The following is a 54,799-nucleotide window of genomic DNA, read 5'->3' on the forward strand; positions in this document are numbered from 1 at the left end:
CGGCGAGCCAGGTCAAAGCGCCTCCGGCGGGGGCCTCAGGCTCCGGGATGGCTGGGGACCGTCAGCGGCTCACGGTCCGCGGTGGTTGCGGTGGCTGCCATCCCGTCACCGCCGTCCCAGGCAAAGCCGAGCAGACCTGCCCCGGGGTGCCAAGGTCGTTCGTCCGGCAGGGCGCTCCACCTTGTCGCCCCGGGGCAGGCCCGCTCCACGAGGTGTGGGACGACGGTGACGGGATGGCAGCCCGGGGGTAAGTGCGGCGCGCCGCCGAGCCAGAAACCGACCACAACCTCAACGCAGATAGACGCAAAGCGATGAAGGCCCGTCCAAGATCAGGCCGTCGCCGGGCCGTCAGGCCGTCGCCAGGCCGTCAAATGTCGGCCAAAGTTGACCAAGAACGACCATCGACACCCGGACATAGAACCAGCTCAGAGCCTTGATTACGGCTCTGAGCTGGTGGGCGACGGACGAGTCGACCTGTACGCCGGATTCTGTGACCGACGCGCCGCGAGGGCGCATCGGCGGCGGCCATCCATCTCGGCCTGCCGTTGCCGGCAGGCTCCAGCGGCCTACCCGCAGACATCGGGCGGGCCGCCCTCAAGCGTCTGCGCGGGTCGTCATCTTGCGGTGACGGCCCTTTCTTGGCCTTGCTCCGGGTGGGGTTTACCGAGCCATCCCGGTCACCCGGGATGCTGGTGGGCTCTTACCCCACCGTTTCACCCTTACCGTTCCGTTACGGGCCGGCGGTCTGTTTTCTGTGGCACTGTCCCGCGGGTCACCCCGGGTTGCCGTTAGCAACCACCCTGCCCTGTGGAGTCCGGACGTTCCTCGGCGACGGGCCGCAGCCCGTCGACGCGACCGCCCGGTCGACTCGTCCGTCGCGCACCCATCCTAACGACGGCGGCGCCACGCCCATTTCCGCCCCGTCCCCAGCACGTCGTAGGCGCTCACCTGGCTGAGGATCCGGTCCGGGATCGGCGTCTGCGGTGAGGTCGCCCCGGTTGGGCGCCGGCGTACGGGATGGTCAGACGTCCGTTTCCGGGGTGGCTGACAGTGCCTGGACGAGCACGAGGGCGGAGACGAGGTCGGTGTCGAGGATCGATCTGATCTCCGCGAGACCCAGCCGGTCGAACGGCGCCTTCTCCCAGATGCTCGCGTTGAAGATGATCGTGCCGACATTGGCGTCCGTGAGCTGGGCGATGGCGGTGCCGGCGACATCAGGTCGAGGTCCCCGCGAGCGGGGCCCGATCCGCGATCTGCTCGAAGAGCAGCAGGTCGCGGCCGGCGAAGACCTCGCCCTGATCTTCCTTGAGGGACGCGGTGTCTGCCAGGACCGCCGAGAGCTGGCTACCGAGCGTCGGCTCGCCGTACCGCTCGCGCCCCACCGGGACCCGCTCGCGGTACGCCTCGTGGTGGGTGCGGGTCGAGCTGGCATGGATGTGGAGGGGACCGCGTACTCCGTCCTGCGTCTGCGCCAGCATGGCGTCGACGTCGTCCTTGTCGGGCGTGGTGGCCGTGAGGTGGAAACGACGGACCGGGTGCCGACAAGTTGAGTTACCGGCGGGCCGTACTAGCCTCTTGAGATCATGGACCTCTCCGACGCCGCACTGCTGGTCGCCGCCGGTCTCGCCGCAGGCACGGTGAACGCGGTGGCCGGGGGCGGCTCGCTGATCACCTTCCCGGCGCTGATCGCGACCGGCCTGCTCCCGGTCCCGGCCAACGTCAGCAACTCGGTGTCGGTCTTTCCCGGGTACGTGGCCAGCGTGGCGGGCAGCCGGGCGGACCTGCCGCCGGGCCGGGCGCTGTGGCGTCTGCTGCCCACCGCGGTGCTCGGCACGGCCCTCGGCTGCGTGCTGCTGCTGGCCACGCCCGCGCGGGCCTTCGAGCTGGTGGTGCCCTTCCTGGTGCTGGGCGCGACGGCCGTGCTGGCCTTCCAGGATCCGCTGCGCCGGCTGGTCGGTCACCCGGCCGACCTGAGCCCGCGCCGCCGGACCGTCACGGTGCAGGCCATGGTCGCGCTGGGCACGGTGTACGGCGGTTACTTCGGCGCGGCGCTCGGGGTGATGCTGGTGGCCGGGCTGGCGCTGGTGCTGGACACCACCCTGGCCCGGGTGAGCGCGATCAAGAACCTGCTCTCGGCCGTGGTGGGGTTGACCACCCTGGTGGTCTTCGCGCTCTTCGGCCCGGTGAACTGGGCGGCCGTCGCGGTGGTCGCGCCGGCCACCCTGGTCGGCGGGTACGTGGGCGCCCGGGTGGTCCGCCGGCTGCCGCCGGTGCTGCTGAAGAGCATGATCGTGGTGTTCGGCACGGTGATCGGGCTCTACCTGCTCTACCGCGCGCTGCACTGACCCCGGACAGCGAACCGCCCCGGCACGCGTCGCACCGGGGCGGTTCGGCCGGCAGGCCCGAGGCCGGCCGGCCCCAGGCCGGCGGGCCCCAGGCCGGCGGGCCCCAGGCCGGCAGGCCCGAGGCCGCCAGGCCCGAGGCCGGCAGGCCCGAGTCAGCCCGGGTCAGTACGCCTCGCCGACCGGCTCCTCGGGGGCGTGCTCGTTGCGCCGGGCGGCGGAGTTCCACCGCGACCAGAGCACCCGCTCGCCGTAGCCGGCGGCCATCACGTGGGCGAAGGCGAGGTAGACCAGCACGCCGACGGCGAGCACCCCGAAGCCGACCCAGAACGGCAGCGCCAGGCTGTGCTCGGCGAGCTTGCCGGCGATGATCGGGGCGGGCGCGGCGGCGCCCCAGCGGACCAGGTTGAACGCGCCGGTGGCGACCCGGCGGTCGGCGGAGCCGAGGCCGAGCGCCAGGTCGGTGAGGTTGGCGTTGGCCAGGCCCATGAACAGGCCGGCGAGCACCAGCACGACCAGCGACATGGCGGTGCCGGTGGAGGTGGCGAAGAGGACCATGCAGACCAGCAGGCCGGCGATCGCGACGCCGACCGTCTGCACGGCGCCGATCCGGTGCGCCAGCCGGTGGCCGATCAGCAGGATGCCGGCGGCCAGGCCGAGTCCCCAGCCGGTGAAGGCCAGTCCCAGCGGGATGACGTCGAGGTGCAGGTAGAGCGGGGTGTAGCCGAGCACCACGAAGAAGACGAAGTTGTAGGCGGCGGTGACCACGCAGAGGGTGATGAACGCCGGCTTGCGGTAGGTGGCGAAGATCTGGCCGACGCGTACCGGGGCCTGCCTGCGGGCCGGCTCGCGGAGCTTGCGGGCGGCGACGCCCAGCGCGAGCACCATGAACACGCCGCAGACGAAGAAGGGCAGCCGCCAGCTGATCTCGCCGAGCAGGCCGCCGATCAGCGGGCCGACGGCGAAGCCGAGACCGAGCGCGGTCTCGAAGAGGCCGACCACCCATTCGCGGTCGTTGGCGAGGTTGACCAGCACCACCATGGCGGTGGCGAAGAACATCGCGTTGCCCAGCCCCCAGACGCCGCGCAGCACGGAGAGCTGCACGATGTCGTTGCTAAACGAGGCGAGGATGGCAGCCAGGCCGACCACCGAGACACCGGTGATGAGCACCGGCTTGAAGCCGAACTTCCCGCTGGCCAGGGTCGCCGGAATCATGCCGACGGCCATCACCGCGATGTACGCGGTGAAGAGCAGTTCGACCTGCCAGGCGGTGACCCCGATGGCCGCGCCGATGGCGGGCAGGATCGGGTCGACCACGGCGATGCCGGCGATGGCCAGGAAGGCCACCAGGGTGGTGGCGTAGATGGCACTGCGGTTGGGCTCGGAACGCCGATCCACTCCGCGACCTCCAAGATAGCTGTATTATGCAGGTAATCAAGTTGTATCCTACAGCTATGAGCGAGGACGCCAACGCGGGAGATGCCACACTCGGCCGGATCGAGACCGAGGTCGCGCTGCTCATGCGGTTCGGCGAGGCCACCCGCCGGGCCACCGGCAGCGCCGAGCACCGGGTGCTGGACCGGGCCGCGTACGTGATCCTGCGGCACCTGGACAGCGCCGGCCCGCAGAACGTGTCGGCGCTGGCCGCCCGGCTCAACCTGGACGGCTCCACGGTCACCCGGCAGGTCTCCGCCCTGCAACGGGACGGCCTGATCGCGCGTACCCCCGACCCGGCCGACGGGCGCGGCACGGTGATCTCCCCCACCCCGGCCGGCCTGCAACGGATGGCCGCGGTGCGGGCGGCCCGCACCCGGCTCTACGGCGACATGCTCGCCACCTGGTCCGAGACGGACCGGGACAACCTGGCGGAACTGCTCCACCGCCTGAACCAGGCGCTCGACTCCCGCAACCGCCGCCGCTGAGGGGGTGGAGCGGGGCCTGCCCACGCAGCAGGCGTAGCGCGGGGCCCCCGCCCACGCAGCAGGCGTGGTGCGGGGGCCCCTACCTTCCGTCAGGCGACGGGCTCCCGGGCGGAGTCCGCGTCGCGCTCGGTACCGGGGATGACCCGCGGGTCGCCCTCGTCGGCGAAGTAGTCGTCCGGGGTGGTGCCGTCCACCCCGTCGGCCACCTTCGTCGCCCGCAGCACCAGGGTGAGCAGCGCGGCCACCGCGAGGTTGACCAGCACCGCCACGATGCCCACGTAGATCGTCTTCTTGGTGTCGAAGCCGAACTCGGAGAGCGGGAAGGCCGAACCGGCGAAGTGCTTCTTGCCGGTGGCCGGGTTGCCGATCTGGTAGAGCATCCACATGCCCAGGCCCATGCCGGCCACCCAGCCGGCGATCAGCGCGCCCCGGTGGAACCAGCGGGTGTAGAGGCCCAGGGCCACCGCCGGCAGCGTCTGGAGGATGATCACACCGCCGATGAGCTGCAGGTCGATGGAGAACTGCGGGTCGAGGAAGACGATGCAGGCCACCGCGCCGACCTTCACCACCAGCGAGGCGATCTTGGAGACGTTCGCCTCCTGCGCCGGGCTGGCGTCCCGCTTCAGGTACTCCTTGTAGATGTTGCGGGTGAACAGGTTCGCCGCCGCGATCGACATGATCGCCGCCGGCACCAGCGCGCCGATGCCGATGGCCGCGTACGCCACGCCCGCGAACCAGTCGGGGAACTGGCTGTCGAAGAGCAGCGGCACCACGGTGTTGCCGTCGACGCTGCCGGCCTTGGCGCCGGGCAGCGGCTTCACGTTCGCCGCGATGGCCATGTAGCCGAGCAGCGCGATCAGACCGAGCAGCAGGCTGTACGCCGGCAGCGCGGACATGTTCCGCTTGATCACGTCGCGGTTCCGGCTGGCCAGCACGCCGGTGATGCTGTGCGGGTAGAGGAACAGCGCCAGCGCCGAGCCGAACGCCAGGGTGACGTACTGGAGCTGGTTGTTGGCGTTGAGCAGGATGCCGTCGCCGGGCGCCGGACTCGCCTTGAACTTCGCGTCGGCCGCGTCGAAGATGCTCCCCCAGCCGCCCAGCTTGTACGGCAGGTAGACGACCGCCACCAGGATCACGATGTAGATCAGGGAGTCCTTGACGAACGCGATCAGCGCCGGCGCGCGCAGCCCGGACTGGTACGTGTACGCCGCCAGGATGGCGAACGCGATGATGATCGGCAGGTGCCGGGCCAACGCGCTGTCCCCGGTGACGCCCATCGTCTTGAGCACCGCCTCGATGCCGACCAGCTGCAACGCGATGTACGGCATCGTCGCCACGATGCCGGTGATCGCCACCAGCAGCGCCAGGATCGGCGAGTCGAAGCGGTTGCGGACGAAGTCGGCCGGGGTCACGAAGCCGTGCCGGTGCGACACCGACCAGAGCCGGCACAGCACCAGGAACACCAGCGGGTAGATGACGATCGTGTACGGCACGGCGAAGAAGCCCGCCGCACCGGCCCCGAAGATCAGCGCCGGCACCGCCACGAAGGTGTACGCGGTGTAGAGGTCACCGCCGACCAGGAACCAGGTGATCCAGCCGCCGAAGCTGCGCCCACCCAGGCCCCACTCGTCCAGGTGCGCCATGTCGCGCGGCGCCCGCCACCGGGCCGCCACGAAACCCATCGCGCTGACCAGCAGGAAGAGCAGCGTGAAGACGATGATCTCGGTCAGGTGATCCCGCCACATCACTGGACCCCCTTCGTTCGCGACTGCGGGGCTCGCAGGCCCGACTCACTCCTCGCGCTCACCGGTCACCCCGCTTCTTGGTCATCTGGTAGACGAGCGTGGTGGTGCCGACGCCGAGCAGGATCCAGGCCAGTTGCAGCCAGTAGAAGCGCGGGAATCCGAACAGCCGGGGTGAGTCGGCGTTGAAGAAGGCCGGGATCAGCGGCACCACGATCGGGATGAAGAGCAACCAGTTCCACGGGCTGTGATCCTTCGCCCTGGATCGCGCCGGTGTCGGCGCCTCCGGTCCGGGTGCAGCCATGTGACACACCTCCGGGAAGTAGTGACTTGCCATGTGACGGCCGGAGGCTACGACCCTGTGAGCGCGGTCACGTTCGGCGGAACGACCGTGATGCGCCGAGCGGCGGCCCGCGTGCGCCGAACGGCGACGGCCCGGCGGCCGGGCGGCGACGTCAGGTCACGGCGGCGCGGCGGCCGGCCCGCGACGTCAGGTCACGGCGGCGCGGCGGCCGGCCCCGCCGTGCCGGAGCGGGCGGCGGGCGGCGGGCGGCGGGCGGCGGGTGGCGGGCGGCGGGCGGCGGGCGGCGGGCGGCGGGCGGCGGGTGGCGGGTGGCGGGTGGTCAGATGTCGTTCAGGTGCGCGGTGTCGTTGACCGAGCGGACCGCGACGCCGCCGTCCGGGTACAGGTCGAGCACCGAGATGCCGGCGGTGTCCAGGTAGAGCCGGTGCAGGAAGGCGTCGCCGGCCGCCAGCGCGTCGCGCAGCACCAGCTTGATCGGCGAGACGTGGGAGACCACCACCACGGTCTCCCCCGGGTACGCCCGGCGCAGCCGGTCCACCGCCCGCCCGGTGCGTTCGGCGACGGCGGCGAACGACTCGCCCTCGGGCGGCGCCACCCGGGTGGAGGCGAGCCAGGCGTCCAACTCGCCCGCCCAGTCCGCGCGTACCTCGGCGAAGGTGCGCCCCTCCCAGACGCCGAAGTCGCACTCGATCAGGTCGTCGTCGGCCCGGACCGGCGGGTCGCCGACCAGCGCGGCGATCGCCTCGGCGGTCGCCGTACACCGGGACAGCGGCGAGCTGACCACGGCCGCGACCGACGGCGCCAGCGCGGCGACCCGCGCCGCGGTGGCCCGGGCCTGGGCCCGGCCGCGGTCGGTCAGCGCCACGTCGCCCCGCCCCGAGTAGCGCTTCTGCACGGTGCGCTCGGTCTCGCCGTGCCGGACCAGGATCAGCCGGGTGGCCTCCTCGGTCGGCCGCGGCTCCCAGGAGGCGGGGGTGGTGGCCGGGTCGGTGCCGGTGGCCCGGCCCACGGCGGCGCGGGCGGCCACCTCGCGGGCGGCGGCGCGGGCCGGCGAGTCGGCAGCGGCGACCTGGCGGGGCGGCTCGGCGGTCCGGGGCGACCCCGCCGGCGCCGTGCCGCCGGCGGCGGCGTCCATCGCGGCGTTGGCCAGCGCGTCGGCGTGCGTGTTGCGCTCCCGGGGCACCCAGCTGAACCGGACCCGCTCGAACCGGCCGACCAGGCCGGCGGCCTGCGCGGCGAGCGGCCGCAACCCCGGGTGCTTGATCTGCCAGCGGCCGCACATCTGCTCCACCACCAGCTTCGAGTCCAGCCGCGCCTCGACCTCCGCCGCGCCCAGCTCGGCGGCGGCCTCCAGCCCGGCGATCAGGCCCCGGTACTCGGCGACGTTGTTGGTGCTGGTGCCGATCGCCTCGGACCGCTCGGCCAGCACCTCGCCGGTCTCCGGGTCCCGCACCACCGCACCGTAGCCGGCCGGCCCGGGGTTGCCCCGGGACCCGCCGTCGGCCTCCACCACGACCGCGCGCACCGCCACGGGCTACAGCCCCGACTCGTTGGTCCGGACCATGATCCGCCGGCACTCCTCGCAGCGGACCACGTCGTCCGGGTCGGCCTTGCGGATCCGGGCCAGGTCGGCGCCGGAGAGTTCCAGCCGGCAGCCGCCGCAGCGGGCGCCGGTGAGCAGCGCCGCGCCGAGGCCGGTGTCCGTCCGGATGCGCTCGTAGAGGGCCACCAGGTCGGCCGGGAGGTCACCGGCGAGGGGCTGGCGGGCGCCGCGCTTGAACTCCTCGTCCTTGGCGATCTCGGCCAGGCTCTCGTCGCGCCGCTGCTCGGCGGCGACCCGCCGGTCCCGGGCCTCGGCGATCCGCCGCTCCACCCCGTCGAGTACGCCCTGCGCGGTCTCCCGCTGCTCCATCAGCTCCAGCTCGGCGTCCTCCAGGTCGCCCTGGCGGCGGTTCAGCGAGACCAGCTCGTGCTGGAGCGCCTCCAGCTCACGGGCCGGGCCGCTGCCCCCGGCGAGCCGGGCCTCGTCCTTGCTCTTGCGGGCCCGGACCTGGTCGATGTCCTTCTCCAGCCGGGCGATGTCCCGGTCCAGGTCGTCGACGGCCACCTGGGCCCGGACCCGCTCGTCCTCCAGCGCGGACAGTTCCCGGGCGAGGGCGTCCAGCTCGGCCAGCTCGGGCAGCGACCGGCGGCGGTGGGCGAGCTGGGCGAGGGCGGTGTCGAGCGCCTGCAGGTCGAGCAGGCGGCGCTGCACCTTCGGGTCAGCCTTCACGGTCGGGGCTCCTTGTCGTCCGGTCGGGGCGCGGCGGCGTGCACGGTCCACGGGTCGGTGTCCAGGTCGGACACCACGGTCTCGACGCCCAGCTCGGCCCGGAGCCGGGCGGCCAGGTCGTCCAGCCAGGGTCGTTCGGTCGCCCAGTGGGCGGCGTCCAGCAGGGCCGGGCCACCGGCGGCGAGGTGCTCGCCGGCCGGGTGGTGGCGCAGGTCGGCGGTGAGGAACGCGTCCACCCCGGCGGCGGTCGCCTCGGCGAGGAAGCTGTCCCCCGAGCCACCGCTGACCGCGAGGCTACGAACCATACGCCCGGGATCCCCGGCGGCGCGAACTCCCCAGGCGGTGACGGGGAGCACGGCGGCGGCGTGCCGGGTCAGCTCGGCCAGCGTCATCGGGGTGGGCAGCGTGCCGATCCGGCCGATGCCCCGCCCCGGGCCGTCGGCCGGCGAGCCGGGACGCGGGCGGTGCAGCGGGCGCAGCCCGGTCAGCCCGAACCGGGCGGCCAGGGCGTCGGATACGCCGGGGTCGGCCACGTCGGCGTTGGTGTGCGCCACGTACAGGGCCACGTCGGCCTTGATCAGCCGGTGGACGATCCGCCCCTTGTACGTGGTGGCGGCCACCGAGGAGACCCCGCGCAGCAGCAGCGGGTGGTGCGCGACGATCATGTCGGCCCCGGCGGCCAGCGCCTCGTCCACCGTCTCCGGCACCACGTCGACGACGCAGGCGACCCGGCGCACCGGGTTGGCGGGCTCGCCGAGCACCAGGCCGACCCGGTCCCATTCCTCGGCCCAGGCGGGCGGATAGCGGGCGTCGAGCGCGGCCACCACGTCAGCGACCGTCAACGCGGATCCGGTTGTGCTCACGGCCGGCCAGCTTACCGGCGTCCGGGCCCGGTCCGGGTCGCCTGTCCGCGACGCGTCGTGGTGGCGGGCCGGCGGGACGGCGCCCGCCGGCCCGTGCGGGGGCCGCTCAGCCGACCGGGGCCACCGGCGCCCGCGCGCCGCGCAGCGCCGCGAGGCCGACCGCCCAGGGGAAGGCGTCCAGGTGCCGCTCGCCGGTGCCCGGCGCGTGCAGCGGCACCACGTGCTCGCCGAGAACCACCTGGACGCCCCACTCGCGCAGCCGGGCCACGCCGGCCCGGAAGGCCGGGTGGGCGGCCATCGCCGAGTTGGTGTACGGCACGGCGGCGATCGGCACCCCGAGGCCCTGCGCCTCGACGAGCAGCCCGAGGGCGAGCGTGTCGGTGATGCCGGCCGCCCACTTGTTGACCGTGTTCACCGTGGCCGGGCAGACGATCATCGCGTCCGCCCCGGGCAGCACGTCCGGGTCGCCCGGGTTCTTGTAGTGGGTGCGGACCGGATGGCCGGTCTGCCGGGCCAGCGCGGTCCGGTCGACGAACTTCGCGCCGTCCGGCGTGGTGACCACGCAGACGTCCCAGCCGTCCCGCTGGGCGAGGTCGACCAGCCGGTCGACGTGACGGGCCAGCGGCGAGCCGCAGGCGATGACGTAGAGCACCCGCCGGTGCCCGTTGCTGGTGTGCGGACCGCTCATCCGCTCATACTCCGACTCCCATGTGCTCAGCCAACTCCGCGATCGGCGAAGGCGGCGCACCCCGTGTGCGACGGAGCACGTCCGACATCACCTCGTGGGCGATCGGCCGGCAGCGGATCTCGGAGGGCGCCAGGCGGTCCCCGCGCAGCAGCATCTCCCCGGCGTTCGCGACGTCGCCGATCTGGGCGAACCCCCGGGCGATGTCGAGCAGGTGGTGCGCCCGGCGCTCGGGCAGCAGGGCGTTGAACGCCGGCTCGGCGAGCCGGTGGTGGGTCTCCACCGCCCGGCCGCCGTCGCCGAGTTCCACCGCCGCGGCGGCCCGGTGCAGCTCCAGGTTCGTCGGCCCGAACGAGGTCCAGTAGTGGTTGTGGTCCCCGCCCAGCAGGACGGCCGCCTCCTTGGCGCCGGAGAGCAGGTCGTCGACCGTGGCGGAGTCGCCGATCCGGGCGGCGGCCATGGCGCCCTGGAGCAGCAGCATGCCGTAGACGGAGAGGCGTTCCGGGGTGACGTCGTTACCGCCCCCCGGGGCGAGCCGGTTGGCGATCCGCACGTTGAGTTCGAGCGCCGGCCGGGGGCGGCCCATCGCCACCAGGGCGTTGCAGACCCGGGTGGTGGCCACCCCGGCCAGCAGCGGGTCGTCGGCCCGCTGGGCCACCGCCATCGAACGGTCGGCGGCCAGCCAGGCGAGGTCGCACTCGCCGAGCTTGCGCAGCACCGAGGAGGCGATCTGGTAGACCTGCCCGAGCAGGTGGGCGGCCTCCCGGCCCTGCTCGTCCCCGCCGTAGCCGGCGTCGGCGGCCTGGGCGTCGCGCAGCAGCTTCGGCAGGGCGCGGGTGAGCATGCCGTACCGGCCGTACTGGTAGGTGAGCCAGGCGTGGTTGACCGCCTTGCGCATGTCGGTCAGCGGCGGCGGGTACGGCGCCGCGTCGAAGTAGGCGCTCATCGAGTCGTACCGCTCCAGGGCGGCCCGGATCTCCTCGACCTCGACCTGGTCGATGCAGTTGAGCGCGTCGGTACGCCGCTCCGGGTCCTTGCCGAGCAGGAGTTGCACGTCGACCTGGAGGATGTCGGCGATCTCGTAGACGACGGAGAACTTGTCCAGCCGCCGGACCCCCCGCTCGACCTTGTCCACCCAGCTCTTGGACTTGCCGAGCCGGTCGGCGAAGACCTGCTGGGACATCTTGCGCCGGCCACGCCAGTAGGCCACTCGACGACCTATGGGTAGTTCGTCCATCCCTGCTCCTCCCCCTCGCGGTTGCGGACGGTCCCCCCACGTCCACCAGGTTTGCCCTGGTCGCACAGTCTGTGCGTCAGCCGTACGGCCAGTCCTCGTAGTTTCCGTGCAAGTTGCACGAGCCGTTCCGTCAGCTCAACGAGCACGGGTTACGGCAGTGACGGCGCTCGACGTGTGACGCGGGCGTGTCCGGGCTCAAGAGAAGAGGGGATGGCACACATGTGGGGGAATGTCGGGCCACGCGTCGCTCACCTGTCGCCTCTGGAGCGGGTCCGGCTGCGCCGGGTCGCGGTCCGGTACGCCGCCCACGGCTGGCCGGTCACCCCCGGCGCGTGCCTGGCCAACCGCCGGTTCGTCTGCGGCCGGGCTGGCTGCCCGACGATCGGCTGCCATCCCGCCCTGGAGAACTGGGAGCACGCGGCGAGCGCCGACCCGGCCCGGGTGGCCACCTGGTGGCGGGACCGGCCGCACGGGGTGCTGCTGCCCACCGGGCGCTCGTTCGACGTGCTGGAGGTCGCCGCCCAACTCGGCCGCCGCGTGCTGGACGCCGTGGCGACCCACCCGGCCGGCTTCGGCGTACGGGGGCCGGTCCTGGTCACCCCGACCGGACGGTGGATGTTCCTGGTCCGCCCGGGCGACCCGCTGCGCCCGGAGCTGGAGCACTGCTTCCACGTGGTCCGGCACGGCCCCGGCTCGTGGATCGCCGCGCCACCCACCCGGCTGCCCGAGGGGACGGTGCGCTGGGCGGTCGCCCCGGAGCAGGCGCGCTGGCAGCTGCCCGACTCGTACCTGGTGCAGAACGCGCTGATCGCGGCGCTCCGGGCGGCCGGGATCACGCTCGCCCCCGAACTGCTGCCCGGTCAGCTCCCGCTCCCCCGACGCGGCCGCTGACCCGACAGCCCCGCAGGCGACCGCCGACCCGACAGGCCCGCAGGCGGTCGCCGACCCGACGGAGCAGGCGGTCGCTGACCCGACAGGCCCGCGGACAGCGACCTTCCCGATGCCGTGCTCGTTGAACCGGTGACGGCGCGCTTGCGCCCAGAGCGGGGGTTGACCATGTCCAGGGACGACGCGGCCCGCCACACCGGCGGCACCGGAGAACCCGCACCGCATCACCGCCGCCCACGCCGCTGGGCCGGCACCCGCCCCTGGTTCACCCGCCCCGGCCGCCCCCGCCCCACCGGTTCCCGCCCCGCCACCCTGCACCGCCCCCTCCGCTGACCGCCCTGCGTCCCCACCCACCACCGGTGGGGGTCAGGTGAGGTACGGGAGGGTGCGGGAGCGCAGGAGGTGGGCGTTGTCGGTGATCACGGCGTGCTGCCAGGGCGCGGGGAGGCGGTCCAGCCAGCCGATGCCGGCCTCGCCCATGGCCATGGCGGCGGTCGCGTACGCGTCGGCCACGCCCAGGTCCGGGCCGACCACGGTGACCGAACGCAGCCCCCGGGCCGGTACGCCCCGGTGCGGGTCGATCACGTGGTGCCCGCGTTCGTAGTTGCCGGAGGTGGCCACGGCCAGGTCCGTGCCGGCCAGCACCAGGCAGGTGGCGGTCGGGTCCCACGGGTGCCGGATGCCGATCCGCCACGGGGTGCCGGTGGCGGAGGAGCCGCGTACCCGGACGTCCCCGCCCGCGTTCAGGCAGTGGTTGGGGGCGCCGGCGGCGACCAGCCGGTCCGAGGCGACCTGCGCCGACCAGCCCTTGACGTAGCCGGACGGGTCGAGCCGGCCGGTGGCGTACGCGTCGAAGGCGCCGTCGGTCTCCCGCCACAGGTCGGCGCAGCGCGCCAGCACCGCCCGCAGGTCGGCCGACGCCTCCGCCGGCCGCAGCTCGCCCCGGTCGACCCGGCACACCTCGCTGTCCTCCCGGTACGTGCTGAACCGCGCGTCCACCTCGCGGAGCCAGCCGAAGGTCTCCTCGGCCAGCGCGTGCAGGGTGGCGGCGGGCAGGTCGTCGGCCAGGTCGAGGCTGATCGCCGTACCCATGATCTGCTCGACCCGGCGCAGGCCGGGGCGGGCCGCGGCGCCCACGCCGGTCAGGCCCGGTCGATGGCGGCCTGCAGCGACTGCTGGTAGGCGTCGCTGGTGTAGGTGGCCCCGGAGACGGTGCTGAGGTCGGCGCTCTGCGTGGCGACCACCTCGCCCGAGGTGCCGCTGTAGCGGGCCTGCACGTCGTCGCTGCGCAGCCCGGACTGCCCGCCGACGGGCAGGCCGAGGGCGGTGGCGTCGACGATCCGGCTGCCGCTCAGGGTGATCCGCACCTGGAGCGAGCCGTACCGGTAGCTGACCGTCGGCCCGGTGACCGTGCGGGTGGCCGGCCGGGGCGCGGCGGTGGTCGGTTTCGGCGCGGCGGTGGCCGGCTTCGTGCGGGTGCCGCCGCCGCTGCCCGCGCCCCGGGTGGCGGTCGCCTTCGGGCTGGGCCGCACCGACCTGCCCGGCGCCGCCGAGGTGGCCCCGGCGGCCGGGGTGGGACCGGCGCCGGCCGGGCCGCCGGGCACGACGGGCGCCGCGGCGACCGGCCGGTCGGGGGCGGCCTGGGTGGCGGCCGGTGCGCCCTTGAGCGCCACCAGTGCGGTGGTGCCGGCGGCGAGGCCGGTGATCGCGAGGAACGCGCGGCGCATGGGTGACGGCCTTCCTACAGCTCGAAGGTGGCGAGGTGGATCTGCCGGCGCGGGACGCCGGCCCGGCGCAGCACCTGGACGGCCTGCTCGACCAGCCCGTCCGGTCCGCACAGGTAGACGTCCCGGCGGGTCAGGTCCGGCACCAGCCGGCGCAGCCCGTCCGGGCTCATCACCTGGCGCGGGCCCGGGTCGTCCCGGGAGCCGACCACGTACCAGATGGCGGTCCCCCGGGCCTGGGCCAGCCAGTCCAGTTCCCGCTGCATGAGCACGTCGGCGGGGGTGCGGGCGCGGTAGATCAGGGCCGCGCCGGGCGGCAGTTCCTCCAGCATGGCCCGCAGCGGCGCGATACCGCTGCCGCCGGCGATCAGCAGGGCCCGCTCCCGGGTCCGGTGCGCCGCCGTCACGGTGCCGGAGGGGCCCTCGGCCCAGATCCGGGTGCCCGGGGTGAGGTCCCGCAGGTCGGCGGTGTGCGCGCCGACGACCTTGACGGTGAGCCGCAGCCACCGGCCGTTGGCCGCCGCGGAGACCGAGAACGGGTGCGACTGCCACCAGCCGCCGGCGTTGAGGAAGCGCCACCGGAAGTACTGGCCGCCGAGCAGGTCGATCTGGTTGAGCCGGTGCCCGGTCAGGTAGATCGAGATGGTGTCCGGGCTCTCCGCCACCACGTCCGCGACCCGCAGCCGGTGCCGCAGGTTGAAGTGCAGCGGGGCGAGCACCCGGCCCCAGACCAGGGCGGCCACCACCAGCAGGTACCCGGCGGACCACCCGGTCCGTACCGGGCCGGGCTCGTAGAGCTGCGCGCCGTTGCTGAACTGGTGGCCGTAGCCGAGCAGCAGCGCCAGGTAGCTGGTCAGGTGCAGGTGGTACCAGAGTTCGTAGGGCAGGCGCCGGCGCACGCCCCGGACGGCGGTGCAGCCGACCACCACCATGATCCCGGCGGCGACGAACGCGGAGACCATGTCCTCGTACCCGGTGAGCAGCGCGCCGACCTCGCCGAGGACGGAGTTGCGCTGCCGGCCGGCGTAGCCGACCACCAGCAGGGACAGGTGCGCCAGGACCGCCACCAGCAGGGTCGCGCCGATGTCCCGGTGCGCCCGGGACAGCCGCTCCCCGCCGAGCCAGCGCTCCAGCACGCCGAGCCGGCTCATCATCAGCACCTGCACCAGCAGCAGGTAGCCGGCGATCAGGCCGGTGATCTGGCCGGCGGCGGTGAGCACGGCGGCGGTGCCGGCCAGGGAGCCCGGCGGGGTGTCCAGCCACCACGGCGCGACCGCGGCGAGCAGGCCCAGCCAGAAGAGCGCGACCAGCGCCCGCCGGCCGCCGGCGCCGCGCCGGGGCCGACCGGGCGGGGGTACGGGGGCAGCCGACGGGCCGCCGTACCGGGCGGGTGCCCCGGTACGGCGGCCGGCGGTACGGAGATCCTGGTACGTCACGTGTAGAGCTTCATGGGGGTGAATTTCTGCCGGGGGAAGATCTTGTCCACCTGGGCCGCGGTCAGGCCGAACCGGCCCTGCGCGACCGAGCCGTAGACGTTGAACATGTTGTTGTACTCGGGTACGTCACCGCTGTCCAGATCGTTCAGCCCCTGCCAGGCGCCGAGCAGCGAGCCGGCCAGCTTGCGGCCGCTCAGGATGGTGATGACCCCGCCGTGCCCGTGGTCGGTGCCGCCCTGGTTGGAGGCGACCCGGCGGCCGAACTCGCTGGACACCATGACCGTCACGTCGGCCGACCGGTCGCCCAGGTCGGTGAAGAACGCGGCCAGCGCGCCGGCCAGCTCGTTGAGCCGCCGCCAGAGCTGCCCACCGTTGCGGGTGCCCTGGTTCTCGTGGGTGTCGTAACCGCCCATGCCGACGGTGGCGACCCGGACGTTCGCCCCGCCCTTGATCAGCTGGGCGAGCTGCTTGAAGGCGTTCCCGACGCCCTGGTACGTCACCCCGTCCGCCGGCTGGTACGGCTTTGCGGCGAGCTTCTGCGCGGTGGCCAGCGCGCTCATGCCCTCGATCACCGCCTCCTCGACCGGGTGGTTGATCCCGGTGAAGAGGCCACGGATGGCCTTCTCGGTCGCGGCCCGGTACCGGTCGTCGCCGTTGAGCCGCAGCTCGCCGACGTTGTTGAGGGAGAGCGCGCCGTTCACGCCGACCAGCGAGCGGGGCAGCGTGCTGCCGATGCCGACGCTGCGGAACGCGGTGCCCTTGCCGAGCGCGTCGACCAGGCTGTCCAGCCAGCCGCGCCCGCCGGTCTCGCCGGGCAGGCCGCCCAGGTTGCAGGCGTCCGCGGCCTGGAAGTGGCTGCGGGAGAGCCGGGGGTCGGAGACCGCCGGCACGAAGCCGAGCTGGCCGGCCTTGAGCCACTTCTCCAGCGGGGCGAACGCGCTGGTGAGCTGGAAGCCGCGGCCGAGGGCCAGCGAGTCGTTGCCGAGCAGCAGGTCGGGACGCGCCTTGCCGAGCACCGGATCGTCGGCGGGGGCGACCAGGCTCAGCCCGTCCAACCCGCCGTAGAGGAAGACGTGGATCAGCGTGCCGGTCTTCGTCGCCGCGAACGACGCCGAGGTGGTGACGAACTGGGCGGTGGCCAGCGCGGTGGCGGTGGCGGCGGCGCCGGCCACGAAGGTCCGCCGGGTGACGCCCCGGCCGTCCTGCTGGGCCTCCTCCAGTTCCTCCAGCCGGCGGTACCGGTCCGCCTCGGCGGCGTTCTCGGCCGCCACGACGTCGGCCTCGGCGCGCAGCAGCGCCTCGGCCGGGTTGTCGGCCAGCCGCCGCAGGTCGGGGCATTCGGGGTGCAGGGGGTACGGGTTCACGGTCATCTCCATCGAATGCCTCACCGGAGGTGGTGCTGGGGGGACGCGAGGATCGTCCGCGCGACCGCGGCGATGGCCCCGTTGAACGTGGCGTCGACCTTGGTGCTCGCCGACACCCCGGCGACGTCCAGGACGAGGGCCTTCTCCCGGGCGCTCAGCTTCTGGTGCACCAGCCGCAGGGCCAGCGCGTCCAGGTACGCCCCGGCGGTCGCCGGCGGCCGGGCCACCAGCTTCTCGGGCTTCATGTAGGTGAACTGCTGGCGCCCGCCCGCGATCAGCGTGCCGGCCTCGTTCCAGCCGTCGACCATCGTGCCGGCCGAGGTCCACGCGAGGTAGACGTCGGCGTACCCGTCCGGGGTGGGCTTGCCCATCGGGTACTGGCCCAGCTCGCGGAGCTTGTCCTGGATCTGCCGCAACCCCTGGGCGAACGGGGTGCGCCGGTCGTCGCCCTGGAAACCGGCGGACGCCTCCGGCCCCACCCCGAGGGTCCGGTACGTGGCGACCAGGTACTCCATCGGGCGGCGGACCTTCTGGCCGACGGCGGCCCAGAACTCCGAGGAGCGGAAGAGCGTGGCCAGCACCGGCCGGATCTGCCCCCGGTTCGTGGTGTACGCCTTGGCCAGCCGGTCCACCAGGGACTTCGGCGGGGTGTCCGAGACGAACCGGGTGGCCAGGTTGCGGGCCACGTACCCGGCGGTCGACGGGTGCAGGGCGATGTAGGTGATGTACTGGTCGATCACCTTGTCGGCCGCCGCCGCGTCGGCGGAGTTGTTGGCGTGGCTGAAGCCGAGGATCTTCACCTTGCCCAGGTAGTGCCGCTCCGGGAAGAACTTGTACTTCCCGTCGGCGACGCCGCGGCCGGTCTGCAGCAGCGCGGCCTGGCGGACGTCCTTCTCGGTGTAGCCGCCGTCCACGCCGACCGAGTACAGCTCCAGGTTCTCCCGGGCCAGGTTCTCGTTGACCGCGTCCTTGCGGGAGTCGGTCTGGTTCAGGTAGAGCAGCAGCGCCGGGTGCTTGTTGGCGGCCACCAGCATCTCCGGGTAGCTGCCCAGCGCGTGCTTGCGGATGACGTCCCGGTCGAACGCGTTGCGGTAGTTCTCGCCGCCGTCGAAGTCGGCGGCCACGTGCAGGAAGTCGTTCCAGAAGTCGACCATCACCTCGAAGAGCTGGCGGTCGGACCAGATCTGCCGGGCGATGGTGGCGTCCACGGTCTCCCGCGCCGGGTCGACCCCCCGCTCGTTGAGCTGCTCCCGCTGGTCGCGCAGCTGCGTCGGGCTCAACTTGAGCGAGGGCAGTTCGGCCAGCTTCAGCTCGGCCTTCGTCGGGGCGATCTTCTCGGGCTCGAGCTGCTCGCGCAGCCAGTCGTCGATGCCCAGCCGCTTGATGTCGGCGAGCACCTTCGGCGTCGCGCCGAAGGTGGCCCGGCTGGCCAGGTGCCGGATCGGGTCCTTGGCGAGCACCGTCTTCACGGTCACCCGGGTGGCCGCCGCGGCGGCCGCCGGGCTGGCGAAGACCCGACCGGTGGACGGCGAGTTCCGCTTCAGCGCCGCACCGGCCCGGGAGCCCATGTAGCTCTCGTTCTGCTCGGTGTAGGTACGCACCGTGCTGGGCTGCTGCCCGCTCGGCCGGGCCGCGGTGCCGTCGGTGGCCACCGTGCCGGTCGCGTCGCCGGCCTCCGGGCCGCCGCCGAAGATCCCCCGCACCTGCGAGGACATCGCCAGGGCGGCGCCACCGGCGACCACCGCGGCGCCGCCGAGCGCGACGAGGGCGCGCCGCCGGCCCGTCCGGGGCTCGTCGTCATCGTCCAGGTTGGGCAGTCCGGGGTTGGGGGTCGGGGCGTACCCGGCGGGGGCGAAGCCCTCGGGGCCGACCCACTGCCCGCCCTGCGGCCCGGCCGCGGCGGGGTACGCGGCGTAGCCGGGGCCGGCGTGCGGGCCGCCGTACGGCCCGGCGTCCAGGTCGCGGTACCCGTCCGGGCGAGGGGTGTGGGGTCCGTCCCAGCCGCGATCGTCCCGGGGACGCCGCGGCGGCACGTTCAGCTCGGCCATGTTCCTGTCCCGTTTTCTTTCAGCGCCGGCGCGCCTGCGGCCGGTGAGGGCGGCGGGGCGGCGACGTGCCGGAGGAGTTGCTACGGGAAAGTAACCACGGGTTCCGGGCCGCTCAAGGGCCGCCGTCGGCACCTCCGAGGGCACTTAAGGCGCCACTCAGCCCCCGGTGCCGGCGGGTGGTACGCCCCGTTCCGGTCGCCCCCGTCCGGAGCAGGGCGGACCCGGGTGCGGCGCACCGCCGGGTAACGTTTTCGGCTGCGGCTGCGCTGTGCGCGCCGTTACACGGCACAGCAAAACTTAAGTCACCGATAAGCCCGCGCTGAGGTGCTCCGACCGGAAGGTCCCGCGGGTCCGCGCGGCCGGCGAAAGTAGCGGCAGCGGCGGCGCGTGACCGGCGGCCGTTGCGGGTATGCCGCCGAACCGCTGAAGCCGTGAGGGGAAGGCACCGCCATGCTCAGCAAAGAGGATCAGCGCAGGTTCGAACAGATCACCCGCCAACTGCGGGAGAGCGACCCGCACTTCTTCGCCCGGCTCGATTCCCGGGCCCGGGCCCGCCGTGGCCGGTACCTGATGCTGCTGACGATCGTGCTGTGGGCCTCGCTGCCGGCGATGACCGTGCTCGCCGGCCGGCTCGCCGGCGCGATCTGTGCCGTGGTGCTGCTGGCCAACGCCGGCCTCATGTGGCGGTTCCGGCGACGCTGGCTGTGACCGGGCCGGGCCGGGGTGGCGTCAGCGCGGCCCGGGCTCCGGGTCGGGCCCGCCGAATTCCCGGTACGCCCGGCGCAGCCGCTCCACCAGGCCCGGCCCGCCGAGGTCGGCGCCGGGCGGGGCGAGCTGGCGCAGCAGCAGTTCCGGCCCGGTCGGCAGGGTGGGCGGCCGGTCGGGCAGCGGCACCGGGGACAGCCAGAACCGGTCCACAGTGTCCGCCGCCGACGCCGCCGGCAGCCCGGCCAGCACCCGCGCCGCCCCGGCCACGGGCGGCTCCGCGGCAGCAGGACCGTCCACCGGGACGGCCGGTCCGCCCGCCGGCACCGCCGGGCCGTCCGGCGCGGCGTCCGCGACCTCGGCGCCCCGCAGCGTACGCAGCCGCTCCAGCAGCTCGGCGCGGTCCCGGCCGCGCCAGTGCAGGAGCCGGAACGGGTCGGCGTCGAACGCCTCGGCCAGCAGGTAGAAGGTGGCCGCCAGGTGCTTGCACGGCACCGCGAAGTCCGGGCAGCCGCAGTGCTGGTCCAGCTCGTTCACCCGGGCCGGGAAGAGTGGCGCGCCGGCCGCCGCGAACAGCTCCTCCAGCTCGGCGGGGAGGTCCCCGGCGAGCAGCCGGGCGCTGAAGAACGCCTGCCCGGCCAGCTCGGCCGCCAGCCGCTCCCAGACCTCGTCCGGGTACGCGGCGAGCCGGATCCGCACCGGGTACGGCTCGGGCCGGGAACCCTGCACGCTGGCGGTGACCAGCCCGGGGGCGACGTCGAGCCGGAGCACCTGCCCCCGCCGCGCGTACGCCCGGCCCCGGGTGAGCCGGGTGCCGAGGGCGAACGACTCCAGCACCTCCAGGAACCGCCGGGACCACCAGGAGCGGCCGATGGCGCCGCGGGTGCTGCGGGCCCGCAGTCCACCCTCGACCCGCCGGGGCGGCCCGAAGTCGGCGAACCGGGGTTGCTCGGGACTCATTCGACCACCGCCCCGGACTCCAGCGTGAACAGCTCCCGCAGGGTGTCGGTGGAGAGCTCGGTGACCCACTGCTCGCCGGTGCCCACCACCCGCTGTGCCAGGCCACGCTTGTCCGCGATCATGGCGGCCACCTTCTCCTCGACCGTGCCGGCGCAGACGAACTTGCGGACCTGCACCCGGCGGCGCTGACCGATCCGGAACGCCCGGTCGGTGGCCTGGTCCTCCACGGCCGGGTTCCACCACCGGTCCACGTGCACCACGTGGTTCGCCGCGGTCAGGGTGAGCCCGGTGCCGCCGGCCTTGAGCGAGAGGACGAACAGCGGCGGCCCGTCCGGCGACTGGAACCGGGTCACCATGGCGTCCCGTTCGGCCTTGCCGACGCCGCCGTGCAGGTAGAGCACCTCCCGGCCGGTCCGGGCCGACAGGTGTCCGCGCAGCATGCCGCCGAACTCGGCGTACTGGGTGAAGAGCAGGGCCCGCTCCCCCGCCGCCAGCACCTCGTCGACGATCTCCTCGAGCCGTTCCAGCTTGCCGGAGCGGCCGGCCAGGGCCGAGCCGTCGTGCAGCAGCTGGGCCGGGTGGTTGCAGACCTGCTTGAGGCGGGTCATGGTGGCCAGCACCAGGCCACGCCGGGCCATCCCGTCGGTGGACTCGATCTTGGCCATCATGTCGTCGACCACCGCGCGGTAGAGCGCCGCCTGTTCCGCGGTGAGGTTGCAGAGCACCTCCATCTCCAGCTTCGCCGGCAGGTCCGAGATGATCGACGCGTCGGTCTTGAGCCGGCGCAGCACGAACGGGCCGGTGATCCGGCGCAGCCGACCGGCCACCTCGGCGTCGCCGTGCCGCTCGATCGGCTCGGCGAACTTCTTCCGGAACGTGGCGGCCGGTCCGAGCAGGCCGGGATTGGCGAACTGCATGATCGACCAGAGGTCGGCGAGCCGGTTCTCCACCGGCGTACCGGTGACCGCGACCCGGTGCCGGGCGGGCAGCGCGCGGACCGCCTCGGCCTGCCGGGTGGCGGCGTTCTTGATGGCCTGCGCCTCGTCCACCACCACCCGGTGCCAGTCGATCCCGGCCAGGTCGTACGCGTCCCGGGCGGCCACCGAGTAGGTGGTGAGGACCAGGTCGGCCGCGTGCACGGCGGCGTTGAACTCCGCCCCCCGGGCCCGCTCCGCGCCGTGGTGCACGTGTACCCGCAGCTCCGGGGTGAACCGCGCCGCCTCCCGCTGCCAGTTGCCGACCAGCGACATCGGACAGACCAGCAGGGTGGGCCCGGCCTCCGGCGGGTCCCCGGCGAGCAGGGCGAGCAGCTGCACCGTCTTGCCCAGCCCCATGTCGTCGGCGAGGATCCCGCCCAGCCCCAGCGACTGGAGGAAGGCCAGCCAGGCCAGCCCGCGCCGCTGGTACGGCCGCAGCGCGCCGACGAAGCCGGGCGGCGGGTCGGCGGGGGCGAGCCGGCGCTCCGCCGTACCGGCCAGCAGCTCGCCCAGCGCGCCGTCGGCGGTCACCTCCAGCACCGGCAGCCCGTCGGCCCGGTCGCCGTCGCCGGTCAGGCCCATCCGCAGCAGGTCGGCCACGGTCAGCTCACCGGTCGAGCGGAGCAGGCGCAGCCCGGCCTCCAGGCGGCTGGGGTCCAGCTCCACCCAGCGGCCGCGCAGCCGCACCAGCGGGGACTTCACCTCGGCCAGCGAGGCCAGCTCGTCGGCGGTCAACGGCTGGTCGCCCAGGGCCACCTCCCAGCGGTAGTCGACCAGGGCGTCGAGCCCCAGCCCACCGGCGGCGGCGGCGACCGTGCCCGGCGCGGTCCGGCCGCGTGCCCGCAGCCGGGCGCCGAGGCGGGACGAGGACCGCCGCCACCAGGACGGCAGGAGCACCCCGAAGCCGGCGGCGTGCAGCACCGGCGCGCCCTCCCGGAGGAACCGGTGCGCGCCCTCGGCGTCCAGGTCCATGCCCTCCGGCGTGGCGGTGCGCAGCGCCGCGTCCAGCTCCGGCCAGAGCCGGCTGGCCCGGCCCAGCTCGGCCAGGAGCGTCTCCTGCGGGTCGATCCCCCGGCCGGCCAGGGCCCGCGCGGATCCCCGCCAGATCTGCGCGGCGGCCAGCACGAGGCCCGGCTCGTCGACCGGTTGCAGGCCGAACTCGATCCGCCAGGCGTCCCCCTCGACCAGCTCGGCCACCGGGTCGGCGGCCGGGTCGGCGGCCGGCTCGATGAGCCGGAAGGCGGCCCGGACCGCGCCGCCGACCGCGTCGCGCTGCCAGGCGTCCAGCTCGGTGCGGAGCAGTTCCAGGGCGGCGGGCTCGGTGCTGAAGGCACGCTCCGCGCCGGTCAGCGCGGCCAGCCAGCGGGGCACCGGCCCGCCCGGACGCATCCCCCGGTGCAGCCGCAGCTCACCGAGGGCGGCGCGGGCGGCCGCGTCGGCGAGCGCGTCGAGGGCGGCGGCGAGCACGTCGGCCGGCTCGGCGAGCCCGTCCGCCCCGACCGCGCCCACCGACCCGGCCGGCAGACCGCCCCCGGACACCGCCGGCGGGCCCACCTCGGCGGTAGCGGACGCCGCCGGCAGGCCGCCCCCGGGCGCGGGAGGGGCCACCGACACGGGGCCGGCGGCCACTCGCTCCTGGGGCGCGGCGGGCGGGACTGCCGCGGTCCATTCGGCGGCGGCGCGGGCGGCCGGCGGGAGGGCCTGCGCGAGTGAGCGGGCCCAGGCGGCGTCGGTGCCGGTGAGCAGCGGCCGCCAAAGCGCCCGCGCGGTCACCACCTCGGAGCCGTCGACCGGGCGCAGGTGCCGCCGGCCCGTCCTGGTCGACGTGTCCGCGCCTCGCGTCCTGGCGGTCGAGGCAGCCGGGGCGGTGGCGCCCATCGGGCCTGCCGTGGCCAGCGGGCCACCCGTGGTGAGGGTGCCAGCGGTGGTCAGCGGGTCAGCCGTGGTCGGCGAGTCGGTGATCGGGGCGAGCGGGCCGGTCACCCCGGGCAGTACCCGGCCACGGCTGACCAGGTCGGCGGCGAACGCGGCCAGCTCGGCGAGGTGGCGCAGCCCGGCCCCGGGCACCACGTCCCCCGGCTCCAGCTCACGGAGCAGGGCGTACGCGGCGTCCGGGGCGTACACCAGGGCCGGGACCCGCCAGCCGGCGAGGGTGACCGGGCCGCGGACCGGCTCCCCGACGGTGGTCCGGACCAGCTCGGGCGAGTCCAGCGGCGAGCCGGCCCGGGTGGGCAGGCGCAGCAGCACGGCGGCGGGCAGGCCCGACCCACCGAGCGCGGCGGCCAGCGTGGCGTGATCGGCGGCGAACGGGTGCGGCCGCTCGCGCGGGGCACGGCCGGGGCGGCGCGGCGCCCGGGCCGGCCGGGTGCTCTCCTCGCCCCACACGGCGAGCCCGCCGCCGGGCAGCCACACCCCGTGGATGACCAGCACGCACTCCCCCTCGACGACGTCCGGGGCAAGGATAGGCGGCCGGGCCGGACTACTGTCGGCGCCATGGTCGATCTGCTCGTGATCGGTGGCCTCGGCGTGGACATCCGCGCCCGGGTGCCGGCCCTGCCGCTGCCCGCCGCGGACTCGCTGGCGGTGCCCCCGATCGACCTGCGGATCGGCAACACCGGCGCGGGCGTGGCGCTCGCCGCGCACGCCCTGGGGTTGCGGGTGACCCTGGTGGACGTGCTCGGCGCGGATCCGGCCGGCGACGTGGTCCGGGCCGCGCTGGCCCGCACCTCGGTACGGACCGTGCTGGCCGCCGCCCCGGCCGGCACCCGCCGGTCGGTGAACCTGGTCGACCCGGCCGGCCGGCGGATGTCCCTCTACGATCCCCGCCCCTGGTCGGGGCCGGCCCCGTTCGCCACGGCCGAGCTGACCGCGCTGGTCCGGGACGCCGCGCACGTACATGTGTCGATCATGGATTGGGCCCGGGACGCGCTGCCGGTGCTGCGCGCGGGGCTGGCCGCCGGGGTGACGCTCTCCACCGACCTGCACGACTGGGACGGCGAGAACGACTACCACCGCCCCTTCGCCGACGCGGCCGGGCTGGTCTTCGTCAGCGACGTCCGGCTCGGTGACCGGGCCGGCAAGGTGGCCGCCGGGCTGGTGCCCCGGACCGTGCTGGTGACCGGCGGGGCGGCCGGCTCGACGCTGCACGCCCCGGACACCCCGCCGATCCGGGTGCCGGCCGGTACGCCGCCGGGCCCGGTGGTGGACACCAACGGCGCGGGCGACGCCTTCGCCGCCGGCCTGATCGCCGCCCGGCTGCGTGGCGCGTCCCCGCTCGACGCCGCCCGGTACGCCGCCCGGGTCGCCGCCGCGGCGTGCGCCCACGACGGGATGGAGTACCCGCCGGGCCTGCTGCCGCGCGACTGATCCGGGGTCAGAGCGCCCCGGTCTCGCCGTCGGTCAGCTCGCGGAGGATGTCGGCGTGGCCGGCGTGCCGGGCGGTCTCCTCGATCAGGTGGACCAGCACCCAGCGCAGCGACACCTCGCCGAGTTGCGGGTGCGGCACCACGTGGTCCAGGTCGAAGCGGGCGGCGACCGCCCGGGAGCGGTCGCAGGCCGCCCGGTACGCGTCCGCGAGGCCCGCCACGGTCTCGCCGGGCGCGAGCGTGAAACTGGCCCGGGCCTCCTCCTCGGTGGTGAGGTAGACGTCGCCGGGCCCCGGCGCGAAGAGGCAGGGCAGCCAGTTCCGCTCGACCAGGGCCAGGTGCTTCAGCAGGCCGGCCAGGGTGGTCAGGGACGGCACCAGACGCCGGGCCGCCTCGGCGTGCGCCAGGCCGTCCGCCTTGCGCAGTACGACGGCGCGGTGGAAGTCGAGGAACGCGTCGAGCACCGCCCGTTCGTCACCCGTGCGGGCGAGGACCGGACCGAGGGTCGGGTCGATCGTCGGGTTCGCCATCTCCGGACCCTAGTCCCGGGCCCGGCCGGCTCGCAGCCCCGCTATTCGCGTCCTGCCCCGGCGGTCGCCGGGGCAGGATGGGCGCATGGCATCAACGGTGCAGATCCCCCTGGTGGGTGGCGGGGCCGACGGTGAGACGGTCACCGTGGAGCTGGACACCAACGGCCGGCCGCCGCTGACCCACCACCATCTGGGGCCGGCGGGGCTGGCCGAGGCGCAGATCTACGAGCTGGAGTCGGACGACCAGGCGGGCCATCCGTGGATCTACGCCTGGCGGGGTCCGGCGGTCTGAGCGGCGACTCAGGCACCGACCCGGGTGAGGGTGCGCGACCGGATGCTCTCCAGCACGCCCCGGGTCACCCGGGAGGTGCCGTGGGCCTGCTCGCAGACGGCGGCCACCCGCCGGGCCGTCTCGTCGGCCCGCGCCTCCCGCTCGTCCCAGAGCCGGTCGACCTCCGCCAACAGCGGGCCCTCCACCTCGCGCTCCACTCCGCGCAGCGCCGGCACCCCGAGCCGCTGGGCCAGGTCGAAGACCTTTCCGGCGTACGGCAGGGGCAGGAACGGGGTGCCCATCATGGCCGCGAAGATGAGGAAGTGCAGGCGCATGCCGACCGCGAGGTCGAAGTGCTTCATCAGGCCGAGCACCTGCCGCGGGTTGTAGGCGTTGTGCAGGATCCGGCCCCGCTCGGCGGCGACCATGTGCGACATGACGCCGTGCGAGTGCCGGATGTCGTCGCGTTCCATCGGCACGAAGAGCACGTACGCGTCGATCCGGTGCACCAGGAAGTCGCTGATCTGGGCGAGCAGCCGGTGGTAGCCGTCGACGTCGAGCCGTTCGGCGGCCCGGCCCGGCTCCCGCACGCTCAACCCGACCAGGCGCTTGCCGGACGGTACGCCCTCCTCGCGCAGCCAGCTCGCCGGGAACTCCTCCGGCTCCAGCAGGAACGCCGGGTCGGCGGTGACGGTGATCGGGTTGAGCAGCCCGGCCTCCTCCAGCACCATCCGCGACTCCTGGTCGCGCACGGTCACCTCGGTGGCCCCGGCCAGGGTCTCCCGCACCATGCCGGTGTCCACCCCCTCGGTGAGCGGGCCGACCCCGACCGCGTACGTCAGCAGCGGCAGGCCGCGCTCCTGGGCGACCCGGACCACCCGCAGGTAGCGGCGGGCCTCCTTGTCGTAGAGGATGCCGCCACCGCCGAGGATGAGCAGGTCGAGCTGGGCCAGGATGGCCGAGGAGTCGACCCGGCTGACGCCTTCCCAGGGCACCGCCTCCACGTCGGGGTGGGCCAGCGCGGTGTGCGCGGGGTTCCGGGAGAACACGATGATCCGGGCGTTCGGCTCCTGCTGGCGCAGATCGGCCAGCAGGCCGGTCAGGATCGCCTCGTCGCCGAGGTTGCGTCCGCCGTACGAGCCGAGCACACCGATGGTCAGTCCGGCGCCATCCCTCATCCGTTGCTCCTCCCCGAGGCTGGTTCCGCGCCGGTTTTCCCGCTGGCCACGGGGACATACCTGGTTTGATCACGATCGGCCGGTGGCGGTTGGCGGCGGTCCGCCGGGGACGGTGCCGACCAGCCGGGACACCAGGGCGGAAACCACCTGGTCGGCATCGAACCCGGCGTCGACGGAGGTGGTGAGCAGGTCCAGCAGGAACCCGTCCACCGCGTAGTGCAGCAGCGCCACCTCGAACGCGCCGCCGGGCAGCCCGGCGGCGACGTGGAAGGCCACGTCGTCGGCGTACCCCCGGCGGAGCACGTCGCCGAGCGCCTGCCGCAGCTCGGGCCGGCGGGAGGCCTCCAGGCGCAGTTCGAACAGCGCCCGGGTGAGCTCGGGCTCGCGCGTGGTGCGCTCGACGATGTAGCGCAGGTGGTCGGTCACCAGCTCCAGCGACGGCGTACGCCGGCCGAGCTCGGCCAGGACCGCCGGATCGGGTGCCAGCCGCTCGAAGATCCGCTGGGCCAGGCCGGCGAGCAGCGCCGCCCGGGACGGGAAGTAGTTGGAGGCGGTGCCGGTCGGCACGCCCGCCTCGGCGTCGACCGCGCGGTGGGTGAGCCCGCGCGCCCCGGCCGTGGCGAGCACCCGGAGCCCGGCGTCGGCGAGCAGGGTACGGCGTTCCGGGTTTCTGGCCATGCCGTCACCCTAGCAACAACCACGACAGGTGTTGTACATTGTCTCGACCACGACAGTCGTCGTGGTTGCCCCGGACATCGGAGTCGGTTTGCGCAAGCTCGTGTACTACGTCGCCAGCACCCTCGACGGCTTCATCGCCGCCCCCGACGGGTCCTACGACTTCTTTCCGCTGGAGCCCGACGTGGCGGCCTACCTGACCGCCGCATGGCCCCAGACCTTCCCCACGTTCGCCCACGCCCAGCTCGGCATCGCGTCACCGCCCACCGGCCGGTTCGACGCGGTGCTGATGGGCCGGGCCACCTACGACCCGGCCCTGAAACTGGGGGTGACCAGCCCGTACGCCCACCTCGAGCAGTACGTGTTCAGCCGGTCGCTGCCCCCGTCGGACGATCCGCAGGTGCAGATCGTCGACGGCGACCCGGTGGCGTTCGTCCGCGACCTGAAGCAGCGGCCCGGCGGCGACATCTGGCTCTGCGGCGGCGGCAGCCTCGCCGGCCAACTCCTCGACGAGGTCGACGAGCTGGTGGTCAAGCTGAACCCGGTGCTGATCGGCAGCGGCATCACGCTGGTAGACCGCGGCTTCGCCGCGCACCGGTTCACCCTGACCGAGACCCGACCCTTCGACAGTGGCGTGGTCGTCCTGCGCTACACCGCCGGGCCGCGGTAATCGGTTGCCCGGCCGGGCGGCGGGGCGCACGGTGAGGCGGTGGAAAGCGCGACGAAGACCCGGATCCACTGGACCGACCTGCCCGGCCACGTCCGGGCCGCGGTCGAGGAGATCCTGGGCGACCGGGTGACCGCCGCGGTCTCGCAGTCCGGCGGCTTCTCCCCCGGCACCGCCGACCGGGTCCGCACGGCCGGCGGCCGGCGCGCGTTCGTCAAGGCGGTCAGCCCGGCCCAGAACGACCGCAGCCCGGCCCTGCACCGGGCCGAGGCGCTGGTCGCCGCCGCGCTGCCGGCGACCGCGCCGGCGCCCCGGCTGCTCGGCAGCTACGACGACGGCGACTGGGTGGCGCTGGTCTTCACCGACGTCGAGGGCCGGCACCCGGTGACGCCGTGGGACGCCGCCGAGCTGGCCGCCGTGTTCGCCACCCTGGAGACCATGGCCGCCGTGCTCACCCCGGCGACCGTGCCCGCCGCACCGAACGCCGCCGACCAGCTCCGGTACGACTTCGCCGGCTGGCACCGGATCGCCGCCGACCCGCCGGCCGACCTGGACGGCTGGGCCCGGTCCCGGCTGCCGCAGCTGCGCGCCGCCGCGGAGCGCGGGCTCGCCGCGCTGGCCGGGCAGACCCTGTGCCACCTGGACGTCCGGGCCGACAACCTGCTGATCGGCCCGGACGGCACGGTCAGCGTGGTCGACTGGCCGTGGGCCTGCCGGGGACCGGCCTGGTTGGACAGCCTGCTGGTGCTGATCAACGTGCAGGTCCACGGCGGCCACGACCCGGAGCCGCTGCTGCGGGCCCGGCCGCTCACCGCCGACGTCGACCCGGCCGACGTGACCGGCGTGCTGGCCGGCTTCACCGGCTTCTTCCTGGACGGCGCGCGGCAGCCGCCACCGCCCGGCATCCCGACCGTACGGGCGTTCCAGCGCCTGCAGGGCGACGCGCTGCTGCCCTGGCTGGCCCGCCGGCTGGGCTGATCCCCGCCGAGGTCAGCGCCGCTTGGCGAAGGCCACAAACGCGCGCCAGGCCGACCGGTCGAAGGTGAGCACGGGTCCCGGACGGTCCTTGCTGTCCCGAACGCCGACGACGCCCGGAAGGTTGTCGGCCACCTCGACGCACGCACCACCGTTCGGTCCCGAGCGGATCGAGGTGCGCCACCGGGCACCGGTCAGGTCCACGAGCACGCCGCCTCCTTGATCAGGTCGAGGGACTGGCGGCGGGACAGGGCTTCCCCCCGGACCGCCTCCCAGTGCCGTTGCAGGACCACGATGTCCTCGGTCCGGTGCATCATCTGCGCACGGACCTGTTGGTCGAGGTAGGCGACCACCGCGCCGTCGCCGAGCGTGGCCAGGATGAAACCGCCCTGCAGCGCGGGGTAGAGCCCGGCTTCCTCCGGCACCACCAGGATCTGCACGTGCGGCAGCTCGGCCATCTTCACGAGATGGGCGAGCTGCTGCCCCATCAGCTCGGCATGCCCCCGCAGCGGCCGGCGCAGCACCATCACGTCGAGGACGGCGACCAGCTGGCACGGGTGCTGGCCGGTGAGAATCACCTGCCGTCCGAGCCGGGAGGCGACCTGCTGCTCGATCTGCTCGGAACGCGACAGGTTGTCCGCCAGCGTCAGCCGGGCATACGCCTCGGTCTGCAGGATGCCCGGGATGTAGGCGGGCTCGTACCAGCGCAGCAGGTCGGCCTTCCGCTCGTCGTCGACCCACCCGCGCATCCACCCCGGAACGCCCTCGATCAGCACGGCGCGGTCAAGCAGCCGGCCAAACATGCCGCCGGTCTCCATCGCCTGGTCCATCGCGGCGAGGTAGTCGGCCTTCGGCGGGCGCTGGCCGGTCTCCACGCCGGACACGTGGGACGCCGAGTAGTTGATCAGCTTCGCCAGGTCCTCCTGGCTGAGGCCGGCCCGCAGCCGCGCCTGGCGCAACTCGCCGGCGATGAAGTCCAACCACGACCCGCCCATGTTCTCCCCTGCCTCCGCCCGGCTCGGCACACCACTTCCCACGGCCTCCCGCGACCTGTCCCGGCCCTGCTCAGCCGCCACCCGGAGGGGCCGGATGCCTTCCGAGCGTAGTGCCGTCCTCAACAGACTGTCACCGGTGGGCCGCCTCCCGTCCGGCCCGCCTCGGGGCCGTCCCGATCCCCCGACGCCGGGGCGGCCCCGACCCCGTGCGTACCGCGAGACAGAAGGGCCGTCATGAGTGGCGCCATGCTTCCCGTACCCCGGTTGGGGCCGCACCCGGACCGGCCGCGGCCGTATCCGCTGGGCCAGCCGCCGCACCTGCCGATCCGGCCGCTCTGGTTGTGCCGGGCCTGCGGCGGGCCGTGGCCCTGCGCGCAGGCCCGGCTGCTGCTCAAGGTCGAGTACGCCGGCCATCCCGTCGACCTGGCCGTCTACCTCTCCGGCCTCTACCACGAGGCGACCCACGACCTGTTCCGGCTCAACCCGCACGACGGGCCGACCCCACGCGAGCTGTTCGAGCGCTTCGTCGCCTGGGGCCCCTACCGCCGGGGCCTGGTCGAACCCCCCGCCGGCGACCGGTGAGCCGGGCGGCCGACGCGACGTCCGATCGCCGCCAGACGCGCCCGCCCCGCCCGGCGAGGCTTGTCCCATGACGACACTGGACGGAAAGGTCGCCCTGGTCACCGGCGGCGCCCGGGGCATCGGCGCGGCCATCGCCCGGCGCCTGGCTGCCGAGGGGGCCGACGTGGCCATCACCTACGAGACGAACGCCGAGCGGGCCGCCGTGGTGGGCAAGCAGGTCGAGGCGGCGGGGCGGCGGGCCCTGGTGCTGGCCGCCGACAGCGCCGACCCCCGGGCGGTATGCGAGGCGGTCGACCGGACGGTCGGGGAGCTGGGCCGGCTGGACATCCTGGTGAACAACGCGGCCGTCTTCCTGGTGGGCCCGGTCGAGGAACTGGGGGTCGACGCGCTGGACCGGACCCTGGCGGTCAACGTCCGGGCGCCCTTCGTGGCCGCTCAGGCGGCGGCCCGGCACCTGGGCGAGGGCGGCCGGATCATCACCATCGGCAGCAACGTCGCCCGCCGGGCGCCCTTCCCGGGCCTGGCGCTCTACTCGATGAGCAAGACCGCGCTGATCGGCCTGACCAAGGGGCTCGGCCGCGAGCTGGGGCCGCGGGGGATCACCGTCAACCTGGTGAATCCGGGCCCCACCGACACCGACACCAACCCGGCGGACGGGCCGAACGCCGAGTTCATCGCGGGTCTGACGGCGCTCGGCCGGTACGCGGCACCCAGCGAGATCGCCGCCGTGGTGGCCCACCTGGCCGGCCCGGACGGCGGTTACGTCACCGGTGCCGTGATCGACGCCGACGGCGGCTTCGCCATTTGAGCGGATCGCGGGCGGGCGCGTCGCGCGCCGCGCCCGCCCGCGATTCTGTCCTCACCCGCGCCGGTCAGGCCGCCCCGGCGCGGGCGGTCACTCGGGCGCGCGCAGCGTGTGGGTGAGGAACGGCAGCACGACACCGGGCAGTGCCGGCGAGCCGAGCACGTCGTAGTGGGTGAGCCCGGGCAGCACCGCCAGCCGGGACGCGGGCCGGTCGGTGCCGTCCCCGCCGGCGTCCCGGTGTCCGCCGCCGAGCAGCCCGAAGAACTCGGCGACGTGGCGGACCGGGATCGCGTCGGCGTCGGCGTAGACCAGCAGCACCGGCATGGGCAGGGCGGCCACCTCGGCTGACCAGTCGTACTCGCGGCGCAGCAGCTCACCGGTCTTCGCCCAGAGCACCGGCCAGTCCTGCGGGCGCGGGGCGACCGACGCGTACCGCTCGTGCGGCGGGCTGCCGCGCATCCGCTCGCCGGTCCGGGCGTCCTGCGCGGCCATCGCCGCCAGCACCTCCGGGTACCAGCCCTGCCGGCGGCACGGCGTGGAGACCAGCACCAGCCGGCGGACCAGGGCGGGGTGCTGGATCGCGGTACGCAGGGCCACCCCGCCGCCGAGCGAGTAGCCGAGCAGGTCGGCCACCGGCAGGTCGAGGTGGCGCAGCAGGGCGGCCACGTCGTCGGCCAGCGACTCGTAGCGCAGCGGCCGGTCGGTGTCGGCGGTGCGGCCGTGCCCCTGCAGGTCGACCGCGATCACCTGGCGGCGGGCGGCCAGCGCCGGCCGGATCGGGGCGAACATCTCCACCGAGCCGTACCCGCCGTGCAGCAGGACCAGCGGCTTCCCGGCGCCGTGCACCTCGTACCAGAGATGTAGTCCGTTGACGTCCGCGTAGCTCACCCGGCGTCCTCCCGTCCGCGCGGCCGACGGTCTGCCGGTGTCACGTGCACACCCATCTTCGCCCCCGGGCCCCGGTGGATGCGGGTGAAAGCCGGCGGGCGTCGCGCCCGGCTCGGCCCTCCGCCAGCCGCGCCGGTGGTCGCCGGAGCGGTGGGCAGCTACGGGCTGACCAGTCCTGTCTGGTAGGCGACGACAACCAGTTGGGCGCGGTCCCGCGCACCCAGTTTCGCCATCGCGTGGCTGACATGGGTGCGCGCGGTGGCCGGGCTGAGGAACAGTTCGGCACCGATCTCGTCGTTGCTCAGGCCCTGACCCACCAGGGCCAGCACCTCGCGCTCGCGCTGGGTCAGCACCGCGAGCCGGTCCGCCGCGGCCTGGGTCGCCGTTCGTTGCGCGGTGAACTGGCCGATGAGGCGTCGGGTGATCCGCGGCGCGAGCAGCGCCTCGCCGGCGGCGACCACCCGGATGGCATGCAGCAGTTCGGCCGGTCCGGCGTCCTTGAGCAGGAAACCGCTGGCGCCGGCTTGTAACGCGTCGAAGACGTACTCGTCGGTGTCGTAGGTGGTGAGGATGAGGACGCGGACCTGCTCCAGGCCGCGCATCCCGGCGATCTGCGCGGTGGCTTGAATCCCGTCCAGCTTCGGCATGCGGATGTCCATGAGGACGACGTCGGGGCGGGTGGCGCGGGCCCGCTCGACGGCCTCGGCACCGTTGGTGGCCTCCCCCACGACCGTGATGTCCTCCTCGAGGTCGAGCAGCACCTTGAACCCGGAGCGCACGAGGCCCTCATCGTCGGCGAGCAGCACCTTGACCGGAGCGTGGGTCAGCGCCGACGCGGCCGCCGCGCTCATCGGCGGGGCCCGGTCGGCGCGAGGGGCAGCCGAGCGTTGACTTCGAACCCTCCGCCCGGCCTCGGCCCGGCGTCGAGTTCACCGCCGAGCAGCTCACAGCGCTCGCGCATGCCGACGATCCCGCGGCCGGGCCCGGCCGACGTGCCGGCACCGGCCCGATGCTGGGACGGTAGGTGCAGGTCCCCGGCGTCCTCACCGGAGGCGGCGCGGCGGCCCTCGTCGGTCACCCGGATCTGCACGGCGTCGACGCCCGGGTGCAGCGCTATCGTCACCCGGGTCGGGCCGACGTGGCGGATCACGTTGGTGAGGGATTCCTGCACGATCCGGTAGGCGGCGCTACCGACCGCGCTCGGCAACGACGTCTCCGGGGACGTTTCCTCGATCTTGATGTCGAGTCCGGCCTCGCGCGCCTTGACGGCGAGTTCGTCGATCTGACCGAGCCCGGGGTACGGCACCCGTCCGTCGTCGTCATCACGCAGCACCCGGAGGATGGCCCGCATTTCGCGCAGCGCCCGGGAACTGGTCTGCTCGATCGCCCGCAGCGCCTCGCGTGCCACGTCCGGCCGCTTGTCGAGCACGTGCGCGGTGACCCCGGACTGGACGTTGATGATGGCGATGGCGTGGGCGACCGTGTCGTGGACCTCGCGGGCGATCCGGAGCCGTTCGGCGTCGACCCGCGCCCGCGCCTCCTCCTCGCGGGTCCGTTCGGCCAGCTCGGCACGCTCCTGAGCCTCGGCGGCGATGACCCGCCGGGACCGGACGGACTCGCCGAGGGCCGCACTCATGACCGACGCACCGATCCGGAAGAACACCCAGCCGATGGCGGCGCGTGGCTCGATGTCGGCCGCGGCGACCAGCCACCCGACGGTGAGCAGGCTCGTGCCCACGCCGGCCACCACCAGCGACCGGCGCCCGTCACCGTACGCCGCAAGGGTGTACAGGGCGACGAAGAGGCCGAGCCAGCCGGGCCCGTCCGGGAAGTCGAGGCCGTAGTACACCAGGCTGGCGAGGGCGGTGGTGACGAACACCGGAACCGGCCACCGGCGGCGGACGGCCAGGACCAGGCCACTCACCGCCAGCAGCGCGTAGCCGAGGTTTCCGAGGTGACTGAGCGAGCGGAGTTCTCCCTCGCCGGCAACCTTGGCGACCGTGCCCTGCACCTGCATCACGGTGATGAAGAGCGCGAGCGCCACGTCCTGCCCCACCACCCGCAAGGGGAACGACACGGTACGTGGCTGCATGCCGTGATCGTACTGTTCCCGCCCACCGACGACGCTCGGCAGAGCTGCGCGACCGACTACGCCGACGGGCGTAGGGAGATCCGGGTGCGGCTACGCCGGATTGCGTAACGCCCGCCATCCACGGCCAGAGGCGACAACCGCCGCACCGACGCGACGATCGCCGCCATGAGCGATCACCCCCTCCGAATTCGAGGAGCGCGCCATGCGTAGATTCTTCGCCGGCCTGGCGGCCCTGCAGATGCTGGCCGTCGTCACGCAGTTCTTTCTGGCTGCCAGCGGGGCTTTCGACACGGCACCCAACGACGAGTCCTTCCAGCCGCACCGCGCGCTGGGCGGCGTCATCGTGCTGATCGCCGTCCTGGTGACCGTCGTCGCCGCGGCGTCCCGGATGCCCGGGCGGCTGATCGGCATGAGCGGCCTGGTCACCGGACTCGCGATTGTCCAGTTCCTGATCAAGGGAGTCGCCACGGCGCTCGACGGCACCGCCGGCGGGCTCGTCTTCGGCCTGCACGCGGTCAACGGGCTGGCCATCGTGGCGGTGACCGGGACGATCATCCGGCAGGCCCGGCAGTTGTCCAGGCCGGCCACGCCCGCGCTACCGGCGCCATGAGCACCGGCTCGTGGATCCTTCTGGACCACGTCGTCGCGCTGCTGAGCATCGCCGCGTGGTTCGCGGCCGGCGTGGCACTGGCGCTGCGGCGGACCCGGCTGACGGCTGCCGTCCTGGGCACGGCGGTGCTCGTGACGCTGCTCCGGGTGGGCACCGTGGTGATGCTGGCCGGCCGGGGCTGGTGGTTCGTGCAGGAGAAGGTGCTGCTGGGGCTGCCGATGCTGGGCGCCGCCGGCGTCGGCGCCGTGCTGCTCGCCGGCCCGCACCTGCTCGCGGCAGGGCGGGGGCGCACCGTCGGTCGGTCGGTACGCGCCGTGGTCGCGGTGTTCACCGCGGCCTACGCCGCGCTGGCCGGTCTGGTGGTGACCTTCCTGGTCGGATATCCGCTCACCGCGGGCACCGCCCTGATCACGGTCTCGCTCGTCTGCGCCGGCGCGTTGCTGACCGCGCGGGTGGTCGCTGCCCCCGGCGAGGGCACCGCTGAGGTGGATGTCGCGCCGGCACCGGAGGATCGACGGGCGATCTCGCGTCGCCGGTTCATCGCCTGGACGGGTGGCGCGGTCGTGGTGACCACGGCGGGTGCCGGCACCAGGCTGTCGTTCCTCCCCGCCGAATCGGTGACCCGGGGCGGCGGCCCCGGGCGCCCGTCGCGGGCGGGCCTGTCGGTGGCCGACCTGCGGGGCGCTGACGCACCGGCGCCGGGTGGCACCGTGCGGCGGCACGTGCTCACCGCGAAGAAGGCCACGGTACGGCTCCCGTCCGGTCGAGAGGTCGACGCCTGGGCCTTCAACGGCGAGGTCGCGGGTCCGGCCCTCACCGCGACCGAGGGTGACCTGGTCGAAGTACGGCTACGCAACGCCGACATCGAGGACGGTGTGACCCTGCACTGGCACGGCTACGACGTGCCGTGCGGCGAGGACGGCGTACCGGGGGTGACCCAGCGGGCCGTGCCACCCGGTGCGGACTTCGTCTACCGGTTCCGCGCCGACCAGGTGGGCACCTACTGGTACCACACCCACCACGCGTCCCACATAGGCGTACGTAAAGGGCTGTACGGAAGTCTCGTGGTGTCACCGCGTGCCGGGCGGCGGGCCGGCGAGCAGGTGGACCTCACCCTGCCCGTGCACACCTTCGACGGCACCGTCGTGATCGCCGCGAGGGACGGCCGGACCGAGCACCGCGCGCCACCCGGTGCACCCGTGCGGCTGCGACTGATCAATACCGACTCGGATCCGCACCGGATCGTCCTCGCCGGCACCCCGTTCCGGCTGGTCGCCGTCGACGGTCGGGACCTCAACCAGCCCGGGGAGGTCCGCGACGTTGGACTGCACCTGCCCGCCGGCGGTCGGTACGACCTGGTGTTCCGCATGCCCGACAGGTCCGTGGCACTCGTTGTCGACGACGATCGAGCGGGCGGACTACGGCTGCGCCCGCCCGCCGATGCCGCCGCGGCAACGCACGTGGCGGACACCTCCGGTCTGCCGGAACTCGACCTGCTGCGATACGGAGCCCCGGCCGCCATACCCTTCGATCCGGGCAGGGCCGACCGGCACTTCACCATGGTCCTCGACCGCGGAATGGCCATGGTGAACGGCCGCCCCGCGTACGCGCAGACCGTCAACGGCCGAGGCCACCCCGGCATCCCCGACCAGCTCGTCGCCGATGGTGACGTGGTCCGGATGACCGTCGTCAACCGGAGTCTGGAAACCCATCCCTGGCATCTGCACGGCCATTCCGTGCTGATCCTGTCCCGGGACGGAACGCCGTCGACGGGCAGTCCGCTGTGGGTGGACACCTTCGATGTCCGCCCCGGGGAGACGTGGGAGGTCGCCTTCCGCGCGACCAACCCCGGCATCTGGATGAACCACTGCCACAACCTGCCCCACGCGGAGCAGGGCATGATGCTGCGGCTCCGCTACGCCGGCGTCACGACGCCGTTCGGCGGCCCGCACGGCGAGGGCACCGCCCATGATCACTGATCCGGCCCCCGCCGCTGGTCGGCCCACTGACTGCGCCCCTGCTGACGCGCATCTCCGCACCGAAATGAAGACCGATGACTGAGGAGAAGATGATGGCGACCGAGGCTCCCCGTGCGGATGGAGCGCTGGCGAGACTTGCCCGGTTCTGTTACCGGCGCCGCCGGCTCGTCCTGTTGACCTGGATCGTCGGCGTGCTCGCCCTGGCGTTCCTCGGCTTCACCTTCGGTGCCGCCCCGGACAACGAGTACGCCGGTGGTGACAGCGATTCCGCCAAGGCGCAGGCGTTGATCGAGAAGCACTTCCCCGAGCAGCAGGGCGACACCCTGACTCTCGCGATCAAGGCGGAGAAGGGGGTCGACGATCCCGCCGTCCGGCAGAGGATCGAGAAGGTCATCGCGGAGCTGGACGCCTCGCCCATCACCGGACCGGTGACCTCGCCGTACGAGGACCCGAAGCTGGTGACGCAGGACCGTCGTATCGCCCGTACGATCATCCCGCTGACCGCGAAGGATGTGGCGAAGACCGAGGTCAAGCCCCTGGTGGACACGGTCAAGGAAGCCTCCGGCGACGGTGTGACGCTGGGGCTGGGCGGGGACAGGGCGGAAAAGGCCGAGACGCCGCCGCAGGGCCCGGCCGAGAGCATCGGCGTCCTGACGGCAGCCGTGATCCTGTTCATCGCCTTCGGATCGCTGGTGGCGATGGGCCTGCCGATCGTGACCGCGCTGCTGGCGCTCCTCGGCGGCGTCGCCCTGATGAAGCTCGTGGGGCATCTGGTCGCCGCGCCGGACTTCGCGGTGGTCTTCGCCGTGCTGATCGGACTCGGTGTCGGCATCGACTACGCACTGTTCATCGTGACCCGCTACCGGGACGCCTTGGCGGACGGCGACGCTCCGGAGAGCGCCACGGTCAAGGCCATCACCACCGCGGGTCGCGCGGTGCTCTTCGCCGGCACGACGGTGGTGATCGCGTTGCTGGGTCTGGTCGTCATGGGTGATCAGATGTTGACCGGCATGGCCGTTGCCACGTCGGTGGCCGTGCTGGTCACGGTGGGCGCCGCGGTGACCCTGCTGCCGGCGTTCCTGGGCTTCACCGGCTACAGGATCAACTCGCTGCGACTGCCCCGCCGCGCGTCCCGCCGGGCGAGGGCCGAGGGCGTTCCGGCCAAGGACCGTCGTACCCTCGCGGAGCGCTGGGCGGGCGTGGTGCAGCGGTGGCCGCTGCCCGCCGCGCTCCTGGCCGGCGCGGTCATGCTGGTGCTGGCCGTCCCCGTGCTGTCGATGCGCCTGAGCATGCCCGACGCCAGTGTCCAGCCCCACGACAGAAGCAGCTACACCTCCTACGAGATCATCTCCGAGGGCTTCGGACCTGGCTACGGCGCACCCCTGATCTTCGCCACCGAAACCGACTCCGCCGGCGCCGATCTGCATTCCGTCGTCGCGGCGGTCGGCAGGACCGACGGCATCGCCTACGCAACCCCGCCGAGGGTCAGCACGGACGGGCAGGCCGTCACCTTCATGGCCTTCCCGAGGACCGGGTACCAGGACGAGGCGACCTCGGACCTGGTGCACAAGCTCCGCGACGACGTGCTGCCCAGGGCATCCGGCGGCAAGGAGGTCTACGTCGGCGGCCCGAACGCGGCCACCATCGACTACGCCGACAGGATCAGTTCCCGCCTGCTTCCGATGATCGCCGTCGTCATCCTGCTGTCCCTGGTGGTGCTCATCGTGCTGGTCCGGTCCGTGACCATCGCGTTGCAGGCCGCCGTGATGAACGTCCTGTCGATCGCCGCCGCCTACGGCGTGATCGTCGCGGTCGTCCAGTGGGGATGGTTCGGCTCCGCCCTCGGATTTCCCACCGAGATGCCGGTCACGACCTACATCCCGGTGACGATGTTCCCGCTCCTGTTCGGGCTCGCCATGGACTACGAGGTCTTCCTGATCTCGCGGGTCCGTGAGGAGTACGAGCGCACCGGCGACACCCGGCTGGCCGTCACCCGCGGGCTGGCACAGACGGCCAAGGTCATCACGGCCGCGGCCGCCATCATGATCGCCATTTTCACGACCTCGCTGCTCGGCCCCGACGTCTCCCTCAAGCAGGGCGGCCTGGGCATGGCCGTCGCCGTGCTCATCGACGCCACCATCGTCCGGATGGTCCTCGTCCCCGCGGTGATGGAACTGTGCGGCAAGGCCAACTGGTGGATGCCGGGACGCCGAGCACCGCGGGCGACCCCGACCGCCCGGGCCAGGGTCGGGGAAGAGGCCAGAGCCTGACCCCTCCGGTGTCCCCGGGCCGGCGTTACTCCGCGACGTACCGGTGCAGCGGGCCCTCGTCGGTCTCGACCACGCCGTCCCGGCGCAGGCCGGCCTTCTCCAGCACCCGCACCGACGGCACGTTGGCCGGGTCGACGGTGGCGAACACCTGGGTCACCCCGGGCAGGGTGCGGGCGTGGGCCACCAGGGCGCGGACCGCCTCGGTGGTGTAGCCGCGGCAGCGCCGCGACGCGACGATGCCGTACCCGAACTCGACCGCACCGTCGGTGGGCGGCAGCTTCAGCCCGATGCCGCCCACGGTGAGGCCGGTCTCCCGCTCGATCATGAGGCGGTGGCCGTGCGGCCGGCCCGGGTTGCCGGCGATGATCCCGGCGATCATCCGCTCGCCCTGGGCGGGGAAGTCCGGCGCCCAGTGCGGGCGCCGCTCCCCCGCCGCGACGGCGGCGGCCTCCTCGGCCGGCCAGAGACGCAGCACGAGTCGTTCGGTGGTCAACTCAGGAATGAACAACGCGATTCTCCAAGGTCATGGAGTGACCCGGGTCGCGGTCGATCAGCGCGCGCGACCCGGAACGGGGCATGGCAGGGGCAGCTCATGGCGATCCATGGCCTCATCTCCCCCTGCGCCCACGACGGTCGCGTGTCCGCGCGAGGGCACTCTAGCCCATGATCCGGATACGCCGCGCCCCCGCTGCCTCGGGCCGGGGGCAGCGGGGGCGCGGGCGCGGACCGGTCAGCTGACGCCGGTGACGGCCTTGACCAGGTTGATGCCGAAGTAGATCACGAAGGCGGCGGCGACCGCCCACATCAGCGGGTGGATCTGGCGGGCCCTGCCCTGCGCCACCCGGATCGCCACCCAGCTGACGAAGCCGGCGCCGATGCCGTTGGTGATCGAGTAGGTGAACGGCATGAGGGTCATGGTCAGGAACGCCGGGACGGCGACCCCCACGTCGGTGAAGTCGATGTCCTTGACCTGGCGGATCATCAGCGCGCCGACGATCACCAGGGCGGGGCCGGCGGCCTCGCTGGGCACCAGCGACACCAGCGGGGTGAGCAGCAGGGCGCCGAGGAAGAGCACGCCGGTGACCACGCTGGTCAGGCCGGTACGCCCACCGTCCGCGATGCCCGAGGAGGACTCGACGTACGTGGTGGCCGAGGAGGCGCTGCCCGCGCCGCCGGCGACCGCCGCGACACCGTCGACGAAGAGCACCTTGCCCAGGCGCGGCATGTCGGTGCCGTCCTCGGTCGCCAGGTTGGCCTGCTTCGCCAGCCCGACGGTGGTGCCCATCACGTCGAAGAAGTCGGCCAGCACCAGGGTGAAGACCAGCAGCAGGGCGGTCACCAGGCCGACGTGCGCGAACGCGCCGAACGACACGTTGCCGATCAGGTGCAGGTCCGGCTTCTGCACCAGCGGGTCGGGCAGCGTCGGCACGTTGAGCCGCCACCCGTCCGGGTTGGGCTTGCCGTCGACCACGGCACCGCCGGGCTTGGCCAGGGCGTTGACGATCACCGCGAGGACCGTGGTCGCCACGATGCCGATCAGCACGCCGGCCTTGACCTTGCGGGCGACCAGGATGCCGGTGACCAGCAGGCCGACCAGGAAGACGACGGTGGGCCAGCCGTGCAGGGTGCCGTTGCTGCCGGAGCCGAGTTGCAGCGGCACGCCGGAGCCGGCCCGGACGAAACCGCCGTCGACGAAGCCGATCAGCGCGATGAACAGGCCGATGCCGGCCGCGATGGCGGCCTTCAGCTCGGCGGGGATGGCCCGGAAGACGGCCTTCCGGAAGCCGGTGAGCACCAGCACGGTGATGATCAGACCCTCGATGACCACCAGGCCCATCGCCTCGGCCCAGGTCATCTGGGAGGCGACCGCGTACGCGACGAACGCGTTCAGGCCCAGGCCGGTGGCCACGGCGAACGGCACCCGGCCCACGACGCCCATCATGATCGTCATGACCGCCGCGACGAGGGCGGTGACCCCGGCGACCGGCGCGATGCCGAGCAGGTTGCCGTCCTTGTCCGGCGCGGTGCCGATGATCAGCGGATTGAGCACGACGATGTACGCCATCGTCGCGAAGGTGGTGAGCCCGGCCAGCACCTCGCGCCGGACGGTCGAGCCACGGCGGGTGATCTCGAAGAAGCGGTCGAGGCGGCCGCGCTCGGCGGGTTCCGCCGGGTCGACCGGGGCGGCAGGATCCTGCGTAGTCACGCTCATGGCGTGGCTTACTCCGTTCCGGGTTGGCCCGCCGGACGTGCCGGCCGGGCGGTGGGGGTGCAGCCGTCCCGATTCGGTTGGCCCGGAGAACGTCGGTACGGCTGGGCTCCACGGATCCCGTGAAGCGCTACGAAGCCGCACCCCGGGTCCGGGGAGCGACTTCGCGACGCCCACTCTAACCACCGGGTAACCACCGATGGCCTGCCCCTACGCGTACGCCCGGCGCGGGGTGGCCAACATCACCGGGGGGCGGGCGCGGGCTCGGGCGCGACCGGCTCGGGGTGCCGGGCGCCGCGTACCGGGGAGAGGACGGCGACGGTGGCGGCCACCGCCAGGCCGGCCACCGCCACCCCGATCGCCGCCCGGTAGCCGAGGTGCGCGGCGAGCAGACCGCCGACCGGCGCACCGACCGTGAGCATGCCCCAGTTCAGGGAACGGATGGTGGCGTTCATCCGGCCCTGGAGGCGGTCCGGGGTGACGGCCTGCCGGTAGCCCATCTCGTTGGGCCCGCTGACCCCGAGCGCGAGCCAGATGACGAACTGGGACGCGCTCACCATGATCCAGCCCGCCGGGCCGGTCACGGTGAGCGCGGCGAGGGCCCAGCCCAGCGGCTCGACCACCCGTTCCAGCAGGATGGCCCGACCGGCGCCGTGCCGGCCCACCCGGTGCGAGAGCCCGTTGCCGAGCACCGCGCCGACCCCGCCGAGGGCCAGCACCACGCCGAGCCCGACGGCCGCCCGCTCCGGCGGCAGCCCGGGGTCGAGCCCGCGTACCACCAGGAGGGTGAACGCGGTGGAGGCCATGCTGGCGAAGAGGAAGCGGGCGTGCAGGGTGAGCGCGTACGGCCCCAGCACCCGGTGCCGGTACACCCAGGCCAGCCCTTCCCGCAGTTCCCGTCGCAGGTGGCGGCGGGTCGGCGCCGGGACCGGCTCCGGCCGGCGGATCGTCGCCAGCAGCAGCCCCGAGCCCAGGTAGGACACCGCGTCGAGCAGCAGTGCCACCGGCGCGCCGACCGCCGCCACGACGGCCCCGCCGAGGAAGGGGCCGGTGGTCTGGGCCAGCGAGCCGCTCTGCTCCATCCGCGCGTTCGCCCGGGTCAGGTCGGCCGGCGGGACCAGCCGGGGCAGGTAGGACTGGTGGGCCGCCTCGTACAGCAGGGAGAGCGCGCCGAACGCGGCCACCAGCGCCATCAGCAGGCCCACCCCCAGCGCGCCGGCCAGCGCGAGCACCGCGACCAGGGCCAGCAGCGCCGCGCGGGCCAGGTCGGTGGCGACCAGGATCGGCCGCCGCCGGTAACGGTCGGCGACCACCCCGGCGAGCAGCCCGAAGATCAGGTACGGCGCCCAGCGGGCACCGTTGACCAGCCCCACCTCGGCGTCGCCCGCGTGCAGCGTGACGATGACCAGGATCGGCAGCGCGACGGTCGTCAGGTACGTGCCGAACGTGGAGACCGTGTCGGCCGTCCAGAACCGCGCGTACCCGGGATGGCCGAAGAGCCGCGTCATGATCACGACGGTAGTGCGCGCCGGTCGCCGTGAACGACCTGGGCGTCGTTAAATTCCTGGTCGGCCGGGGCGGTATCGCCCATGATTGCCGTCATGACCACCACCGGACGAGCTGACGCGTTCACCGTCGCGGCGACCGACGGCCGCCTGGGTGGCAACGCCGCCTCCATCCGGGCGACCGCCCGTGCCCTGGCGAAGGTCGAGTCCGCGGCGGCCGTGGTGCTCGTCGAGGGCATCACCGACCAGGTCGCCCTGAGCGCGGCCGCGCTCGGCCGCGGTCGCGATCTCGAGGCCGAACGGGTCGTCGTCGTGCCGATCGGCGGCGCGCACGCGATCGGCCGCTTCCTGACCGGGCTGGCCACCCGGGTACGCCTGGCCGGCCTCTGCGACCTGCTGGAGGAGGAGGTGTTCCGGCGCGCCCTGGTGGCGGCCGGGGTCGGCGCGCCGCACGCCCGCGCCGAGATGGCGCGACTCGGCTTCCACGTCTGTGTCAAGGATCTGGAGGACGAGCTGATCCGGGCCCTGGGCACCGCCGGGGTGGAGGCACTCCTCGAGGCGCAGGGCGACCTGCGGTCGTTCCGCTCGTTCCAGAGCCAGCCGGCCTGGCGGGGTCAGCAGCCGCAGCCGCAGCTGTGGCGTTTCCTGCGCAGCAGTTCTCGCCGCAACCTGCGCTATGCCCGCCTGCTCGTCGAGGAGGCGGTCCGCCGCGACGCCCTGCCGCGGCCGCTCGACGCCGTGCTCAGCGCCGTCTGAGCCGTACGGCGCCGCGCCGGCGGGTCTCCCGCCGTCAGCTGAGGGTGGACAGTTCGTTGTAGCCCGGTGCCGGTTCCTGGCCCGACAGCCGCTGGATCGCGGCCATGATCTCGTCGGTGACCGCGCGCCGGGCCTGGCCGGTACTGCCGGCCGGCGGGGACGCGAAGCGTAGCGGTGCGCCGAACCGCACGGTGATCCCGCCGAGCCGGGGTAACCGGGCGCCGACGGGTTGGACCCGGTCGGTGCCGAGGACCGCGACGGGGACCACCGGGGCACCGGAGGCGAGCGCGAGCCAGGCGACCCCGGTACGGCCCCGGTAGAGCCGCCCGTCGCGGGACCGGCTGCCTTCGGGGTGGATGCCGAAGGCCCGCCCGTCGGCGAGAACGTCGAGCGCCAGGTGCAGCGACGCCTGGGCGGTCCGGTGGCCGCCCCGCTGCACCGGGATGGCGTCGATGCCGGTGAGGCAGGTGCGGGTCAGCCAGCCCTTGAGCCCGGGCTGCCGGAAGTACTCGGCCTTGGCGAGAAAGGCGACCGGCCGGGGCGCCACCAGGGGGATCACCACGCTGTCGAGGAAGGACAGGTGATTGGCCGCCAGGATCACCGGGCCCCGCCGGGGCACGTTCTCCCGGCCTTCGATCACCGGTCGGAAGGCCAGTCGCGCCACCGGGACCAGCAGCGACCGGATGGTGGTCTGGAGCAGCACGTCGTCCTCCGAGGGTCAGTACCGGCCAGCGTGAGGTGGCTCGGGTGCGGGGGTCTTCGCCGGCCCGAGATGGGCGTCCAGCGCGGCGCGCAGCAGTGGTTCGACGTCCGCGGTCCGCACCGTCGTCTGCAGGCTGCCCCACTGCCACAGCTCGGCGATGCCGTGCAGGTTGGCCCAGAGCGCGCCGGCGGTGACGGCCGGCGGGCGGCCGTCGGCCGCCTCGGCTCTGGCCCGAGCGACCAGGTCGACCAGTACGCCGAACAGGCCCTGGCTGGCCTCCCGCAGGCCGATCCCGTTGCCCCGCAACAGGTCATGCCGGAACATCAGCTCGAACATGCCGCGGTTGGTCCGGGCGAAGTCCAGATAGAGCCGGCCCAGCGCGAGCAGTTGGGCGTACGGATCTCCGGGTTCGCCGCCGATCAGCTCGGCGACCTGCTGGCCGAGCTGGTGGTATCCCTCCCGCGCGATGGCGGCCAGCAGGGCCTGGTGGGTCGGGAAGTAGCGACGTGGCGCGCCGTGCGAGACCCCCGCCTGCCGGGCGATCTCCCGCAGGGAGAGGGCGCGGGTGCCCTCCCGGGACAGCAGGTCGACCCCGACCGCCACGAGGCGGGCGCGCAGGTTGCCGTCCGGTGTCGACACGCACAAGATCTATCACCCCGCGGTAGACACTGTCTACTGCTCTGTTCAGCGGGCGGCGGCGAGCGGCCACCGGGCCTGAGGCCGCCAGGGCACGCCCGCTCGCGCCACCCCGGCGCGTCGTCAGGTACGCGGCCGGAACGGGGCGAGGGTGGCCCGGATCTGGTCGGCCGCGCCCCAGTCGTCGTCGAACTGGGCCAGCACGGCGAGGTGCTGCCGCAACTGGAGGATCGGCATGCGGACCGGCCAGTCGCGGTCGAGGCCGGTCAGTTCGGCGTAGACGGCGAAGAACCGTTGCGCCTCCGGCGGTGGCGCGGTGGTCCACAGGTGGGCGAGGTCGACCTCGGCCCAGGTGTAGGACACGGCCGGATCGATCACCGCTGGCTGCCCGCCCGGGGTGGCCAGGACGTTCTGGGCCCAGAGGTCGCCGTGCGTCAGGCAGGCAGGGCGGTCGGGCAACAGCTCGGGCAGCCGGTCGCAGAGCCGCTCCAGGGCGGCCCGGTCGCCGGCGTCGAGGGCCGCCTCGACCCGGGGCTGCCCGAGCCACCGCAGCAGCCGGTGCTGCGCGAAGAAGGCGAAGCCGTCGTCGTTCCAGGTGTTGACCTGCCGGCGGCGGCCCAGCCAGTTGTCCCGGTGCCAGCCGAAGCGTGGCTGGGTGGTGCCCAGGTGCAGGCGGGCGAGCGCGTGCGCGAACTGCTCCCAGAAGGTCTCGCTGGGCGGCCTGGGCCGCAGCACCGACAACACCAGCAGATCCCGGTCGGCCAGGATCACCTCGGGCGTCGACAGGCCGCCGAGCTCGCGCAGGGCGGCCAGCCCTTCGGCCTCCGCGACGAAGACGTCGTCGGCCGGCGCGTCGGCGAACGCCTTGACGAACACCGGCGACGCGTCCCGGCGGGTGGCTATGCCGGCGAGGGCCGCCAGCCCGCCCGTCGCCGGCTCGACGGTGTCGACATCGGCCAGCCCGGCCTGGTGCAGGCGCTCCAGCAGGAACGTCGGTGACCGCAGCACGGCTGGCTCCTCATCTCTGGGCCGCTTGTGGGCATGATCTTAGGGGCCTGGTGATCAGCCGGCACCGGCTCAACCGCTTCACCGCGCGGCTGCGGGCGAGCACGTCGCCGTGGACTGGCCTAGCCGGCTGGGATCATCCGGGTGGCTTGAATGGCGCGGCGCAGTCGACCGTCGGCAGCCAACTCCCCGAACATGTAGATCTCGGTGGTGATGGTGCTGCCCTTGCGCAGCTCGGCGATGAGCCGGTACCGGGCGGCGACCTGATCGCCGTCCACCAGCGCCTGCTCCACCTCGACCCGGAGCCCGGTTGCCCGTCTGCGGGCCGGACGGATGTGCTCGAGCAGCCGCTTCCGGTCCAGCAGCACGCCGTCGTTGACCAGCTCATAGTCCGGCGTGTGGTAGCGGTCGAGCACGGTCGCCGGGTCCTCGTCGCCCAGCCCCGCCTCCTGCGGATAGCGGATCAGATAGCCGGTCAGGTCGGTACGAGGCGTCACGCGATCTCCCTGTGTCGGACTTATCTTTGACATGCTGTATAGGTTAACGGCGAACGGTAGATTGGACAACGTGTCAGAGCTGACGGGTGGTCGGCGCCGGCGGCGACGTTCGGACGCCGAGCGCAGCGCCGCCGCCGTACTCGACGCCGCCGTCCAGGTGCTCGGCCGGCATCCGGACGCGAAGGTGGAACAGGTCGCCGCCGCGGCCGGCGTCACCCGCCAGACCGTGTACGCCCACTACCCGTCCCGGCCGCTGCTGGTGGCCGCGGTCGTCGACCGGATCACCGCCGAAGCCGTCGCCGCCCTCGACGCCGCCAACGTGGGCGGCGGCACCGTCACCGAGGCACTGCTGGGCTGGCTGGACGTCACCTGGCGGCTGTTCGACCGGTACCCGCTGCTCCTGCATCCCTCGATCACCGCGATGGAACAGGCGGACGCCGACCGCCAGCATGCCCCGGTCGTCGAGCGCCTGGAGCGGCTGATCAGGCGCGGCCAGGCCACCGGCGAGTTCGACACCACCCTCAGCCCGGCCTGGCTGGTCTCCGCGACCATCGCGCTCGGTCATGCGGCCGGCGGCGAAGTCGCCGCCGGCCGGATGACCACCGCGCAGACCGCGGCAGCGCTACGCCACAGCATCCTGCGCCTCTACCGCGCCGACGAGCCCTGATCAGCCAGGGTCGACTCCGCCGGTCCGTCGCCGTGGACGACGGCGGCATGTCGACGTCGGCACCCTAGTCATGACGGCCACGCGTCACGGCGGCATAGCGCTGGCCGAGTTGCTGGCGGGCGTATTGCAGCCGCTGAGCGGCGTTGGCGCTGGTGGAGGTCGCTTCGGGTTGTGAGATCGACGATATCCACCAGTCCGGCGGAGCTTTCGCGTGCAGGATGAGGGTCGAGATCTCGATGATCTCCTCGACTATGGACAGCGCCCACTCGCGCTCGTCCTTCAACAGGAAGGGCGCGGCGTCAATCAGCAGCAGGTTGACCTCTCGACGCTCCTCGGCGCCCAGCGGGATCGGACCCTCACCGAATCTGGCGACCTGCCGGAAGGCACTCTCCACCTCGGACAACTTCGTCCACACCGTCGAGAGGTATTCGATGCGCTTGGCCCGGTAGTCCTTGGACTGCTCGCGTGCCTGCGTGCGCCGCCACTGCCAGAACCCCGCCCCGATGACCAGGAGCGTGCCCACGAAGGTGAACAGGGACGCATAGATCTGGGACATTCACACCTCGCCCGATCGCCGGTCAGCCTTCACGAGACACGCGCCGATCCTGCCGCACCCGAGCAACATCCGAGCTCAGCTGCCGCCCGCCGCGTCCCGGCGGGTGGCGTGCCGGCGGACGCCGCGGGCTTGCCTGCTCGTAGCCCCGGGAGGCGATCCACCCACTCGACGACTACGCCGGCGTTAACCGCTTGCGAGCGACCGGACAGTAGTTGGCATGGATGTCTTCGAGGATCGGGTTGCCCGTGCGGAGGCGGACCCCGCGGTGGTGGGCCTGGTGTTGACGGGCTCGCAGGCGAGGGGAATGGCCACCCGGCACTCCGACTTCGATGTTCACGTCGTCGTTCATGAGCGCGGCGGGCAGTGGGGCCGTACTCGCCGTACCGCGGAGCTGGACGAGATCGTGTGCACCGTTGACGAGTTGGCGGATACGTCGGACATCTGGCAGCGGTACGCGTACCGGGGAGCACGAGTGCTGCTCGACCGGCTCGACGGAGGCGTCGCACGGCTGGTGGATCGACAGGCCACGCCAACGGAGGCGGAAGCAACGGCCTGGGCTCGTGAGGGACTCGACGGCTACCTCAACCTCGCCTACCGCTCGGCGAAGAGCCGACGCGACGGGAACGACATCGCGGCGGCGCTGGACGAGCGGGAGAGCGTCTCGTGGTTGCTGACGACCGTGTTCGCTCTACACGGTCGGCTTCGCCCGTACAACAAGTACCTGGGCTGGGAGCTTGAGACGCACCCGTTGGGTGAACCGTGGAGCGCCTCGTCCCTTCCCGCGCGCGTGCTCCGGGACCCGATCGGCCTGTTCCCGGAGGTTGAGCGGTTGGCTCGCCAACGCGGCCTGGGTGACGTCGTCGACGCCTGGGGCGACGACCTGACCCTGTTGCGGGAGAACCGGGCGGTCGGGTGACCCGCGGATCAGTAGCTGTCGGGGCTGACCTCGTGCATCGTTCCGTCCGGTCCCATGCGGTACATCCGAGGCGGTCCCATGGTCTGTCGTGCCTGCGCGTACGCCGCCGTGCGGGCGGCGTGTTCCTCCCCGGACGGGTCGGTCACCCGAAAGCCGTGCAGAGGAACGGCGTCGGCGTCGATGTCGTCGGGGGAACGCAGGCCCTCGATGATGAAGCCGAACAGCGCACGCAACGCTTCCTCGCCCAGGTCGAGGGGATGGAACGGCAGCGGGTAGGGGTCCTGGTTGTGCCAGCCCGGTACGGGCTCGACGGGATGCTCACCGGCCCAGTACGGCGCCTCGAAGTCGTACGGCTCACCGATGTTCTCCTGGATGCCGCCGTCGGGCGACAGGCTCAGCGACCTGATCAGCACGCCGTCCTCCCACACCGCGAAGCCGAGCCAGTCCACGACCGAGTGCATCCCGTGCAGGATGATTCGCCGGCCGGCTCCGGCCCGACGCAGGTGCTCCGGTAGCTCAGACGGGCGATCGAGCATGAGCCGTCGGTCGCAGTACAGCTCGGCCCCGGCCAGCACCGTGGCGTACGTGAGGTCATCCGGCGGGTAGGTGCCGTCGAGCAACGTGTTGTCATCGGCGGGTTCGACGACGTAGCCGGGGTGGAGTTGACGTACCAACGCCTCGGCCTCGGCCCGGTCCGACCGGGTCGCGCCACGCAGCGCCGTACGGATGTCGCCGTCGGTGAACGCCAGCAGGGCTGTCTTCGCGCCCACGTCACTCCTCCCCGTTCCGTGGCAGGGCCAGCTCCCAGGTGCCACCTGGCGGACCTGATCGTCTGGCCGACGGTGTCACAGCCGCCCGGAGAGCGACCATACTGCCGTCACGGCTGCCACCGCCCCGGGGGAGTGATCTTCCCGGAAGGGCTCCCTGGTGGTGTGGTGGGCGCGGCAGGGCTCGAACCCGCGACCCCCTCGCCCGTAAGTCCGGTGGCGCTGTGTGCCGGGGGCCAGTGCGGTGCTCGGGCCGGCACTATCGTGACCCGGTGACGACCGACAGGTGGGCCCGGTGGCTGTTGACGCGCCGAGACGGCGGCGACGCCACCCTCCGCGCCCGGTACGCCTCGGACCTGGCGTGGTTCCGCGACGGCGTCCTCGACCGAGCGGACCTGAAGCGCGATGACGTCCTCCTCGACGTCGGATGCGGGACCGGACTCATCGGGTTCGGTGCGCTCGACCGTCTCGGCCCGGACGGCCGGGTCATCTTCAGCGACGTGTCGCAGGACCTGCTCGACCAGTGTCGGCAGACCGCCGACGGCGATGAGCGGTGCAGCTTCGTGCAGGCGCCGGCCGAGGACCTTGCCGGCGTTGCGGATGCCTCCGTCGACGTCGTCACCACCCGGTCGGTGCTCATCTACTCCGACCACAAAGCCACCGCGTTCGCAGAGTTCTTCCGGGTGCTACGACCAGGCGGAAGGCTCTCCCTCTTCGAGCCCATCAACCGCTTCGAGCGACAGCACCGCCCCGACGATCTGTTCGGCCTGGGCGGCTCGCCGGTCGACGACCTGCTGGCCAAGGTCCGCGACGTGTACCGGGGCGGCACCGAAGCATCCGAGCGGCCGATGGTCGACTTCGACGAGCGCGACCTCCTCGCCTGGGCGGAGGCTTCGGGGTTTGAGGCGGTGGAGCTGGACTACCGCGCCCAGCTCGACGTTCCCGCCGAGCCGATCAGCGACTGGGAGTCGCTCAAGCGGGTGGCCCCCAACCCCCTGGTCCCGACCTATGGCGAGGCGATCGCCGCCGCGCTGACCAACCACGAGCGCGAGCGCCTCGACGCGCACATGACCGCCCTGGCCGCGGCCGGAACGCCGACGCGCCGCACGATGGCCATCGCGTTCCTCCGCGCGCTGCGGCCCTGACGTCCGTCCTGACCTCGGCCCTGCAATCAAGGGATTGCCGGCGAGGCGGCCGCGTGCGGCCCGGCACGCAGGTCGCCGGAGGTCTACGCGCAGGCCAACCTTGACGCGACGCGGCAGGCGCTCGGCAAGCTCGACGGGCGGCTCTCGTGGACCCTGCTGCCGTCACCGCCCCGGGGAATGAACTTCTCGGGGCGGTTCTCGCTGGTGGTGTGTGGTGGGCGCGGCAGGTTTCGAACCTGCGACCCCTCGCTTGTAAGTTCCGGGCGCTCCGTCAGGCGGCGTCCGGGACCGTCTCCCGCCTCGGCCGACCGTCCGAGCGACGCCGTCCCCGGTCGTGTTCATCCGGGCCGGTTGCTGTCACCGCTGCTGTCGGTAACGCAATGGGGCCCAGCAGAGGAACGCGCCCCCCATCACAGAGAAGGACTCGCCGAGGCCCCATGACGCCGGGCTCCCTCTAAAGGGATGGTCGCCCACCCAGACCTCGATCATGAGGACACCCAAGCCGAAGACCAGGAACCACAAACCCAACTGAGCAACCTGCTTGGCAGTTGGCCGTGCGCGGGTCTTGGTCATGGACTCATGGAAGCACGCCTACCTACTGCCGACCATCCCCCGGTCTCCCGGCTCGACGGTCATACGTTGAAGCGGAACTAAGAGCCGCTAGCCCGCTACCAGCGGGAATGGTGCGCGCCGGCTGCTCACAGGGCGTCTGAGGCTGCCATTGTTGAACGCTGGTTGACGACGTTTCACGGTATCTTGTGCCCCCTGTGTGCCCCGCTGCCAGGAGCTGGCATTGCTGCTCTCGCCGCTGCACTGCCCGCAGCACCGGTGACCGCTACGACTGCCGAACCTAGGGTAGAGACCATGATCGTCTGGGTGTCTTCGTTTCCACGCTCGGGAAATACGTTCCTCCGCATCCTGCTGCACCGTCTCTACGGGGTACGAACGTCCGTCGTGTACGACGTCGACGGCGTCGCGACACGCTTGGGCGCGGCCCTGGTCGGATTCGAGGAGCGGCCGACGGCAATCCGCGCGATGCGGACTGACAAGCAGGTGCACTTTATCAAGACGCACAGGCAGCGCGATGACGACGTGAACGAGTCGGACCGAGCCATCTGCCTCGTCCGCGACGGCAGAGACTCGCTGGTCTCATGGGCTCGGCTCAACAGCGAAGGGCAAGGCCGCGAGTTCGAGACCGAGCTGAGAGCGATGATCAACCGAAACGACAGGGTCGGGACCGGGAGTTGGGGGCAGAACGTGCTTAGCTGGCTGCTGCCGCCAGCACCTCATCGGGTCATGCTCAGGTACGAAGACCTCGCACGCGAGCCGAGAGCGTCCGTCGAGCGAGTAATGGGGAAACTACTTCTGCCCGGATTCACGCCTCGCGCCGATGTGGACATTCCGTCGTTCGAGGAGCTGCACGCAATTGACTCGGGGTTTTTTCGACGAGGACAGGCGGGCACCCATCTCGACGAACTGTCGGACGATCTCCATCAGCTTTTCTGGTCCCGGCCTGACAATCGCGCCGCGATGACGCTACTGGGCTACCGCTAGGCCACGAAAGACTCCTTGACCCCCAGGCAAACAGCACGGCTACGTGAGCTGCTGTTCCGTGGCCCTTGATCTGGAGGCGTGGTCCGCCACCGTCCGCGCTTGTCCACTGGCGTCCGCACCGATCGTCACTCGGTTAGTCACCCAGCCGGCGACGGACGCGATCGTGGTCAGGTCAGCAAGCGCTCGGCAACTCGGTCGGTCCCGTCCCGTCCGGTCCGGTCCGGCGGCTCCCACCCGTGGCCACCAGACCGCCACTCGTGGGCGCTCGACCCGGCCTGCCAAGCTGCATCTATGCAGGCGCCGTGAGGTGCTGACCGCTCGGCCTCGCCGCCTCTACATCAGGTATCGCATGGAGCGGGACCTTGCCGAGGTCGACCGGTCGAGAGGTAAGACTGACGTCTATGTACCGCCCTGGTGGCTACCCGGATGGGCGGATCGCATCGGCCAACTCCTCGGCGTGATTGGCCGAAGGGCGTAGAGCATCCGCTGCGACGCAGTTCGTCACCCAGCTCGGCTCCTGTGCATCCGGGATAGCCTCCGAGCATGCGCTACCTCACCCGGCCATTCGTCCTCGGTGCGCTCGGCCGCAGGAAAGACGTTGAGCAGTTCGTCGGACCCATCGCGCTTGCGGGCGCCCGGGGCGTCCGCTGGGTCTCGGTCTGGCCCTGGCGGGACGGCTACAACGTGTCCGTCCATGACGTACAGGACCTGGACGACGAGCACTACCGCGATCTGTCCGTGTTCCCACCCCTTGACCCCGAAGTCGAAGACGACACGGGCTATGGCCGCGTGATCGGCCACGTTCAAGACCCGGCCGAAGCGTTGGAGTTGGCCGAGCAAGGGACTGGAGCCTCCCCGGATCGGTGGGTCAACCACGGGGTTGCCGGGGAGGATTATGCGGACTTCGTGTTAGCGAGGCGAGCCCAGCACCAGCCCGGACGACCTCCAACGTAGCGGCGTACCTCGGCGTCAAGGTGGCGACCGTGACGAACTACCGGAAGCGCAGCCAGATGCCGGAGCCTGACGCGACCGTAGGGCGTACCCACATGTGGCGCCCGAGCCGGATCGTGTCCTGGCACGAGAGCCGACCTCGTCCCGGTGTCGGTGGCCGTCCGGCCCGAAGCGGTTCGGGCGAAAGTTGCTGTCGCCGTTGCTGTCACCGCCCCGGGGAATGATCTTCTCGGGGCGGTTTCTGCTGTTGGTAGGTGGTGGGCGCGGCAGGTTTCGAACCTGCGACCCCTCGCTTGTAAGGCGAGTGCTCTCCCACTGAGCTACGCGCCCGGAACGCCCGTACGGCGGGCCGGAGGTTGGCAAGCTTACCTGCCGACCTCCGACCCGGTCGAACGACGTGCCTGGGGTGGGATCAGGCGGCGACGGCCTCCGCCAGGGCCTTGCGCCACCCTTCCTGGTCCCGGGGTTCACCGGGCATGTTCATCTCGGCGAAGCGGACCACGCCGGCCTTGTCGATCACGAAGGTGCCCCGGTTGGCGATGCCGGCGACGTCGTTGAAGACCCCGTACGCCTGGGCCACCGCGCCGTGCGGCCAGAAGTCGGCGAGCAGCGGGAACTGGTAGCCCTCCCGGTCGGCCCAGATCTTGTGGGCGTAGACCGAGTCGACGCTGACGGTGAGCACCTGGACGTGGTCGTTGACGTACTCGTTGAGGTTGTCCCGCACCTCGCAGAGCTCGCCCTGGCAGATGCCGGTGAAGGCGAGCGGGTAGAACACCAGCAGCACGGTCCGCCGGCCGCGGAAGTCGGCGAGCCGGACCTCCTGGTTGTTCTGGTCCTTGAGCACGAAGTCCGGCGCCTCGGCGCCAACCTCGATGGGCATGCGTACTCCTCGGGTCGAGTCTGGAGATGATCAGCCTGCCACACCCGGCGGCGCTGCCGCCGGGTGCGCCCGGGCGGCTACTTCTTGCCCTTCGACCCGCGCCGGAGCACGAGCCGGGCGCCGCTCCAGTCGCGGCCCGCGTTGATCGTGGAGGTCTGCTGCAGGCCGGCGGTCTGCGCGCTCTCCGCGACCTCGCTCGGCTCGACGTGACCGTCCCGGCCCGCCTTCGGCGTGAGCAGCCAGACCACGCCGGCGTCGGCCAGCGGTCCGAGGGCGTCGACGAGGAGCTCGAAGAGGTCACCGTCGCCGTCGCGGTACCAGACGAGAACCGCGTCGACCACCTCGTCGGTGTCCTCGTCGACGAGCTCTCCACAGCGGTCGGTCAGGGCGTCCCGGAGATCCTGGTCGACGTCGTCGTCGTACCCCATCTCCATGACGACCATCCCCGGTTCGATCCCGAACCGGTCCGCCAGGCTGCGTACCCCGTCGGCGGCCTGACCAGCGGTCGCGCTCACTGTCGCGTGCCTCCTCATCTCATCCCTGCTCGCGGCGTCCCACGGATGCCGTCGGGCCAAGTCCACACAGTTGTGGCTCCCCGCGCAAGTGGCGCACCGGGTGGAACGGAATTTACCGTGCCAGCAGCGTACGGGCACCCTCGGTAATGGCTTCCTCGGAGACCAGAACCTGACGCGCAGCCGGGC

General features: G+C 73.1%; 55 protein-coding genes, 1 tRNA gene and 1 other RNA gene (1 of these 57 running past the window's edge). 19 read left to right on the forward strand and 38 right to left on the reverse strand.

All coding sequences use genetic code 11. The annotated features are described in order from the left end of the window. Positions 1-461 precede the first annotated feature (461 nt). Together rnpB and ACIBPB_RS10085 are read right to left on the reverse strand one after the other, a co-directional pair. An RNA gene (gene rnpB / locus ACIBPB_RS10080) (RNase P RNA component class A) lies at positions 462-871 on the reverse strand. Positions 872-1,214: 343 nt separating this feature from the next. Next, positions 1,215-1,478, reverse strand: a complete 264-nt coding sequence (locus tag ACIBPB_RS10085; protein WP_396839199.1) for a hypothetical protein — start codon at positions 1,476-1,478, stop codon at positions 1,215-1,217. 105 nt (positions 1,479-1,583) lie between these two features. Between ACIBPB_RS10085 and ACIBPB_RS10090 the strand changes: the two genes are divergently transcribed. Continuing rightward, positions 1,584-2,345, forward strand: coding sequence for a sulfite exporter TauE/SafE family protein (locus ACIBPB_RS10090; protein WP_396839200.1), 762 nt, complete (start codon positions 1,584-1,586; stop codon positions 2,343-2,345). A gap of 162 nt (positions 2,346-2,507) precedes the next feature. Here ACIBPB_RS10090 and ACIBPB_RS10095 read toward each other — a convergent pair whose 3' ends face one another. Further along, a complete protein-coding gene (locus ACIBPB_RS10095; RefSeq protein WP_396839201.1) occupies positions 2,508-3,740 on the reverse strand; it encodes an MFS transporter in 1,233 nt (410 codons plus the stop codon). 56 nt (positions 3,741-3,796) lie between these two features. On the opposite strand from ACIBPB_RS10095, the gene ACIBPB_RS10100 reads away from it, so the two are divergent. Continuing rightward, positions 3,797-4,264, forward strand: a complete 468-nt coding sequence (locus tag ACIBPB_RS10100) for a MarR family winged helix-turn-helix transcriptional regulator (protein WP_396839202.1) — start codon at positions 3,797-3,799, stop codon at positions 4,262-4,264. An 89-nt stretch (positions 4,265-4,353) separates the two neighbouring features. On the opposite strand, the gene mctP is transcribed toward ACIBPB_RS10100, so the two are convergent. The 7 genes from mctP to ACIBPB_RS10135 all read right to left on the reverse strand — a co-directional run bounded on the left by mctP (position 4,354) and on the right by ACIBPB_RS10135 (position 11,367). Then, positions 4,354-6,009 carry a monocarboxylate uptake permease MctP gene (gene mctP, locus ACIBPB_RS10105; protein ID WP_396839203.1) on the reverse strand — a complete coding sequence of 552 codons (1,656 nt, stop codon included), beginning with the start codon at positions 6,007-6,009 and terminating at the stop codon, positions 4,354-4,356. Positions 6,010-6,067: 58 nt separating this feature from the next. Further along, the gene (locus ACIBPB_RS10110; RefSeq protein WP_357327284.1) at positions 6,068-6,310 is read right to left on the reverse strand and encodes a DUF3311 domain-containing protein; all 243 of its coding nucleotides are present in this window, start codon (positions 6,308-6,310) and stop codon (positions 6,068-6,070) included. A gap of 319 nt (positions 6,311-6,629) precedes the next feature. After that, entirely contained in the window at positions 6,630-7,841 is a 1,212-nt protein-coding gene (locus ACIBPB_RS10115) for a bifunctional RNase H/acid phosphatase (protein ID WP_396839204.1), read from the reverse strand. 3 nt (positions 7,842-7,844) lie between these two features. Then, a complete protein-coding gene (locus tag ACIBPB_RS10120) occupies positions 7,845-8,582 on the reverse strand; it encodes a zinc ribbon domain-containing protein (RefSeq protein ID WP_396839205.1) in 738 nt (245 codons plus the stop codon). Beyond that, complete coding sequence (locus ACIBPB_RS10125) at positions 8,579-9,409, reverse strand: Nif3-like dinuclear metal center hexameric protein (RefSeq protein WP_396839491.1); 831 nt, start codon at positions 9,407-9,409, stop codon at positions 8,579-8,581. Before ACIBPB_RS10125 ends, ACIBPB_RS10120 begins: the two co-directional genes overlap by 4 nt. Before the next feature lie 142 nt (positions 9,410-9,551). Next, positions 9,552-10,133 (reverse strand): flavoprotein, encoded by a 582-nt coding sequence (locus tag ACIBPB_RS10130; protein ID WP_396839206.1) that lies wholly within the window; start codon positions 10,131-10,133, stop codon positions 9,552-9,554. Positions 10,134-10,137: 4 nt separating this feature from the next. Further along, positions 10,138-11,367: a helix-turn-helix domain-containing protein gene (locus ACIBPB_RS10135; protein WP_396839207.1), complete on the reverse strand. Its 1,230-nt coding sequence runs from the start codon at positions 11,365-11,367 to the stop codon at positions 10,138-10,140. A 219-nt stretch (positions 11,368-11,586) separates the two neighbouring features. Here ACIBPB_RS10135 and ACIBPB_RS10140 point away from each other — a divergent pair, with 219 nt between their 5' ends. Continuing rightward, complete coding sequence (locus ACIBPB_RS10140) at positions 11,587-12,258, forward strand: bifunctional DNA primase/polymerase (RefSeq protein WP_357327352.1); 672 nt, start codon at positions 11,587-11,589, stop codon at positions 12,256-12,258. A gap of 363 nt (positions 12,259-12,621) precedes the next feature. On the opposite strand, the gene ACIBPB_RS10145 is transcribed toward ACIBPB_RS10140, so the two are convergent. The 5 genes from ACIBPB_RS10145 to ACIBPB_RS10165 are packed head-to-tail and all read right to left on the reverse strand — an operon-like array spanning position 12,622 to position 18,827. After that, positions 12,622-13,347, reverse strand: a complete 726-nt coding sequence (locus ACIBPB_RS10145; protein ID WP_396839492.1) for an FAD:protein FMN transferase — start codon at positions 13,345-13,347, stop codon at positions 12,622-12,624. 50 nt (positions 13,348-13,397) lie between these two features. Beyond that, the gene (locus tag ACIBPB_RS10150; RefSeq protein WP_396839209.1) at positions 13,398-13,982 is read right to left on the reverse strand and encodes an FMN-binding protein; all 585 of its coding nucleotides are present in this window, start codon (positions 13,980-13,982) and stop codon (positions 13,398-13,400) included. A 14-nt stretch (positions 13,983-13,996) separates the two neighbouring features. After that, the gene (locus ACIBPB_RS10155; RefSeq protein WP_396839210.1) at positions 13,997-15,415 is read right to left on the reverse strand and encodes a ferric reductase-like transmembrane domain-containing protein; all 1,419 of its coding nucleotides are present in this window, start codon (positions 15,413-15,415) and stop codon (positions 13,997-13,999) included. Continuing rightward, positions 15,412-16,785, reverse strand: a complete 1,374-nt coding sequence (locus ACIBPB_RS10160) for a DUF1501 domain-containing protein (RefSeq protein WP_396839493.1) — start codon at positions 16,783-16,785, stop codon at positions 15,412-15,414. Before ACIBPB_RS10160 ends, ACIBPB_RS10155 begins: the two co-directional genes overlap by 4 nt. A 14-nt stretch (positions 16,786-16,799) precedes the next feature. Beyond that, complete coding sequence (locus tag ACIBPB_RS10165) at positions 16,800-18,827, reverse strand: DUF1800 domain-containing protein (protein ID WP_396839211.1); 2,028 nt, start codon at positions 18,825-18,827, stop codon at positions 16,800-16,802. A 450-nt stretch (positions 18,828-19,277) separates the two neighbouring features. Between ACIBPB_RS10165 and ACIBPB_RS10170 the strand changes: the two genes are divergently transcribed. Beyond that, positions 19,278-19,535 carry a DUF3040 domain-containing protein gene (locus ACIBPB_RS10170; protein ID WP_357327308.1) on the forward strand — a complete coding sequence of 86 codons (258 nt, stop codon included), beginning with the start codon at positions 19,278-19,280 and terminating at the stop codon, positions 19,533-19,535. A gap of 21 nt (positions 19,536-19,556) precedes the next feature. On the opposite strand, the gene ACIBPB_RS10175 is transcribed toward ACIBPB_RS10170, so the two are convergent. Then, positions 19,557-20,492 carry an SWIM zinc finger family protein gene (locus ACIBPB_RS10175; RefSeq protein WP_396839212.1) on the reverse strand — a complete coding sequence of 312 codons (936 nt, stop codon included), beginning with the start codon at positions 20,490-20,492 and terminating at the stop codon, positions 19,557-19,559. Continuing rightward, positions 20,489-23,899, reverse strand: a complete 3,411-nt coding sequence (locus tag ACIBPB_RS10180; RefSeq protein WP_396839213.1) for an SNF2-related protein — start codon at positions 23,897-23,899, stop codon at positions 20,489-20,491. The genes ACIBPB_RS10175 and ACIBPB_RS10180 overlap by 4 nt, the downstream gene beginning before the upstream one ends. A 63-nt stretch (positions 23,900-23,962) precedes the next feature. On the opposite strand from ACIBPB_RS10180, the gene ACIBPB_RS10185 reads away from it, so the two are divergent. Then, on the forward strand, positions 23,963-24,835 hold the full coding sequence (locus ACIBPB_RS10185) for a carbohydrate kinase family protein (RefSeq protein WP_396839214.1): 873 nt from the start codon (positions 23,963-23,965) through the stop codon (positions 24,833-24,835). A gap of 7 nt (positions 24,836-24,842) precedes the next feature. Here ACIBPB_RS10185 and ACIBPB_RS10190 read toward each other — a convergent pair whose 3' ends face one another. Beyond that, positions 24,843-25,364 carry a DinB family protein gene (locus ACIBPB_RS10190; RefSeq protein ID WP_396839215.1) on the reverse strand — a complete coding sequence of 174 codons (522 nt, stop codon included), beginning with the start codon at positions 25,362-25,364 and terminating at the stop codon, positions 24,843-24,845. Between the two features lie 85 nt (positions 25,365-25,449). Between ACIBPB_RS10190 and ACIBPB_RS10195 the strand changes: the two genes are divergently transcribed. Continuing rightward, entirely contained in the window at positions 25,450-25,656 is a 207-nt protein-coding gene (locus ACIBPB_RS10195; RefSeq protein WP_396839216.1) for a hypothetical protein, read from the forward strand. An 8-nt stretch (positions 25,657-25,664) separates the two neighbouring features. Here ACIBPB_RS10195 and ACIBPB_RS10200 read toward each other — a convergent pair whose 3' ends face one another. Further along, positions 25,665-26,813: a polysaccharide pyruvyl transferase family protein gene (locus ACIBPB_RS10200; RefSeq protein ID WP_396839217.1), complete on the reverse strand. Its 1,149-nt coding sequence runs from the start codon at positions 26,811-26,813 to the stop codon at positions 25,665-25,667. Positions 26,814-26,882: 69 nt separating this feature from the next. Next, on the reverse strand, positions 26,883-27,491 hold the full coding sequence (locus ACIBPB_RS10205; RefSeq protein ID WP_396839218.1) for a TetR/AcrR family transcriptional regulator: 609 nt from the start codon (positions 27,489-27,491) through the stop codon (positions 26,883-26,885). 88 nt (positions 27,492-27,579) lie between these two features. Here ACIBPB_RS10205 and ACIBPB_RS10210 point away from each other — a divergent pair, with 88 nt between their 5' ends. Both ACIBPB_RS10210 and ACIBPB_RS10215 read left to right on the forward strand, forming a co-directional pair. Continuing rightward, a complete protein-coding gene (locus ACIBPB_RS10210; RefSeq protein WP_396839219.1) occupies positions 27,580-28,158 on the forward strand; it encodes a dihydrofolate reductase family protein in 579 nt (192 codons plus the stop codon). Between the two features lie 39 nt (positions 28,159-28,197). Beyond that, positions 28,198-29,133, forward strand: a complete 936-nt coding sequence (locus ACIBPB_RS10215; protein WP_396839220.1) for a phosphotransferase family protein — start codon at positions 28,198-28,200, stop codon at positions 29,131-29,133. Between the two features lie 12 nt (positions 29,134-29,145). Here ACIBPB_RS10215 and ACIBPB_RS10220 read toward each other — a convergent pair whose 3' ends face one another. Both ACIBPB_RS10220 and ACIBPB_RS10225 read right to left on the reverse strand, forming a co-directional pair. Then, complete coding sequence (locus ACIBPB_RS10220; RefSeq protein WP_396839495.1) at positions 29,146-29,334, reverse strand: DUF397 domain-containing protein; 189 nt, start codon at positions 29,332-29,334, stop codon at positions 29,146-29,148. After that, complete coding sequence (locus ACIBPB_RS10225; RefSeq protein WP_396839221.1) at positions 29,325-30,125, reverse strand: helix-turn-helix transcriptional regulator; 801 nt, start codon at positions 30,123-30,125, stop codon at positions 29,325-29,327. Before ACIBPB_RS10225 ends, ACIBPB_RS10220 begins: the two co-directional genes overlap by 10 nt. Before the next feature lie 234 nt (positions 30,126-30,359). Between ACIBPB_RS10225 and ACIBPB_RS10230 the strand changes: the two genes are divergently transcribed. Both ACIBPB_RS10230 and ACIBPB_RS10235 read left to right on the forward strand, forming a co-directional pair. Further along, positions 30,360-30,707 (forward strand): hypothetical protein, encoded by a 348-nt coding sequence (locus ACIBPB_RS10230; protein ID WP_396839222.1) that lies wholly within the window; start codon positions 30,360-30,362, stop codon positions 30,705-30,707. A 67-nt stretch (positions 30,708-30,774) separates the two neighbouring features. Continuing rightward, positions 30,775-31,515 carry an SDR family NAD(P)-dependent oxidoreductase gene (locus ACIBPB_RS10235; RefSeq protein WP_396839223.1) on the forward strand — a complete coding sequence of 247 codons (741 nt, stop codon included), beginning with the start codon at positions 30,775-30,777 and terminating at the stop codon, positions 31,513-31,515. Positions 31,516-31,602: 87 nt separating this feature from the next. Here ACIBPB_RS10235 and ACIBPB_RS10240 read toward each other — a convergent pair whose 3' ends face one another. The 3 genes from ACIBPB_RS10240 to ACIBPB_RS10250 all read right to left on the reverse strand — a co-directional run bounded on the left by ACIBPB_RS10240 (position 31,603) and on the right by ACIBPB_RS10250 (position 34,492). Further along, on the reverse strand, positions 31,603-32,400 hold the full coding sequence (locus tag ACIBPB_RS10240) for an alpha/beta fold hydrolase (protein WP_396839224.1): 798 nt from the start codon (positions 32,398-32,400) through the stop codon (positions 31,603-31,605). A 158-nt stretch (positions 32,401-32,558) separates the two neighbouring features. Next, positions 32,559-33,251 carry a response regulator gene (locus tag ACIBPB_RS10245; protein WP_396839225.1) on the reverse strand — a complete coding sequence of 231 codons (693 nt, stop codon included), beginning with the start codon at positions 33,249-33,251 and terminating at the stop codon, positions 32,559-32,561. Then, a complete protein-coding gene (locus ACIBPB_RS10250; protein WP_396839226.1) occupies positions 33,248-34,492 on the reverse strand; it encodes a sensor histidine kinase in 1,245 nt (414 codons plus the stop codon). The genes ACIBPB_RS10245 and ACIBPB_RS10250 overlap by 4 nt, the downstream gene beginning before the upstream one ends. A gap of 202 nt (positions 34,493-34,694) precedes the next feature. Between ACIBPB_RS10250 and ACIBPB_RS10255 the strand changes: the two genes are divergently transcribed. The 3 genes from ACIBPB_RS10255 to ACIBPB_RS10265 all read left to right on the forward strand — a co-directional run bounded on the left by ACIBPB_RS10255 (position 34,695) and on the right by ACIBPB_RS10265 (position 39,351). Next, on the forward strand, positions 34,695-35,102 hold the full coding sequence (locus ACIBPB_RS10255) for a DUF6220 domain-containing protein (protein WP_396839227.1): 408 nt from the start codon (positions 34,695-34,697) through the stop codon (positions 35,100-35,102). Further along, positions 35,099-37,081 (forward strand): multicopper oxidase family protein, encoded by a 1,983-nt coding sequence (locus ACIBPB_RS10260; RefSeq protein WP_396839228.1) that lies wholly within the window; start codon positions 35,099-35,101, stop codon positions 37,079-37,081. The genes ACIBPB_RS10255 and ACIBPB_RS10260 overlap by 4 nt, the downstream gene beginning before the upstream one ends. A 74-nt stretch (positions 37,082-37,155) precedes the next feature. Further along, on the forward strand, positions 37,156-39,351 hold the full coding sequence (locus tag ACIBPB_RS10265; RefSeq protein ID WP_396839229.1) for an MMPL family transporter: 2,196 nt from the start codon (positions 37,156-37,158) through the stop codon (positions 39,349-39,351). A gap of 25 nt (positions 39,352-39,376) precedes the next feature. Here ACIBPB_RS10265 and ACIBPB_RS10270 read toward each other — a convergent pair whose 3' ends face one another. The 3 genes from ACIBPB_RS10270 to ACIBPB_RS10280 all read right to left on the reverse strand — a co-directional run bounded on the left by ACIBPB_RS10270 (position 39,377) and on the right by ACIBPB_RS10280 (position 43,068). Next, positions 39,377-39,844, reverse strand: coding sequence for a GNAT family N-acetyltransferase (locus ACIBPB_RS10270; RefSeq protein ID WP_396839230.1), 468 nt, complete (start codon positions 39,842-39,844; stop codon positions 39,377-39,379). Positions 39,845-40,081: 237 nt separating this feature from the next. Further along, positions 40,082-41,563 carry an NCS2 family permease gene (locus ACIBPB_RS10275; protein ID WP_357328926.1) on the reverse strand — a complete coding sequence of 494 codons (1,482 nt, stop codon included), beginning with the start codon at positions 41,561-41,563 and terminating at the stop codon, positions 40,082-40,084. 239 nt (positions 41,564-41,802) lie between these two features. Continuing rightward, a complete protein-coding gene (locus tag ACIBPB_RS10280) occupies positions 41,803-43,068 on the reverse strand; it encodes an MFS transporter (protein WP_396839231.1) in 1,266 nt (421 codons plus the stop codon). Between the two features lie 93 nt (positions 43,069-43,161). Here ACIBPB_RS10280 and ACIBPB_RS10285 point away from each other — a divergent pair, with 93 nt between their 5' ends. Then, positions 43,162-43,821, forward strand: coding sequence for a TOPRIM nucleotidyl transferase/hydrolase domain-containing protein (locus ACIBPB_RS10285; RefSeq protein WP_396839233.1), 660 nt, complete (start codon positions 43,162-43,164; stop codon positions 43,819-43,821). Positions 43,822-43,855: 34 nt separating this feature from the next. Here ACIBPB_RS10285 and ACIBPB_RS10290 read toward each other — a convergent pair whose 3' ends face one another. The 4 genes from ACIBPB_RS10290 to ACIBPB_RS10305 all read right to left on the reverse strand — a co-directional run bounded on the left by ACIBPB_RS10290 (position 43,856) and on the right by ACIBPB_RS10305 (position 46,662). Then, positions 43,856-44,524, reverse strand: a complete 669-nt coding sequence (locus ACIBPB_RS10290) for a lysophospholipid acyltransferase family protein (protein ID WP_396839234.1) — start codon at positions 44,522-44,524, stop codon at positions 43,856-43,858. Positions 44,525-44,539: 15 nt separating this feature from the next. Then, positions 44,540-45,163: a TetR/AcrR family transcriptional regulator gene (locus ACIBPB_RS10295; RefSeq protein ID WP_396839235.1), complete on the reverse strand. Its 624-nt coding sequence runs from the start codon at positions 45,161-45,163 to the stop codon at positions 44,540-44,542. A gap of 120 nt (positions 45,164-45,283) precedes the next feature. Beyond that, on the reverse strand, positions 45,284-46,168 hold the full coding sequence (locus ACIBPB_RS10300) for a fructosamine kinase family protein (protein WP_396839237.1): 885 nt from the start codon (positions 46,166-46,168) through the stop codon (positions 45,284-45,286). A 119-nt stretch (positions 46,169-46,287) separates the two neighbouring features. Further along, a complete protein-coding gene (locus tag ACIBPB_RS10305) occupies positions 46,288-46,662 on the reverse strand; it encodes a nuclear transport factor 2 family protein (protein ID WP_396839238.1) in 375 nt (124 codons plus the stop codon). Between the two features lie 70 nt (positions 46,663-46,732). Here ACIBPB_RS10305 and ACIBPB_RS10310 point away from each other — a divergent pair, with 70 nt between their 5' ends. Next, positions 46,733-47,329, forward strand: coding sequence for a TetR/AcrR family transcriptional regulator (locus ACIBPB_RS10310; RefSeq protein ID WP_396839239.1), 597 nt, complete (start codon positions 46,733-46,735; stop codon positions 47,327-47,329). A gap of 64 nt (positions 47,330-47,393) precedes the next feature. Here ACIBPB_RS10310 and ACIBPB_RS10315 read toward each other — a convergent pair whose 3' ends face one another. Beyond that, positions 47,394-47,885, reverse strand: a complete 492-nt coding sequence (locus ACIBPB_RS10315; RefSeq protein WP_396839240.1) for a hypothetical protein — start codon at positions 47,883-47,885, stop codon at positions 47,394-47,396. A gap of 217 nt (positions 47,886-48,102) precedes the next feature. Here ACIBPB_RS10315 and ACIBPB_RS10320 point away from each other — a divergent pair, with 217 nt between their 5' ends. Then, a complete protein-coding gene (locus ACIBPB_RS10320) occupies positions 48,103-48,801 on the forward strand; it encodes a nucleotidyltransferase domain-containing protein (protein ID WP_396839241.1) in 699 nt (232 codons plus the stop codon). Between the two features lie 8 nt (positions 48,802-48,809). Here ACIBPB_RS10320 and ACIBPB_RS10325 read toward each other — a convergent pair whose 3' ends face one another. Beyond that, on the reverse strand, positions 48,810-49,571 hold the full coding sequence (locus ACIBPB_RS10325; RefSeq protein ID WP_396839242.1) for a DUF6928 family protein: 762 nt from the start codon (positions 49,569-49,571) through the stop codon (positions 48,810-48,812). 269 nt (positions 49,572-49,840) lie between these two features. On the opposite strand from ACIBPB_RS10325, the gene ACIBPB_RS10330 reads away from it, so the two are divergent. The 3 genes from ACIBPB_RS10330 (at position 49,841) to ACIBPB_RS10340 (ending at position 53,221) form a co-directional block, all read left to right on the forward strand. After that, positions 49,841-50,713 (forward strand): methyltransferase domain-containing protein, encoded by an 873-nt coding sequence (locus tag ACIBPB_RS10330; RefSeq protein WP_396839243.1) that lies wholly within the window; start codon positions 49,841-49,843, stop codon positions 50,711-50,713. Between the two features lie 864 nt (positions 50,714-51,577). Then, positions 51,578-52,267 carry a sulfotransferase domain-containing protein gene (locus ACIBPB_RS10335; protein WP_396839244.1) on the forward strand — a complete coding sequence of 230 codons (690 nt, stop codon included), beginning with the start codon at positions 51,578-51,580 and terminating at the stop codon, positions 52,265-52,267. A 543-nt stretch (positions 52,268-52,810) separates the two neighbouring features. Beyond that, the gene (locus ACIBPB_RS10340) at positions 52,811-53,221 is read left to right on the forward strand and encodes a hypothetical protein (protein ID WP_396839245.1); all 411 of its coding nucleotides are present in this window, start codon (positions 52,811-52,813) and stop codon (positions 53,219-53,221) included. Positions 53,222-53,473: 252 nt separating this feature from the next. Here the strand turns inward: ACIBPB_RS10340 and ACIBPB_RS10345 are convergent. The 4 genes from ACIBPB_RS10345 to ACIBPB_RS10360 all read right to left on the reverse strand — a co-directional run. Further along, positions 53,474-53,548: transfer RNA gene (locus ACIBPB_RS10345), tRNA-Val, on the reverse strand. A gap of 82 nt (positions 53,549-53,630) precedes the next feature. After that, positions 53,631-54,098 (reverse strand): peroxiredoxin, encoded by a 468-nt coding sequence (locus ACIBPB_RS10350; RefSeq protein ID WP_396839246.1) that lies wholly within the window; start codon positions 54,096-54,098, stop codon positions 53,631-53,633. Positions 54,099-54,175: 77 nt separating this feature from the next. Further along, entirely contained in the window at positions 54,176-54,613 is a 438-nt protein-coding gene (locus tag ACIBPB_RS10355) for a DUF3052 domain-containing protein (RefSeq protein WP_088972541.1), read from the reverse strand. A gap of 112 nt (positions 54,614-54,725) precedes the next feature. Then, positions 54,726-54,799, reverse strand: the 3' portion of a protein-coding gene (locus tag ACIBPB_RS10360; RefSeq protein ID WP_396839496.1) for a transketolase C-terminal domain-containing protein. The gene runs 2,158 nt beyond the window's last position; the window shows 74 of its 2,232 coding nt (coding positions 2,159-2,232); the start codon falls outside the window, past its right edge; its stop codon occupies positions 54,726-54,728.

The organism is Micromonospora sp. NPDC049836 (assembly GCF_044465125.1).
In the GTDB taxonomy this organism is placed as follows: Bacteria; Actinomycetota; Actinomycetes; order Mycobacteriales; family Micromonosporaceae; genus Micromonospora.

Coding starts and splice junctions, on each gene's coding strand:
- ACIBPB_RS10085 (WP_396839199.1), bottom strand. CDS start 1,478: ATGCTGGCGCAGACGCAGGACGGAGTACGCGGTCCCCTCCACATCCAT.
- ACIBPB_RS10090 (WP_396839200.1), top strand. CDS start 1,584: ATGGACCTCTCCGACGCCGCACTGCTGGTCGCCGCCGGTCTCGCCGCA.
- ACIBPB_RS10100 (WP_396839202.1), top strand. CDS start 3,797: ATGAGCGAGGACGCCAACGCGGGAGATGCCACACTCGGCCGGATCGAG.
- mctP (WP_396839203.1), bottom strand. CDS start 6,009: ATGTGGCGGGATCACCTGACCGAGATCATCGTCTTCACGCTGCTCTTC.
- ACIBPB_RS10110 (WP_357327284.1), bottom strand. CDS start 6,310: ATGGCTGCACCCGGACCGGAGGCGCCGACACCGGCGCGATCCAGGGCG.
- ACIBPB_RS10130 (WP_396839206.1), bottom strand. CDS start 10,133: ATGAGCGGTCCGCACACCAGCAACGGGCACCGGCGGGTGCTCTACGTC.
- ACIBPB_RS10135 (WP_396839207.1), bottom strand. CDS start 11,367: ATGGACGAACTACCCATAGGTCGTCGAGTGGCCTACTGGCGTGGCCGG.
- ACIBPB_RS10140 (WP_357327352.1), top strand. CDS start 11,587: ATGTGGGGGAATGTCGGGCCACGCGTCGCTCACCTGTCGCCTCTGGAG.
- ACIBPB_RS10145 (WP_396839492.1), bottom strand. CDS start 13,347: ATGGGTACGGCGATCAGCCTCGACCTGGCCGACGACCTGCCCGCCGCC.
- ACIBPB_RS10150 (WP_396839209.1), bottom strand. CDS start 13,982: ATGCGCCGCGCGTTCCTCGCGATCACCGGCCTCGCCGCCGGCACCACC.
- ACIBPB_RS10160 (WP_396839493.1), bottom strand. CDS start 16,785: ATGACCGTGAACCCGTACCCCCTGCACCCCGAATGCCCCGACCTGCGG.
- ACIBPB_RS10165 (WP_396839211.1), bottom strand. CDS start 18,827: ATGGCCGAGCTGAACGTGCCGCCGCGGCGTCCCCGGGACGATCGCGGC.
- ACIBPB_RS10170 (WP_357327308.1), top strand. CDS start 19,278: ATGCTCAGCAAAGAGGATCAGCGCAGGTTCGAACAGATCACCCGCCAA.
- ACIBPB_RS10175 (WP_396839212.1), bottom strand. CDS start 20,492: ATGAGTCCCGAGCAACCCCGGTTCGCCGACTTCGGGCCGCCCCGGCGG.
- ACIBPB_RS10185 (WP_396839214.1), top strand. CDS start 23,963: ATGGTCGATCTGCTCGTGATCGGTGGCCTCGGCGTGGACATCCGCGCC.
- ACIBPB_RS10190 (WP_396839215.1), bottom strand. CDS start 25,364: ATGGCGAACCCGACGATCGACCCGACCCTCGGTCCGGTCCTCGCCCGC.
- ACIBPB_RS10195 (WP_396839216.1), top strand. CDS start 25,450: ATGGCATCAACGGTGCAGATCCCCCTGGTGGGTGGCGGGGCCGACGGT.
- ACIBPB_RS10200 (WP_396839217.1), bottom strand. CDS start 26,813: ATGAGGGATGGCGCCGGACTGACCATCGGTGTGCTCGGCTCGTACGGC.
- ACIBPB_RS10205 (WP_396839218.1), bottom strand. CDS start 27,491: ATGGCCAGAAACCCGGAACGCCGTACCCTGCTCGCCGACGCCGGGCTC.
- ACIBPB_RS10225 (WP_396839221.1), bottom strand. CDS start 30,125: ATGGGCGGGTCGTGGTTGGACTTCATCGCCGGCGAGTTGCGCCAGGCG.
- ACIBPB_RS10230 (WP_396839222.1), top strand. CDS start 30,360: ATGAGTGGCGCCATGCTTCCCGTACCCCGGTTGGGGCCGCACCCGGAC.
- ACIBPB_RS10235 (WP_396839223.1), top strand. CDS start 30,775: ATGACGACACTGGACGGAAAGGTCGCCCTGGTCACCGGCGGCGCCCGG.
- ACIBPB_RS10245 (WP_396839225.1), bottom strand. CDS start 33,251: ATGAGCGCGGCGGCCGCGTCGGCGCTGACCCACGCTCCGGTCAAGGTG.
- ACIBPB_RS10250 (WP_396839226.1), bottom strand. CDS start 34,492: ATGCAGCCACGTACCGTGTCGTTCCCCTTGCGGGTGGTGGGGCAGGAC.
- ACIBPB_RS10255 (WP_396839227.1), top strand. CDS start 34,695: ATGCGTAGATTCTTCGCCGGCCTGGCGGCCCTGCAGATGCTGGCCGTC.
- ACIBPB_RS10260 (WP_396839228.1), top strand. CDS start 35,099: ATGAGCACCGGCTCGTGGATCCTTCTGGACCACGTCGTCGCGCTGCTG.
- ACIBPB_RS10265 (WP_396839229.1), top strand. CDS start 37,156: ATGACTGAGGAGAAGATGATGGCGACCGAGGCTCCCCGTGCGGATGGA.
- ACIBPB_RS10275 (WP_357328926.1), bottom strand. CDS start 41,563: ATGAGCGTGACTACGCAGGATCCTGCCGCCCCGGTCGACCCGGCGGAA.
- ACIBPB_RS10280 (WP_396839231.1), bottom strand. CDS start 43,068: ATGACGCGGCTCTTCGGCCATCCCGGGTACGCGCGGTTCTGGACGGCC.
- ACIBPB_RS10285 (WP_396839233.1), top strand. CDS start 43,162: ATGACCACCACCGGACGAGCTGACGCGTTCACCGTCGCGGCGACCGAC.
- ACIBPB_RS10315 (WP_396839240.1), bottom strand. CDS start 47,885: ATGTCCCAGATCTATGCGTCCCTGTTCACCTTCGTGGGCACGCTCCTG.
- ACIBPB_RS10320 (WP_396839241.1), top strand. CDS start 48,103: ATGGATGTCTTCGAGGATCGGGTTGCCCGTGCGGAGGCGGACCCCGCG.
- ACIBPB_RS10335 (WP_396839244.1), top strand. CDS start 51,578: ATGATCGTCTGGGTGTCTTCGTTTCCACGCTCGGGAAATACGTTCCTC.
- ACIBPB_RS10340 (WP_396839245.1), top strand. CDS start 52,811: ATGCGCTACCTCACCCGGCCATTCGTCCTCGGTGCGCTCGGCCGCAGG.
- ACIBPB_RS10350 (WP_396839246.1), bottom strand. CDS start 54,098: ATGCCCATCGAGGTTGGCGCCGAGGCGCCGGACTTCGTGCTCAAGGAC.